Origin of the sequence: Paenibacillus glycanilyticus (assembly GCF_051200795.1) — a bacterium.
Classification (GTDB): Bacteria; Bacillota; Bacilli; order Paenibacillales; family Paenibacillaceae; genus Pristimantibacillus; species Pristimantibacillus glycanilyticus.
In genome coordinates, this window is record NZ_CP195155.1 from 726,545 (window position 1) to 784,215 (window position 57,671).

Below are 57,671 nucleotides of genomic sequence, written 5' to 3' on the forward strand. Positions count from 1 at the left end.
CTGCTGTTTTTGCGCTGCTTATGCAACCGGTCTCGGCTTCGGACAAAACAACCAAATTCAAAGTAACGCTTGTCAGCGTGGAGCTGGTTGAGAATAACCATGTCGGTAACGAGTGGTTGACTAAGGCTTACGTGAACGGCAAGGAAGTACAAAAAAACAAAAGTATCACCCTGAGCTTGAAATCGACGGACAGCATTAAGCTGAAGGCATATGCCGAAGAGCAGGATAAAATTCCCGATAGCAATTCAGCCAATGATACGGTAAAAGCATCTTCTATCACAAAAACCGTCAATAAAGCGTTGAAGGTCGTTGTGACGGAGAACCGCGGCAGGTATTCGGGGAATACGGCCGAGTGGAAGTTTACCTATAAAATCGAAAAGTAATCCGTCAGCCGATGCTTCCCAAGAAGTTTCGGCTTCTATTTTTTAGCGCTCAAACCTTGCCTTAAATTGCTCGTAGTCTCCGTTAAAAACGTTAATATCGACGTACGAGTCGATGCCTGGGATAAGACCCCGGTTGTTGTATTGCCAGAATAACCAGCTGCGGTCACCTCGTAAACGCGGATGCTTGACGATATCCCTGATCCAGATTTCGTAATCCTTGAAGCTGCCTGCTATATAGGTATTAAAGGTATCGTAAGTGACATACAAGATAGGCTTCTGCTTATAATGCTCCTCCAGATGGCTGGAGAGGATGGTCAGTTCCCGCTGAATGAGGGCGACATCCTTATCAAGAGCAATCTCGATATCGATAACAGGCGGGAGATTGGCGGACTCATTGGGTACCTCTTCGATAAAATGCGCCGCCTGCTGGGCGCCGGTGCTCTGCGTCGTGAAAAAATGATAAGCGCCGGTCCTCATCCCTTGGCTTCTGGCTTGCTCCCAATTCGATTTGAAGTCCTTATCCGTCATATCCTTTCCTTCGGTTGCCTTGATATAGACGAACCGCCATTTGCCGCTGCCGGCAACCTTGCCCCAATCAATCTCGCCCTGATAGTGGGACACATCGATTCCCCGAATCTTGTATTTAGACGCGAACAGGTTGTTATGCCAAATGATGCCCTTATATTCCAATACACCGGCGATCACGAAGATCAGCAGTATACATGCGGTGCTTATCTGCCATCTTTTTAGCTTCATAGCCACCTATCCTTTGTTCCTGCCCTTAATTTTACTTTGAACATTCCGATACATAGACGTCAGCATGTCCTTATTTGTTTCCGCAAAATTTAACTTGCCCCGCGCATATGCCCGGTTTATGATAAAAGTAAATATCTGGTATGTGCAACTGGCGTAAACGTGGAGAACCACGAGGGAGCACATATGTCATGAGCCGTACGCCTGGGCAGAGTATCGTTTCTCGTGAAGAGAGGCGATGCTCTTTTTTATTGGGGAGGATGAAGCGGATGCAGAAGAGAAGGAATGTAGCTATTCTGATCTATGACAACGTTGAAGTGCTGGACTTTACGGGACCGTTTGAAGTGTTTATTACGGGCAGCAATCGCGGGCAGGATTTCCATGTGTTCACCGTTGCGGAGAATAACAGTCCCGTTACGGCCTTAGGCAATCTGAGCGTCAATCCGGCCTATACCATTCACGACTGTCCCAAGCCCGATATCGTGCTTATTCCCGGCGGCTGGGGCTCCCGTCAGGAAATGCACAACAAGGTGCTGACCGATTGGATCAGGAAATGCGCTGACGAGTCGGAGCTGCTGCTATCCGTCTGCACGGGTGCGCTGCTCCTTGCGAAGGCGGGAGTGCTGGAAGGGCTGAAGCTGACGACGAATCGTCTTGCAACCGAGGAGTTAAGGCAGGTCGCTCCGGCATCCGCCGAAATCTCCGAGACCGCCAGATATGTGGATAACGGAAAAATCGTCATGTCCGCCGGCATTTCGGCCGGCATAGACATGTCACTCTATGTCATCAGCCGCCTTCTTGGCGAGGAGAGAGCCTTGCATACCGCAAAACTAATGGAATACGATTGGGTGCCAAAAGAGCATTCCTGATGCACTTTGGCAATGATGAAAGAAACCTATCAGAGCATGTCGAGATTCTCGGCATGTTCTTTTTTGTGAGATTTGTTTTGATAAATTTTCCATAAAATATATTGACAGTCGATATATCGAGACTTAATATATAAGCATAAGATATATCGACAGACGATATAGTTCGAGTGGTGGGAAGGATGATAAGACATGAAAGAGATGCTGCCGCTTACCGAGGCGTTTTATTATATCCTGATCGTTCTCTATACGGAGCCATCACATGGATACGGCATTATGCAGGATACCGAGAAGAGAAGCGGCGGGCGCGTAAAGCTTGGTGCAGGAACTTTATATACGGCGCTTAATACCTTGCTGGGCAAAGGGCTGATTGAGCAATATCCCGTTCCGGAGGGAGCGGACTCGCGCCGCAAAATGTATGCCATTACGGAGAACGGCATGCTGGTAGTCGAAGCGGAGATCGCAAGACTGGAAGAGCTTCTGAACGTAGGGCGACAAGCTCTGATTACGAAGAAAGGGTGAGGCGGATGAGCGACAAGCTGATTAAGCGGCGCCGGCTGACGATGAGCTGGAACTTTGAGAAGGAAGAGCAATGGCTTAACGAGATGTCCCGTGACGGAATGCATTTCAAGAAGGCGAGTATGGCAAGCAGCTTCTTCGCGAAGGATGAATCGGTCCGGTATACGTACAGACTGGATTACCAGACCGGGCAAAAACTTGGAAGCAGCAAGTTTCAGGAGTATATTGATTTGTATCAGGACGCAGGCTGGGAATATGTCAGCTCTTACGGCTCGCTCTGGCATTATTTTCGCAGGGAATGGCAGCCCGGGGAGGAGCCTCGGCTCTATACGGACCGCGACTCCTTGATTCAGCTGTACAAAAGACTGCAAGGAGTTATGGCCGTAATGATGCTCGTTAACCTCGTAATCATGCTTGCCAATATGGTTAATCTGCGGAACTTCTTCAGCGGCGACAGGTTGTGGACGATAGGCCTGCCGGTGACAGTTCTTTATCTGCTCCTGTTCGGCGTATTGGGGTATGGCTGCTGGAGGATGCAGAAGAAAGTAAATGCGCTTAAACTTTAACCTGGATAACGGAAGGAGCAAATCTGCTATGAGAAAAAATCAATTGGGCAGTTCGGAATTATACGTAGGGGAGATTGGACTTGGCTGCATGTCGCTGGGTACGGATGAAGAAAAGGCCATTTCCCTTGTTCATGAAGCCTTGGAGCGGGGAGTAACCCTGCTGGATACAGCCGATCTGTATGACAGCGGCCGGAACGAAGAGCTTGTCGGCAAGGCCATCCGGGGACGCCGTGAGCAGGTGGTGCTGGCGACCAAGGTCGGCAACCGGAGAATAGCCGGACAGGAGGGCTGGGCTTGGGATCCTTCGAAGGCTTATATTTTATCCGCCGTGAAAGACAGCCTTAGACGGCTGGGGACGGACTACATCGATCTGTACCAGCTGCACGGCGGGACGATCGAGGATCCGATTGACGAGACGATCGAAGCGTTCGAGCAATTGAAGCGGGAGGGCGTAATCCGGGAATACGGCATTTCCTCGATCCGTCCGAATGTCATTCGGGAGTATGCTTCGCGGTCTTCCATCGTTAGCGTTATGAATCAGTATAGCATCGTGGACCGGCGGGCAGAGGAAACGGTGCTCCCGTTGCTGGAAGAAAAGGGGCTAAGCCTGATCGCGCGTGGGCCTGTTGCAAGCGGCGCGCTTGCGGCAAACCGCCAGCCGTCCAAAGGCGTGCTGGACTATGAACTCGATGAGCTTCTTGAGCTTCGCAGGCAATTGGAGCAGCTGACATCGGAAGGACGGAGCCTGTCGCAGCTTGCGATCCGTTATTCTCTCAGCCATCCGGCAGTAGCTGTGGCGATTCCGGGTGCAAGCTCCCGCGAGCAGCTTCTGCAAAATATCTCTGCCGCGGATATTCCACCGTTGACGGACGAAGAAGTACAGCTTATTCGCCGCTTAAGCAAAGCGGGCGTGTACAAGGTTCACCGCTAAGCTAAGCCCGATTCCAAGATCCGGAGGTTGTCAGGCGCAATGGAAAATGCGAACAAGTACAGGTTGAATGACAAGGAGATCGAAACGATCGTACGGGAGACTTTTGGACAGGCTTATATTTCGGTTAGCGAGCTAACGGACGGTTGGGCAAACATGGCTTACTCGATTGTGCTGGGGGATGGACGAAAGACTGTCCTGAAGATTGCGCCTTCCGCGGATAAGCTGGTCATGCGTTACGAGAAGAACATGATGCGGACGGAAGTAGAAGCCATGCGCCTCGTCGCGGACACGCCAGGACTTCCTGTTCCGCGCGTCTATGCGTACGATGCTGCTTGTTCGATCATCCCGGCGGAGTATTTTTTTATGGAGTATGTAGAAGGAACGGCAATGAATAAAATAAGGGACTCTCTCTCATTGGAGGAGCGGGAGGCCATCGCACGCGAGCTTGGCGGCTACAGCCGTTCCATTAATGCCTATAAGAACAGCTTCTTTGGGTCGCTTCAACCGGAGGGCCGCAGGAAGGATAACTGGGCGGAAGCGTTTGAGGGTATGATGGCGGATGTGCTGGCCGACGGCAAGGATGCAGGCGTCGAGCTGCCGGTGTCCTATACGGAAATCGAGAAGGAAGTGCTTCGCTACAGAGAACTGTTGGGAGTAGTTAAGGAAGCTTCGCTTATCCATTGGGATTTGTGGGATGGTAACGTGTTTGTCCATGAAGGCAGAATCTCCGGGCTGATCGACTTCGAGCGCGCCTTCTGGGGCGATCCGCTCAGCGAATTTTATTTCGGCCGCTTCGCGAAGAGTACTTTAGGCGCGTTCTGCGAGGGGTACGGCATTAACGGCTTAACCGAGTCCGAGCAGAGAAGACGCGTGTTGTACGATTTCTATCTCGATCTCATCATGGCCATTGAATGCACTTATCGTAAATACGAAAGCAAGGATCATATCAAGTGGGCTTACGAGAATTTCGCAGAGGGCTATAAGCAGCTGCAAGCCCTGTAGAATAGCAAAGCTGATGACGGTTAGTAAGCCGCCATCAGCTTTTTTTAGAGCTTCTTTATGACCTCGAATATGCGAAGATCGTTAATCGTCTGAATGACCATCGCCGAGTCGGGCATTTGGAATTTTCGCAGAATGGAATTAATCTGTTTCTTTATCGTTTCATATTCGACGCAGCGTTCCTCCGCGATTTGCCTCCGTTTCTTTCCCTCGCATAACAGCCTTAGAACCTGCAGCTCGCTTGGCGTAAGATCGGAAATGATCTGAATAATATTGATCAGGCTGTTCTCGGCTCGTTTCACACGCGCAAATTCCTCGCGGATTTTCTCGGCAATCATCGGGCGGATGGGAGAGGCATTCATGTAGGCCGCGCGGACAGCGTCCAGAACCTCGATGTCGGCTGCGTTTTTCAATAAGTAATCGGTAATGCCGGTTTGGAAAGCTGCAAAAATGAAATTCTCATCCTTGTGAACCGTGAGGACGATAATTTTCATATGCGGGTATTTCTCGTTGATTAATTTTGCTGCTTGAATACCCGCATATTGGGATTCCATCTCGATATCCATGAGAATGACATCGGGTTGGTGCAGGCCGGCCTGGAGGAGCGCATCATGTCCAGAGAAAGCACGCGCCACGCATATAAATTCATCATGCCTTGCAAAGGTTCTTTCCAGCCTTCGAAGATGGGCTTCCATGTCATCGGCGATGAGAATACGGATGGTTTGTTGTGTCATGGTACAAAAATCCCCTTTCATCTGCGTCTCTATCTAAATGATCGGCAAGAACACCGTAAAGGTTGTTCCCGCCTCTTTTTTGCTGTCTACTACAATTTTGCCGTCATGCCCCAGGATAATTTTATGGCAATAGGACAAGCCGATTCCCCAGTTGTTTACCGAAGCTTTCGTGGTGAAGAAAGGATCAAAGATCGTCTCTAAATGCTCGTCCGCGATGCCGGGACCGTTATCTGAAATCCGGATAAGCGCCCAGCCGTTCTGCCGGCTGCTTTCGATAGCGATATGGCCGTCCTCCCGGAATTGCAAGGATTCGCTGGCATTAAGAAGCAGATTATAAATGGCTTCGCTCAAATGGTTCGAATCTATATAGCAAATAGCTGGCGACAAACTTGGCGAAGTCTCCACCTTGCAGCGGACATTCAGCTCGGATAGCCGAGCAACCGCTTGTTGTACCGGCAGGTCGATAGACATCGGCTGCAGATTCAAGTTTATATTTTTCAATTTTTCAGCGGCGTCGTTGATGCTGTTTAACGCTGCATGAGAAGATTCAAGGATCAAATCTAGGCTATATGAGGATTCGTGATCAGCCCGATGGCGCTCTTTTAGATAAGCCGCCTCAGATTGAATGCCGATCAAGTGATTCTTCAGGGCATGGGTAAAAGCTCGCGTACCGAGAGTGGCCGTATCAATGCTTTTGTTGATTTGGATATCGCGATTTTTGCGGTAATTTTCTATCGAATGAAACTTATAGACCATATAGATCATCAAGAATAGAATCAAATAAATCGCATACGGAAACACCGGAAGAAGAATGGATTGATAGCTTAACGGCGGCTGCAAATAGTTGTAATACCCTTTCAAATAGGTGGCTTTCACCAGTACTTTCGGGGCCCATGAGAAAAGAAACAGATGGATGACGACAAGCGGAATAAAGAGCAGGACATGGTATAAGGTCAAATTTTTAATGAACCTAATTTTCGGATAATTCAAATAATAATTGAGCAGCAAGCCAAACGCAACAAAAAGTATGAGGTAGCGAAGGCATTTCAAGACGGTTTCTATCAAGTTAAACACTAGCGGATGATGTATTTCATTACTTAAAGAGATTTGAATGGAAGGATCAAAGTAGACGGTTTGAATCGCAAAATAGAATAGGATGCTCGCGTAGCCGATTCTCTGACTCTTCGGGCCAAGGCTATGCGTAAAGGCTATGGCGAAGCCTAGCAATGAGCAGTAGAAGAGTCCGACTCCGATATTCAGAATACGGATAAGCCAGTTCGGATTGAATTGGGTTAATACAAGATAGTTCCAGGTTCCGGGACTGAAGTCGAAGAAGCTGTGAATGACATTAAAGTAATAATTGAATTTGCTAAGGTACAAGGTGAACGAGATGAAAGAAAGCACCCAGCCGATAATAATGCCGTACATGAAGCGGGTCGAGGCGTGATTTAGCTTTTTATACGTAAACAAAATCGTGAAGATGAGCAGCAAGAGCGTAATGAACAGCAAAAAAGTCACTTCCTTCTCTTCGTGCAAAGTGGGGGTATAAAACATTCATCTATCGGCCAGCCCGGCATTTACGTAATATTCAAATTAAGAAAACGCACACAAATCATATCAAAAAAAGGGTGAGTGTCAATGAGGAAAAGTTTAAAGCTTGCCGTAACGGGCTCATTATTGATGGGGTTGCTGGCCGGCTGCGGTTCTAACGGGCAGACAGCAGACAACAACAGCACAGCTTCTTCTGCGCAGGATAAGACGGAGGTCGTTCACTTGAAGGCCACGGTCCTCCAGGATGATTTGGAAACGTTCAAGGCCGCTTATGCGGAGTTCAGCAAGGAAAATCCTAATATTCAAGTCGAATTCGCGACTATACCGCAAGCGCAATATTACGAAAAGCTTCGCATGCAGCTCTCCTCCGGGGACAATATCGATTTGTTCGGCGGCAACATGGACGTATTCCTGGACACGGGCATTCTGGAGCCGCTCGATGACTATATCAAGCAAGAAAACGTTGACGTCTCCGGTTATGGTCCGCTATACGACTCCTTGAAAGTAAACGGCAAAGTATACGGACTTCCCTACCGGAAATCCAACTGGATGCTGTACTACAACAAAACGCTATTCGATCAGGCGGGGGTAGCCTATCCGAAAGACGACATGACCTGGAGCGAATTCCGCGAGCTGGCCAAACAAATGACCAAAGGCGAAGGGGCGAATAAAATTTACGGCGCGTTCCTGCAGCCTTGGGCGCAAACCTGGTATATGCAGGGCGTTCAGACTGGCGCTTCCATTATCGACAAGGATCTAACACCGTTTAAGGAAGGGCTGCAATTCCGGATGGATCTGGAAAAGGACGGCTCCATTATGGGCTGGGCGGAGCAAATTTCGACCTCGGCTCATTACAACTCCGCCTTCCAGAAAGGCAATGTTGCGATGAACCTGATCGGGGACTGGCATGTTGCTCAGCTTAGACAAGCCGAGGCGGAGAAAAAGATAGACTTCGATTGGGATGTTGTGCCTATCCCGCATCCGGATGGCGTAGCTGCCAATACAAGCCTGGCTACTCCGGTATCTCTGATGGTAAATAAAGATTCCAAGCATAAAGAAGAGGCCTTTAAAGTGGTTCAATTCATGAGCGGCGCGAAAGGCGCAGAGCAGTTTGCGGCTAAAGGCTTCCTCACCGGCTACATGAATGACGATATTCGCAAGATCTATATTGGCGATGGCAGCTTGAAGCCCAAAAACATTCACTACTTCGTCGAGCAAAAGGAATATCCGGAATATCCGCTGCTGCCGGGCGTCAAAAACATTCTTGTGCAAGGCGTGTACTTGCAAGAAGGGGAGCTGGCCTTAACGGGTGCTCAATCGGCCGAACAGGCCATCGACAAGATTGGTCAGCGCATAGCCTCCGAATGGGCTGATAAATACGCCGACGATTACAAATCCGGAAAATAAGGAACGCACAGAACAGAGAAGGCGGGCTTTGCTTGAAGAGCAGAGCCCGGCTGCTTCAAATGAGGTGAGGAAATGTCGAGTAAAGCGTTAAGGCGTAATCGTTTGACAGGGTATACGTTTTTACTTCCCAACATTCTGGGATTCTTAATCTTTATCTGCTTTCCGGTCTGCGCATCCTTCCTGATAAGCTTTACCGAATGGAATGGATTCGGCGAAATCAAATTTACCGGATTATCAAACTATACGCGCCTCTGGAGCGATGACACGTTCCGGATCTCCTTGATTAACAGCTTGGTTATGACGGCGGTCTTCGTACCCGCTACGTTGATTCTTGCTATCTTGGCCGCAGTCGCCCTTAACAGAGGGATAAAAGGCGTTAAGCTGTTTAGAACGGCCATTTTCCTGCCTCACATTACAGCAACCATTGCCGTAGCCGTCGTATGGCAGCTGCTCTATAACCCGACCATGGGACCGATAAACGGATTACTGAGAAGCCTCGGCATTGCTAATCCTCCCGCATGGCTTGCGTCAACGCAATGGGCGCTCCTATCCGTCATTATCGTCAGTATCTGGCATTCCATTGGTTATTACATGGTCTTGTATTTGGCAGGCTTGCAAGGAATTCCGAAGGATCTCTATGAAGCGGCGGAAATTGACGGCGCGGGCAAGGTATCCCAGTTCCGCAATATTACCATGCCGATGCTGTCGCCGGTTATTTTCTTCACGGTTATTATGGGCATTATCAATTCGTTCAAGGTATTCGACCTGGTTTATGTTTTGACCAAGGGAGGACCGGGCCGCTCAACGCATATGCTTGTATACGATATTTACGATACAGCCTTCAAACGTTACGAATATGGCTATGCCTCTGCCATGGCCTATGTCCTATTTGCGATCATCCTCGTCATTACGCTGATTCAATTCAGAGGCCAAAAACGATGGGTGAATTATTCCTGACGGATATAGCGGGTTAGAGAGGGGAGAAGCCGGTAATGAGCACGCGAGTAGAAGCAAGTCAGACAATGATTACAATAGCAAGGCGCCAGCAAATTGGACAATGGTTTAGAAAAACAGCGTTTTACGCCGTTGTCACGGCCGTAGCCCTGTCGATGGTCGTTCCTTTCCTGTGGATGCTGTCCGCATCGGTGAAGTCGGAAGCGGAAATATTCAGTTTTCCGATTCAGTGGATTCCAAGTCATTTTTTCTGGTCGAATTACAGCAAGGTATGGACAGAGCTTCCGTTTTTCACCTATTACCTCAATACGATAAAAATCGCCGTGCTAACCACGCTGCTGCAGATCATTACATGCTCAACGGCTGCGTATGCCTTTGCCAAAGTGAAGTTTCCGGAACGCGATAAGCTGTTCTTCTTATATGTAGCAACGATGATGGTGCCTTATCAGGTCATGATGATTCCCCAATTTGTGTTAATCAAGAAAATCGGATTAATGGATTCGCATTGGTCGCTCATTCTGCTCGGAGCTTTTAGCCCGTTTGGCGTCTTTCTGTTCAGACAGTTTTTTATGTCCATTCCGGAAGAACTCTCGGAGGCGGCCAGAATCGATGGATTAAGCGAATTTGGGGTGTATGCGCGTATTATCCTTCCGCTTATTCGTCCGGCGATTGCGAGCTTGACGATCTTTACCTTTATGCATTCCTGGAACGACTTTCTGGGTCCCTTAATCTACTTGAATTCGGACAGCCTGTTTACCCTTCAGCTTGGGATGCAGCATTTCCAATCCGAACATGCGACGGAGTATGGACCGTTAATGGCGGCAGCCGTGTGCGCGATAATACCGACTATAATTATTTACTTTTTGGCCCAGGACCACTTTGTAGAGGGCATTTCCGCTGGCGCGGTTAAAGGGTGAACATCAGATGAAGCCAAACATCATTTATATATTTGCAGATCAGTGGCGGAAGCAAGCTGCCGGGTATACGGGTGAGGACTCTGTTCTTACGCCGAATATCGACCGGTTCGCACAGGAGAGTCTGGTGTTTAACCATGCGCTCTCTTGTACGCCGCTTTGCTCCCCTCACCGCGCAGCACTTATGACAGGCAAGTATCCGCAATCCAATGGCGTGTATACGAACTGCAAGAACGGGGCAGACGTCATGCTGAGCCCGGATGAGATCTGTATCGGCGATGTTTTGAAGGACGCGGGGTATCAGACCGGATATATCGGCAAATGGCATTTGGATCTGCCCGAGCAGAACGAATGCCCGGAGCCGGAATCCGGTGCTCGGGAGTGGGACGCTTATACCCCGCCGGGGCCGAAGCGGCATGGCTTTGATTTCTGGTATTCCTACGGCGCGTACGATCATCACATGAAGCCGCATTATTGGAAAGATACGCCGGAGATGATTCAAGTGGAGCAGTGGTCTCTGGAGCATGAAACGGATGTGGCGCTGGACTTTATCCGGACAAAAGGACGCGAGGTTGACAAGGCTCCGTTTGCTTTGTTTGTCTCTTGGAATCCGCCGCATAGTCCTTTTGAGCTTGTACCTGAGCGATACAAAGACATATACAACGGACGGGAGCTGAATTTACGGCCGAATATCAGCCCGGATCACCTAGCCGCCCATACGGGAGAGCCGTTTGAGGGCGGGATTCATGCGCTACTCCGGTATACGCGCGATTATTTCGCTGCGATAACCGGAATGGACGAGCAATTTGGCCGCATCTGGCGGGAGGTGCAGGAGCTGGGGCTATCGGAGAACACGTTGATCGTGCTTTCTTCCGATCACGGGGAGCTCATGGGCTCGCATGGCTTGATGGCGAAGCATTCGTGGCATGAAGAATCCATCGGTATCCCTTGTTTGATGAGCTGGAGAGGCATGATCAAGCAGGGCAGCACTGATGTGCTTTTTAATAGCGTCGATATCATGCCTACGCTGCTTGGGCTAGCCGGAATTCCCGTTCCTGCCTCTGCCCAGGGGCTGAATCTATCGGGCGATATTCTCGGAACCAGCCATACGGATATTTCATCGGTGTTTCTTTGTGCCTTTCCGGGAAGAAAAGAAGCAATCGAGAGCTACGCCGCTCTGGGGCTGGATAACCGGAAATATGGCTGGCGGGGCATTCGAACAAGAAAGTACACGTATGTCGTTCATAAAGGGTATACGCCAGGCTCCGAAGTGCAGCGCATCTGGTATGACCTAGAGAAGGACCCGTACCAGCTTCATCCCGTTAGGATGAAGGAGCGGCCGCAAACGGGGCTGCTGTTGGCGTTGGAAGAGGAGCTGCAAGGCTGGTTAGAAGTCACGCAGGATCCGTTTGAACTGGTATAAGGGCCATGACCAATTAGCCTAAAAGGGCAGGGAGGATGCGGCAATGTGGCGTGAAGCGATTGAAGATGCAGTCGGCAAGGTTCGGCGGAATTTGGAAATGCATGAAGGAGCTTTTCCGCATATTACGAACGAAAAGCGCTATGAATGGTCCGGGAATGTAGATTGGATTGAAGGATTCCATACCGGGCTGACCTGGCTAAGCTATGAATATAGCCGGGATGTCTTTTTCAAAGAGCAGGCTAAGCGGCAGATTGCCGACTTTAAGAAGCGATTGGATGCGAAAATAAGCATCGAGCATCATGATATCGGGTTTTTGTTTGGATTATCGGCACTTGCCGGATGGTTTGTAGAGAGGGACGGCAGCTATCAAGTCCTTTCGCTTAAGGCAGCCGATCATTTACTCGGCCGATGGCGTGAGCAAGGCAGCTTCTTGCAAGCATGGGGACCGGAAAACGACGAGCTTAACGGCGGCCGGATCATTATCGACTGCTTAATGAACCTGCCTTTGTTATATTGGGCTTCGGAAGTGACGGGAAAGCCGCGGTATGCGGAGGTTGCCCGTAAGCAGGTCGAGCTTTCCAGAAGATATCTGGTGCGCGGCGACGATTCCTCCTACCATACCTTTTATTTCAATAGGGAAACCGGCGAGCCGCTTGGAGGCGGCACCCATCAAGGGTATACGGATGGTTCAACCTGGACGCGCGGTCAGGCATGGGGCATATACGGATTCGTGCTTTCCTACCGTTATACCAAGGATGCTGCATTCCTCACGACGGCAAAACGGTTATTGAGCTACTTTCTTGAGCATTTGCCTGAAGATCATGTCGCCTACTGGGATTTCAATGCGCCGATTACGGCCGATACAAGCCGCGACAGCTCGGCATCGGCCATAACGGCCTGCGGGATGCTGGAGCTGCTGGAGCTGCTGCCTGAAGATGATGCCGACCGCGGCTGGATCAAGCAGGGGCTGGATCAAACGATGCGCTCCCTCGTGAGCAGTTATGCTACAATTGGCGAAGAGGCGGAGGGCTTGCTGAAGCATGGCTCTTATCATGTCCGGGGAAATAATGGTCTGGATGACTATATGATCTGGGGAGATTATTATTACTTGGAAGCGTTAATGCGATTGGAACGCGGCATATCGGGTTATTGGTATGAGCGGGATAACAAATAATGCGTTTAAATTAGCTGATGATGGTCAAAGGCCACCATCAGCTTTTTTGCGTGACTTTAGAAGATACGAGTGTGGGCACAGAGATTTAATTGTAAAATGAGGGTAATGATATCACCGCCAGAAGGAGGAACTCGATTGCTTATCCGCCAACTCCAACAGAACGATCAAGATGTTGTTATTTCTATTTTTGAAGAATATCCCCTGCAATTTCCGCCTTTCGTTATTGCTAGATATCCCGTAAGGTGGGCGGACTATTTCGCCTCATCTCCTTCTAGCAGCAGAAGCGATTATTTTGTTGCGGAGGATAAGGGTGAAGTCGTTGGACACACGGGTTTTATTTTTAATGACGAGGTTGGTCATTGCGAGATTGTTGGCGTTGTTGTTAAGCAGAGTGCGGCACGTAAAGGCGTTGGCCGGGCGCTGCTCAGCGAAATCTGCGATAGACTGAGAGAACTCGGAGAGAAGCAGGTGATTTTGTATACGCTTGGCCATCCGGGAAATCGGGGGACGATCGATTTTTACAGCAGCATCGGATTTAACTTGGTTAATGAAGAGAAGGACTTTTTTGCAGAAGGATATGACCGAGTTACTTTTAAAAAGAGTTTCATTTAGGAGGCCATTGAACATGGAGCATCTATATAACAAGTACCGGTTTAGCGACGATAAGTCCCTGCTTGAGCTGGATACGATTCAAGCCTTTCTGGCGAAGAGTTATTGGGCAAACCAGCGGACAAAGGAAACCATCGAGAAGTCGATTCAGAACTCCACGTGCTACGGTATTTATTATGAAGATAGGCAAGTAGGCTTTGCCCGGGTCATAACGGATTGGGCTACCGTCTATTATTTGGCTGATGTATATATAGATGAAGAGCATCGGGGGCATGGTTTAGGGAAGGAGCTTGTAGGGTGGATCGTGCAGCAATACGAAGGACTGTCGGGGCTGCTCGGTACGCTGGATGCCCATGGATTATATGAGCAGTTCGGCTTTAGGCGTAATGCGGAGCGGTTTATGGTGAGGAGACCGGGGTCCTAGCCATTAATTTAGCTTGTCAAAAAGACCGCTCCTGCAAGCAGGAGCGGTCTTTTTTTTACGATTATTTATTTCTTATCCGAGCTCAGATCCAACCATGCCATCTCTTCGCGAGTCAGCTTGATGCGCGAGCCTTCGTCGCAGGAGCGGAGCTCCTCGAGCGATTGGGCGCCGATGAGGGCGCAGGTCGGGAAGGCTTGGTTAAGCACGTAAGCGAGCGCGATCTGGATTTGCGTGACGTTCTTTTGCTCGGCGAGCTGCTTCGCGCGCTCATAACGCTCCCAGTTGTCGTCGCTGTAGAAGACGCGGACCAGATCGGCATTGCTGCGATCCTCCGGCGTGAAACGGCCGGTAAAGAAGCCGCGGGCCTGCGAGGACCAGGAGAACAGCGGAAGCTGGTTGGCTTCATGCCAGGCAAGAGTCTCGTCGTCGACGGACACGCAGCCGGACCAGAACGGCTCGTTGGCTTTCGCAAGGCTAAGGTTAGGGCTGCTGAACGAGAAGCCAACAAGGCCTTTTGCCGCTGCGTAGTCATTCGCCTCTTGAATGCGCTGCCAAGTCCAGTTGGATACGCCAATCGTTTGCACCGCGCCGGATTTGATATGCTCATTCAGAATCTCAATTACTTCGCCTGCAGGGACGTTGGGATCATCGCGGTGAAGACCGTACATGTCGATCGTATCGACTTGGAGGCGCTCAAGGCTCGTCATCAGGTCGCTGCGGATCGCTTCGCGGCTGACGCGCGGGCCATTCTGGTCGTGATGGGCGCCTTTGGTCAGGATTACCCATTGGTCGCGGGTGCCGCGTTCCTTCAGGTAACGGCCGATCACTTCCTCGCTTTGTCCGCCGCAATAAATATGAGCGGAGTCAAAGCAGTTGCCGCCAATGGCGAAGTAGGCGTCCATGTTGGCAGCGGCTTTTTCGTAAGAGTCATGGTAGAAATAGTCCGTCCCTTTCATCAAGCGGGATACCGGTTTGTCCAATCCTTGCAGCTTTAAGAATTCCATAGTAAGCAGCCTCCTCAGAGATCATTATTTTACAATACTTGGACTCTTGCGTGTTCACGGGCAGATAACAGACAAGCATCAATAACCTTCATATTGCGGATGGCATCGGATGTCGGGAATTCCAGAGGAGTACCGTTTGTAACGGAACGGGCAATGGAATCCGCTTGCGCCGTATACGAATTTACGTACGGTACCTCAATCTGGCGGCGCTCACCGTTTGCACTCAGGTAGATATGGCTGCTTTCCGCCGTTGGCGTAACTAACGCGGAAGGAACTTCGATAATACCGTCGGTTCCGAGAATCTCCAGCGGATTGCGGAACGCCGCCCACATGCCGCAGTCGAAGGTAAGCGATATGTTGCCGTCAAATTCAATCAGGCCGGAGGCCATCATATCGACATCGTCATGCTCTTGCGAGAAAAGGGCGTTGACTGTAACCGCTTCCGGTTCTTTATCCAAAAGCAGACGCGCCACGTTAATCGGATAACAGCCTACGTCATAGATGGAGCCGCCGCCCCAAGCCTTGCGGAAGCGGACATTCTTGGAGTCGTTCGGGTTGTTGAACGTAAACGCGCTTCGGATCCCGCGAATCTGACCGATTGCACCGGCTGCGATCAGCTCTTTAATCTGCTGATAGCGCGGATGATAGCGATACATAAACGCCTCGGACAGAAGAACGCCTGCTTGGTCGGCCGCTTCGGCCATCTCTGCCGCTTCGTGCGCGTTCAGCGCGAGAGGCTTCTCGCACAAAATATGCTTGCCTGCTTCAGCTGCGCGGATGGCCCATTCCTTATGGAGATGGTTCGGCAGCGGGATATAAATAACGTCAATCGAGCTGTCGGCCAGAAGCGCCTCGTAGCTGTCATAGGCAGTAGGAATGTTCAAAGCTTCAGCCGTTTGTCTGGCTTTCTCTCCGTCGCGGCTCGCGATCGCGGCAACTTCGTTCAAATCGGATAAATGAAGGCCAGGAATTACCGCGTTTTTTGCAATATTAGCGCATCCCAGAATGCCCCATCTAAGCTTTTTGCTCATGCTTCACCCTCGCTTTGTTAGAATGATTTATGACTATATTGCGATTATAGGAGAAGATAATTAAAATTAAAATGATATTATTTTGTATACCATTAGAACAATATTGACATAAAGAGGTGCCTGCTATGAAACGTCAAAGCCTGCTGCTTACGCTTCCGAATATGCCGTATTTTTGCATGCCTGAATCGGTGGGCAATTATCGGTTTGACCCGGAGCACAGCACTACGCGCGAGGCCGGAGCCTTGAACAATTTCAATATTCATTACTGCGTTTCCGGCAAGGGCTATGCGGAGATTGATGGCGTTGTTCATGAGCTTCGGGCAGGGGAAGCCGTGCTGTATTTTCCTCTGCAGAAGCAGCGCTATTACAGCAGCCAGGACGAGCCGTGGGACGTGCGATGGTTTCATTTCTACGGAGGTACGGGCCTTCGGGATTATCTGATTGAGCAGGGCTTCCACAAAAGTCCGCTATGGAAGCTCCGCCAGCCCCAGATTTGGGAACAGGCGCATGAGGAGCTGCTGCACGAAGCCGAGACGCACCGGATGCTTCGGCCGGCCCAGCTGTCGATGCTTACCTATATGCTTCTGACGGTTTTTGTTGAGCATGCGTCTGCGCTGCAAGGGAACAAGACGGGGACTTCAAGCGAGCGGATTATGGAGCTGCTTCCGTTGATGCAGCAGGAGGCGGTGAAGCCTTTTATTCTGGAGGAGTGGGCAGACCGGGTCGGGGTGACGCCTTATTATTTCTGCAAGCTGTTCCGCAGCGCTACCCGCATGACGCCAATGGACTTTATTACCCGATGCCGCCTGCAGGCGGCGAAGCAATGGCTGCTTGAGCGGAAGGACGATAACATCGGACAGATTGCGGAGGAGGCGGGTTATCCAAGCGTCAGCTATTTCAACAAGCGGTTTATGGAACATGAAGGGATGACGCCAACGGCATACCGGAGATTGTTCGGGGTGTAAAAAAACGAGGCTGTCTTCCTTTGAATCAACGTAAGATAGCCCCATTTTCACATGGTTGGATATTAATTAAACGGCAATGCAAATCTTCCCGAATGCAGAGCCTTGTGCCAGGTAACGGAAGGCATCAAGTGACTGAGCGAACGGAAAGGTCTTGTCAATGACTGGGCGCAGGGAATGCTGTTCAATAGCACGATTCATTCTTTCGAACATCTCCCGGCTGCCTACGTTAATTGCTTGGAGTCTGGCTTTGCGGATAATAGCTGGGACGATGGCAAAATCCTCAACTTCGGCTCCCGACAAGATGCCAACAATGCTGACCTGACCGCCAACCTTCAGGGCGGAGATCGAGCGATTCAGCGTAGAGGCGCCTCCCAGATCAACGATGTGGTCGGCCCCGCGGCCTTGTGTATAGGCAAGAACAGCCTGATCCCATTCAGGGGTTGTTTGATAGTTAATGCCGTAATCGGCTCCCAGCGCTTTTGCCCGTTCCAGCTTCTCATCGCTGCTGGATGTGATGATGACATGGGCTCCAAGAAGCTTGGCGAACTGCAGTGCGAATAACGACACGCTGCCTGTTCCTTGTACGACAACAACGTCCCCGGCTTTGACTTGGCCCTCCTCTGCAATGGCATGCCATGCGGTAACACCGGCGCAAGCTAAGGCTGCTGCTTCTTCATCGGTTAAATGTTCGGGGATACGGACGACTCCTTCCTCCGGCAATACAACATACTCGGCGAGCATCCCGTCCCGTGGACTACCCAGCGTCGATACCCAGTTCTCCTGCGTAGGCTCCCCTGATGCCCAGCTCTGCGTAAAAATCCCGCTCACACGTTCACCGATTTGGAATTTGGCTGCGCCATCCCCTAAGGCTACAATTCTGCCGACCCCATCCGAGACAGGGATAAGAGGCTCAGTCCGGTTAGGTTCATAAAATCCATTAATAACTCCCATATCACGGGAATTCAGAGAAACGGCCTTTACTTGAATAAGGACCTGGTTGGGGCCAGGGGCAGGGATAGGAAGATCAACCTCTTTTACATAATCTAATCCAAATCCGTCCTGCAGTCTGAATGCTTTCATAACACGCACACTCCCTTGTAAGATATAGACATAATATAATGGATGCCATAAAATTTAGTAACACGGCACTTTAAGGTGGCTTACGAACGTTAAGGTGCGTACAAGGGAGGGTAGAGCATGAAGAAGCTGCCGGATATCTCGCTGGAGTTATGCAGATATACCCATGTGCTGGAGGTTATATCCAATAAATGGACAGCACTGGCTATCTACGCAATGGAGGATGGCATTATTCGATATGGGGAAATGAAGAGGCGTATTGAAGGCATCTCGCAGAAAATGCTCACTCAAACGTTGAAGCAGCTGGAGCGGGATGGCATCGTCACACGCAAGCTTACTCCTTCGGTCCCGCCGATCACGGAATACTCGCTAACACCACTCGGGGAGTCGCTTCTGCCGATTATGAATATGCTTAAAATCTGGGCAGTTGATCATTATGATAACGTACAGAGGGCAAGACAAGAGTATGACGACAGCCATTAGACATAGAAAGGGGGTGTCCCGTAAGTCATGAAAATGACGATGGGACACCCCCTTTTTTATTTGGGCTAAACTTTGCCTTTCGGCATTTTGCTCTCATCCATGTACAGCAGGTTCCAACGGTGGCCGTCCGGATCGGCAAAGCCCGCGCCGTACATCCAGCCGTCCGATTCGCTAGGCTTGCCGAAGATGGTGCCGCCGGCAAACTCTACTTTTTGAATAAATTCGTCCACTTCTTCTCTGCTGTTAGCGCCAAGGGAGAACAAGACCTCGGCATATTGGGAAGTATCGGCAACTTTCGCGCCTGAAAATTTCTCAAGCGCTGCATCGGGAAAGAGCAGGAACGTGGTCTGGCCAATCGTGAGCTTGGCCCTCTCGCTGCCTACGTTAGTGGCTTGGAATCCGATTTGATTAAAAAAGGCAGTTGATTTCTGAACATCCTTGACCGGCAGGTTAATCCAAATCTCCTGTGACATGGCTCTAGCCTCCTGGAATATATATTTCAACTAGTCCTACTATACTCTACATTTGGGGAAGGAAGCGAGTCCTACGTAGGGCAATCAGCTACATTGGATTTCATACAGCGTAAGGGACGATATTGTCCGGTTTCTAATGCTAGATTGGATTGAGTACAGCATAATGCGCTCATTTGGACGCACGTGGCGTCTTTAAGTCGTTTTTACTGGATGGAATCCATCGTAGCCGCTGAAATCGTTCCTTTTGCCGTAATTTTACTGGAGAAAATCCAACGTAAGGCGGAGAGAAGGAAAGTATGGTGAAAAGGCTGCTCCATCGTTACTGTGGCTGGGGGAGTCAAGAGAAGTAATTAAGACTTAAGCAGATTAAACATTTATCTGCTTAAGTCTTTTTTGTTTGTTTTTTTATAAAAACGAGTTAACGAAGTGAAAAGATTTAAAAAGCTTCCGCTTGTATGATTTGTCTATCGGCTCATTCATCTCACAAATCGAGAGGGGATAGACAGAAATGAAAAAAGTGTTATCGATCCTGATGTTAACCGCATTAATCGTGGTGCTTGCCGCTTGCGGCGCGAACGGCAGCAGTAACAAAGGCGGCAACAGCAGCAACAATGGCGGCGAGAAAGCTACAAATAACGCATCGGCCGGAAACAGCGCGGAAAGCACCAACACGGGTGCCTCCACCGAAAAAGGCAAAATCGGTATCTCCATGCCGACGAAATCGTCGGAGCGCTGGGTGGGCGACGGCGCCAACATGAAGAAGGAATTCGAAGCGCTTGGTTACACGGTAGACCTTCAGTATGCGGAGGATGTAATCGAGAACCAGGTTTCCCAAATCGAGAACATGATCACGAAGGGCGTTAAGGTGCTTGTTATTGCCGCAATCGACGGCGAGTCCCTGACGGACGTGCTGCAAAAAGCAGCCGACCAGAACATTCAAGTGATTGCTTATGACCGTCTGATCAAAAATACCGAGCATGTCAGCTACTACGCGACCTTCGATAACTTCAAAGTAGGCGTGCTGCAAGCCTCTTACCTCGAAGATAAGCTTGGCCTGAAGGACGGCAAAGGACCGTTTAACATCGAGCTGTTCGCCGGTTCCCCGGACGATAACAACGCGTACTTCTTCTTCGACGGCGCGATGTCGGTTCTCCAGCCTTACATCGACAGCGGCAAGCTGGTCGTGAAGAGCGGCCAGACGAAAATGGAGCAGGTCGCAACCCTCCGTTGGGACGGCGCAACCGCGCAATCCCGGATGGATAACCTGCTGAGCGCGAACTACGCTACCGACACGGTAAACGCCGTATTGTCGCCGTATGACGGCATCAGCATCGGCATTATCTCCTCCCTGAAAGGGGTAGGCTACGGCACGGCGGATAAGCCAATGCCAATCATTACGGGCCAAGACGCCGAGGTTGCTTCGGTGAAATCCATCATTGCCGGCGAACAAACCTCCACGATCTTCAAAGATACCCGTGAGCTGGCGAAGGTAGCGGTTAGCATGGCTCAAGCGGTAATCGAAGGCAAAGAAGCGCAAGTGAACGACACGAAAACGTACAACAACGGCGTGAAGGTAGTTCCTTCCTTCCTGCTGGAGCCGGTTTCCGTAGACAGCACGAACTACAAGCAAGTTCTGGTCGACTCGGGCTACTACACCGAAGACGAACTGAAATAAGACACTGAAGCATTGCGGCAGCCAAATGATTTAGCGACGGCCTCAAAGCCGTTGCTAAATCATTTTCCGTATTCCTTATCCAACTGAAGGCGTGGTGCTAGCTTTGACTGATATCCTACTCGAAATGCGGGGAATCACCAAAACCTTTCCGGGCGTAAAGGCGCTGGAGAACGTTAATTTAAAGGTAAAAGAAGGCGAAATACACGCGCTTATGGGAGAGAACGGCGCGGGCAAGTCGACGCTGATGAAGGTACTCTCCGGCGTATATCCGTTTGGATCCTATGAAGGCGACATTTTATTCAAGGGCAAAGCCTGCGAATTTAAAGATATCGGAAGCAGCGAGCAGCTTGGCATCGTCATCATCCACCAGGAGCTTGCTCTTATTCCGCAGCTGTCCGTGGCTGAAAATATTTTTTTAGGCAACGAGCAGGCAAGCCGCGGCATTATTAACTGGAACGAGACGGTTGTGAAGACGCGAGAGCTGCTCAAGACCGTAGGCTTGTCCGAATCCCCGAATACGCTTGCAGGAACGATGGGGGTAGGCAAGCAGCAGCTTGTCGAGATTGCGAAGGCTTTATCCAAGGAAGTAAAGCTGCTTATCCTGGACGAACCAACCGCGGCGCTTAACGAAGAGGACAGCGAGAATCTGCTGAATCTGATGCTGGCGTTCAAGGAGCAGGGGCTGACGTCCATTATTATCTCTCACAAGCTGAACGAAATTATGAAGGTAGCCGACTCCATTACGATTCTGCGCGACGGCCAGACGATCGAGACGCTGCGGGTTCGCGAGGATCAAATTACCGAGGACCGGATTATTAAAGGGATGGTTGGACGGGATCTGACGCATCGTTATCCGGAGCGGGTGCCGCATATCGGAGAGATCCTGTTCGAGGTCAAAGACTGGAACGTCTATCATCCTCAGCAAGCGGAACGCAAAGTGATCGACGAAGTCAGCTTCCATATTAACCGCGGCGAGATTGTTGGCATTGCGGGGCTTATGGGGGCAGGACGCACGGAGCTTGCGATGAGTATTTTCGGCCAGTCCTACGGGAAAAAAATCAGCGGCCAGCTGTTCAAGGACGGCCGGGAAATCCGGCTGCCCGACATCAGCAAAGCGATTGACGAAGGCATTGCCTACGTAACCGAGGATCGCAAGGAATACGGGCTTGTCCTGATGGACGACATCAAACGCAATACAACGCTTGCCAACCTATGGGGCATTTCCAAATGGTTTGTGGTGGACGATTACAAAGAGATTACCGAGGCGGAAGGCTTCCGCAAGAAGCTGAACATCAAGACGCCAAGCGTTCATCAGAAAACCGGCAACCTGAGCGGAGGAAACCAGCAGAAGGTTGTGCTAAGCAAGTGGATTTTTACCGGTCCGGACCTCCTTATTCTCGATGAACCAACCCGGGGCATTGACGTAGGGGCGAAATACGAGATTTACACCATTATCAATCAACTGGCGGAGCAAGGGAAAGGCATTCTGATGATCTCTTCGGAGCTGCCGGAGCTGCTTGGGATGTGCGACCGGATCTATGTCATGAACGAAGGACGTTTTACCGGGGAAGTGCCAAGAGCGGAAGCCAGCCAGGAAACGCTTATGAAGTATATGACGAAAAGCAGGAGGTAGGACAGCATGGAAACCGCGCTAAAGTTATTACGCAGCAATATCCGGCAATACGGCATGTTTATTGCACTTATCCTAATCATGCTGCTCTTTCAGTTTCTATCCGACGGCATTCTGCTGAAGCCGCTTAATATTACGAACCTGATTTTGCAGAATAGCTATATTCTAATTCTGGCCATTGGCATGCTGCTCGTTATTATCACCGGCCATATCGATCTTTCCGTCGGCTCCGTTGCGGCGTTTGTTGGCGCGGTATCGGCCATCATGATGGTCAAACACGGGATGTCCTTCCCGGTGGCGATGGTGCTGTCGCTAGTGTTCGGCGCTATCGTTGGCGCTTGGCAGGGCTTCTGGGTTGCTTATGTCCGGATTCCGTCCTTTATCGTCACGCTGGCGGGGATGTTATTATTCCGCGGCCTCACGATGCTGGTGCTGGACGGCAAGTCGGTGGCTCCGTTCCCGCAGGGCTTCCGCTCCATAAGCACCGGGTTTCTGCCTGACATACCGGGGGGCTGGGACATTCATCTACTTACGGTGTTGATCGGAATCGTTTTGTCGGTGCTGTACATCTTTATGGAGTGGCGCGGGCGTCTGGTTCAAAAAAGATACAAGCTTGAGCTGCTGCCGATTCCGTTCTTCCTGATCAAGCTGGCAGCCGTCGTGATTATTACGAACCTGTTCACGTACGTGCTTGCTTCCTACAAAGGTCTTCCGAACATTCTCATCATGCTGTTTATCCTGATTGCCTTGTACACCTTCGTGATGCGCAAAACGGTGATGGGCCGTCATATCTATGCGCTCGGCGGCAATGAGAAGGCGGCAAGACTGTCCGGGGTGAAGACGAAAAAAATGACCTTCTGGGTCTTCGTCAATATGGGCGTGCTTGCCGCCCTTGCGGGTCTTGTGTTCGCGGCAAGGCTGAACGCGGCTACTCCGAAGGCCGGGGTGAACTTCGAGCTGGATGCCATCGCGGCCGTCTTTATCGGCGGGGCCTCGGCAACGGGCGGAGTGGGTACGGTAATCGGGGCAATTGTTGGCGGTCTAGTTATGGGCGTCATGAATAACGGGATGTCGCTGGTGGGTCTGGGCATCGATTATCAGCAAGGCATCAAGGGTCTGGTACTGCTGCTCGCGGTCGCCTTCGACCTCTATAACAAAAACAAATCTGCTTAATAACAGAGCCGTCTCTTGGCGCGTCTAAACACTTCTTGTGTCTAGACGCGCTTAACTGCTATGTTAATGAAAGCGGTTTTTTGCATATTGGGGGGATCCGGGTGAAGAAGCTGTTGCTCGTCTATATCGTGCTGATTGGGACGCTGATGGCCTATTTGTATATGGTATTCGTCAAGGAAGACAACAGCGGACTGCTGGATGAGCCCGAAGGGCTGCACGGTACGCTGGACGAGAAGTACGTGATGGTGAATTTTCTGGCCGGTATCGACTATTGGAAAAACGGGCTGAAAGGCTTCGAGGACGCGGCGGAAGCGCTTGGCGTATCGGTGGAATACCGGGGCTCCACGCAATACGACGTGCAGGAGGAAATGATGGTGCTCGAGCAGGTTATCGCGCGCAGTCCCGCGGGAATAGCCGTAAGCGCCATCGATTCCGAGGCTTTGAACCCCGCGATTAATAAAGCGGTGGAAGCGGGCATTCCCGTTGTTATGTTCGACGCGGATGCGCCAAACAGCAAAGCGTATTCCTACATCGGCACCAATAATTACAACGCCGGGGTGACGGCAGCCCGAAAGATGGCCGAGCTGACGGGCGGAGCCGGCAAGGTTGGCGTCATTACGCTGCCTAATCAGTTGAACCATCAAGAGCGAACAAGGGGCTTTGAGGAGACGCTGGAGAAGGAATTTCCCGATCTTCAGCTGGTTGGAATTGCCGACGGCAAAGGCGATCAGATGATATCGGAGCAGAAGGTGCGCGATCTGCTCGGCAAGTTCCCGGATCTGAGCGGCATTTTCGTAACGGAGGCAAACGGCGGGGTTGGCGCGGGCAATGCCATTCTGCGGTTAAACAAGCTGGATCAGGTCAAGATCATCAGCTTTGACACGGATAAAGGAACGCTGGATATGGTCAAGAGCGGTACGATCTCGGCAACTCTGGCGCAGGGGACGTGGAATATGGGGTATTGGTCGTTGATGCAGCTGTTCCATCTCCGCAATCATATCGTAAATCCGATGTCCAATAACGGGGATTCCAGCATTCCGCCGCTGCCGACGAACATCGATACGGGCATTACGGTAGTGACCCCTGGTGACGTTGACCAGTTTTATGCCAAGTAACGGGTAAAGGGGAGCGCTAATCATGGTATTCAAACAGCTCCGGAAGAGCTTCCAGCTGAACAACTGGTCTATTCGATACAAGCTTATTCTTCACTTCCTGCTGATCAGCATTTTGCCTTCCCTTGTTATTGGGTTATTAATGGGGTGGATCGTTAACGGCATTGTCGAAAAACAGGTCAACGGCCATACGATGCAGCTTATCGACAATGTGAATAAGTCGCTTGATTATTACGCGGGCAATATTCAGAATATCTCCTATTTTATATCGATGAATCCGGAAATTCAGGCCTTCCTGAGCGAAGGGAAAAAAGCCATTGACGATGATCATGAGGAATACCGCATGTCCAAATTTCTGCAGGGCTTTACCTCGCTTTACTCCGAGGTGGCGGGAATTATCGTCGTACGGCCTAACGGCGATTATTTCAGCAACGAAATGTATGCCCGGACGGGAGACAGTCTGGCGAAGGAGTCTTGGTATCAAGAGGCTGTTGAGGCGAAAGGGATCTTCAAAATTATCGGCCATCCGGCCAACCGGAACGTGACGACCCATTCCAATTACAAGGACAGCGAGGTCGTCTCGGTTGTCCGCGCCATTCAGGATCCGGATACGCAGAAGACGTTAGGCGTTGTCCTTATTGATCTTAAGCTGAGGGTAATCGCGGAGACGGTTCGGGATGTGCGGCTTGGAAAATCCGGCTACTTAATGGTGATCGACGATAAGGGCGAGAGCATTTACGCGCCAAAAAACTCCAGGATCGGAAGTCTGGGCGTTGCCTTGCCCGGCCAGCAGTTATCCGGCATGTTCGCTCAAACGGTAGGGGGCCAGAAGCTGCAGTTTATTTATCAGAAGTCCTCCTTCACCAATTGGACGACCGTTGGGGTCTTTGCTGTCCAAGACAGCGTGCAGGAGATTAAGGACATTAACCTCTACCTCGTTACCTTCGTGTTTATCGTGTGCATGCTTGGCATTGCCGCCTCGTATTACCTGTCTCATTCGATCTCTCGGCCGATCTCGCAGCTGGCCTCCTTCATGCGCAAGGTTGAGGAGGGCAATATGAGCATTCGCATTCCGGAGGAGCGGGAGGATGAGATTGGCTTGCTTGGCCGCAGCTTTAACAAGATGCTGTCGCAGATGACCCGGCTGATCTCGCAGGTGTGGGCGGAGCAGCGGCTCAAGCGGGAAGCGGAGCTGCGCAGCCTGCAAGCCCATATTCAGCCGCATTTTCTGTACAATACGCTGGATACGATCCAGTGGCTGGCCCGCAAGGACGGCGCAAAGGAAGCGACGGAGATGGTGGAGGCTTTGTCCAAGCTGTTCCGCATCGGGCTAAGCAAAGGCCAGGAGATGATCCCGCTTGCCGACGAGATTGAGCATATCCGGAGCTATTTGAAAATCCAGCAAACCCGTTATAAAGATAAGCTGAACTATAACATCGAAGTAGACGGAAGCAGCGACAGCTTGTTCGTGCTGAAGCTTATTCTTCAGCCGCTTGTGGAGAACGCGATCTATCACGGCATTAAGGAACGCCGCGGGCCGGGGATGATAACAATCCGTGCCATTATTAGCGAAGAGATATTGGAATTGGTTATTCAAGATGACGGAGCGGGAATGACGGAAGCAAGACTCGAGGCGCTGCAAGCCGTGCTTCAGGCCGTGCCATCGGTTCATGAAGCGAGTGCAGCGCAGAGGGCAGCCGCAGAACGTCAGCAAGGGCAGGGGCAAACGGCCAGCTATGGACTCCGAAACGTGCAGGAGCGGATCCGGTTAAGCTTTGGCGAGACCTATGGCATTGCGATTGAGAGCAAAGAGAAAGCCGGAACGACGGTAATCATTAAGCATCCTATTATTCATCGGAAGGGGCAGTGTACGCATGATACGCACATGGAAGGTGTTAATCGCGGATGATGAGTCCATTATCCGGGAAGGAATCCGCAGCTCTATACCATGGGAGGATCTGCAGCTGGAGGTCGTTGGGGAAGCCGAGGACGGGGAGGAAGCGCTGGAGCTAGCCGTGGAAAAGCAGGCGAATATTCTGCTCGTCGATCTGAGCATGCCCATTATGAACGGCCTCACCTTGATCAGCCACCTTCGGGAGCAGCTTCCCAAATGCAAGATCGTCATTATTACCGGCCATGATGAATTTAATTATGCTTACGAAGCCATCAAGCTGGAGGTCGACGATTATATATTGAAGCCGGTGAATCCCGACATGCTGGGAGAAGTGCTGGCGAGAGTCGTTCAGAAGCTGGAGGAAACCACCGTTAACGAGGAGCTTCTGCAGATGGCTTCCAAGCAGATCGATAAGAATTTCGCGCTGCTCAGGGAAAGATTTTGCCTTGAATGGATCAAGGGAGAGCTGGGGGAAGCGGAGATTCGCGAGCAGCTTTCATTCCTTCGGATGCCGGGCGAGGAACCGGACTATGTAGGCGTCATCCGGTGGCCGGAGCAGTCGAAGGGCAAAGCGTTTTTCTCGGAGAAGGACCGTCAGCTTCTCTTGTTTGCTATCGAAAATATTATGGAAGAGCATCTTGAGCCGTTTACTTCCGTTCACTTCCGGGATAAAGTAGGATTAATTGTTGTTCTGATCTGGGGCAAGCCGCAGGAAGCGGTCTTTAAGCAGATTGAAGCGGATGTGGCGGGCTATTTGAAGATTGAGATTGTGGCCAGCTATCAGGAAGGCTCATCGGGGGATGTACCCTCGCTTTACGCGGAGGCGCGGGCTTCCGTTAACCGGGAGACGAAGCTAAGTCCCTTTGTCCGGCGGACGAAGGAGATTATTGCGGACCGCTATGAGAACCGGGACTTGTCGCTTGAGGGAATTGCGGGCGAGCTGAACGTGTCGGCCGTTTATCTGAGCCGTATTTTCAAGCAAGAGATGGGGACTTCTTTTATAAGCATGCTGACAACCGCGCGGATGAAGGAAGCGATTCGGTTGCTGAACGAGACGGACCTGGCCATACATGAAATCGCCGAGAAGACGGGTTATGAGTCGCAGCATTATTTCAGTACGGCATTCAAGAAAACGACGGGGCTGCCCCCGAATCAGTATCGGAAACGGAATTAGCTGGTTTTTTTGGAAAAGGAGGTGTCTGGCGTGGAATTAACCTATTTGAAAACCTTCTGCGAAGTCGCGAAGCACGGGAGCTTCACCCGCGCGGCGGAAAGTCTGGGCTATGCCCAGTCCAGCATTACGACGCAAATCCAGCGGTTGGAGGAGTCGTACGGAGCCGTGCTGGTTGAACGGTTCGGCCGAAGCATGAGGCTGACGATCGCCGGCGAAGCGCTGCTTCCTTACGCGAAAGAAGTGATCAGGCTCCACGAAGAGTCGAAAGAAATCGTGTCGAAGCAGTCCAAAGGAACGTTGTCCATTGGCACGATTGAGACGTTGGCTGCTTATTATTTGCCGCCGTATTTGCAGGCTTACCGCCAGCAGTATCCGGATATTAACATCATGCTGCAGCCTGGGAATGAGCCTCTTATTATAGAAGCCGTCAAAGAGGGGACGATGGATGTAGGCATTATCCTGGACCCGCCGTTCTCGGATCCGGAGCTACATACGGTGGTGTTGAGAGAAGAGGAGCTTGTTATTATCGCGAGTCCCGAGCATCGGTTCTCGGCATTAAGCGAGGTCCGGGCAGAGGATTTATCGGGCGAGCCTCTTATCCTCACCGAGGATGGCTGCACGTACCGGGCAATGCTGCTCAAAGTGCTGCGGGATGGCGAGATTGACAGCAAGCCTTCTTACGAATTCGGGAACATGGAGGCCATCAAGCAATGCGTGGTGTATGGCCTTGGCGTTGCCTTGCTGCCGCGTATCGCGGCTGCCGAGGAAATTCGGAAGCAGCAACTGATTGCATTGCCTTTTAACCATCCAGCCTGCAGGTTCTATACCCAGCTGATTTATTCGAAGAAGAAATGGCAGTCCAAAGCCTTTGTTGGCTTCGTGGAATTAATCGGCGAGGGCAATCATCAGAATCATTGAAGTATGCAATCGAAAACGATCGATAACTCCGATGTTAGGGATCATGCTATATTGGATTCAACAAGCCAAGGCATTTGGCAAATCCCCTAAATGGAGGCACTCCCTATGACAAACCAACCATTTTCGCTCGTCCTTGAAACTCCTGCTGCATCACCGGAAGCTACGCACCGTCACTATATGAACAAGCTGTCCGTTGAGACGGACGTAGCGGATGTGTATTACGATATGAAGCACGGTCTTGATGACTTTCTGCTGATTGATGTACGCAGCCCAAAAGCATATGCCGAGTGCCACATTCCGGGGGCGATTAACCTGCCATCGAGAGAGATGACAGCGGAAACCACCGTAGGGTTCTCGAAAGAGCAGCTCATCGTCGTTTACTGCTGGAGCCCGGCGTGCAACGGCGGCACCAAAGGCGCGGCGCGCCTCTCCGGCTTAGGTTTCAAAGTAAAAGAAATGATCGGCGGCATCGAGTACTGGCGTAAAGAGGGCAACCCGGTGGAAGGTACGCATGTGGAAACCGCACCGATGGTGGGCTAGTGAATGAATGAGTGGCGGACCAGATTCCCGGAGAGGGGAATCTGGTTTTTTGCTGTGCTGATCGATCTGCTCCCCCCGCTAACGAAACTACGTAACCTTATTTGCCCAAAAACAACTTCATTTCTAATCTAACGAAACGTGGTAACGTTATTTGTCCGATTTTGAGTGAAAAGAGGACTTATTGAGGGAATAACGATATGTAGTTTCGTTAGAAATCCCGGAAGCTCCATTTTGCTAAAATAGCGTGTTACCGTTTCGTTAGAGTTTGTTGCATGCGGCCGGCCGGGCGGGCCGGATTAGTGCGCTCGAGTTTTTTGCATTTGTGAAAGCTAAACGAAACGTTCATGCGTCTAATCTATAGAAGAGAGAGGTTAAAGCAAAGTAGGTGAGGAGCATTATTGATCTGGTGAGAAAGGCGCAGCGCGGCGACGAGTCCGCGTACTTGGAGCTTTTTCAGCAGTATGAAGATGATTTGTATAGGGCCGCTTATGTGCATGTGGGGAACGAAGAGGATGCCTTGGATGTTATTCAGGAAACGGCATACCGGTCGTTCAAGGGAATACGCAAGCTGAAGGAGCCTGCTTACTTTAAAACTTGGCTCATTAAGATAGCGATAAGCTGTTCAATCGATCTTCTGCGCAAACGGAAGAGACAAATTCAATGGAAGCCGGAATATATGGAGTCGATAACCGTCAGCGATGAAGAGGACTTTACGTTGTCGATTACGTTAAAGGAACTGGTGGAGGCTTTGGAACCAGAGGAGAAAAGCGTCGTTATTCTAAGGTTTTATTATGATCTTACGATCCGGGAGGTAACGGAAATACTGGATATTCCGCTAGGCACGGGAAAGACCTTGCTGTATCGGGCGTTGAAAAAGCTAAGGAAACGGGTAGAGGAGGAAGGAGATTATGGATACGGGCTCCGATAAAATAAAACAGCAAATGCAGACCATCCCCATCCCTTCTGAGCAGCTTCGTTACAGGGCACGCCTTGGTATAGAGCAAGCAGGAAGAGAGAGACGAAAGTTTACGCGATTAAGACGCGGATGGACTTCTATAGCTGCTGTCATTGTTGTCCTTCTAATATCAACGGTATTAGTTAACCATACGAAGGTATGGGCGGCTATTCAGAATGCCTTGCAATTTATTCCCGGTACCGGAATGGTGAAGGAAGAGAAGTCTCCGGAAGATCGTTATATTCTGGGCAAGCCTATTACCGTAAAGGTTGGGAAAGAGGGAACGATTATTATTAAAGGCATGATGTCCGACCATGAAATGACCTATATAACGATGACCGGGCAAAATACTACGAGATTGAAGGATATTACTCTAGTTAACGCTCAGGGTGAGGCCTTTAAGATCAATACCTCTATGGCTTCTTGGGGCGGAACGAACTGGACATCTGATTTCTGGCATAAAGGAGAGCTGGTTGTACAAGGAGATATCAAGCTGATAATAGGGGAAGAAGCTCGAATAGAAGTGCCTATTCATCTAACGAAGGCAGAATCCTTCGACAGTTACTCCGAGCTTGGTCCAACCTCTACAGCAAATGGACTGTCAATTACGGCTATTACGGATAAGGTAGATGAAAAAGCAAGAGTATCTATTATTACCCCGCCACGGCAGGATTTTCGCATCATCGATTACGGGATCCATGGTGTCTACATGCATGAGGAAAGTCTCAAGCTTCATGTGGTGAATAAAGCGGGTAAAAAGCTGGAAATTACCACGGTGCAAGGCTTGAGCAGTCCCCAAAGCGAGCTGTACTTTCCGCTTGGCCGCACGCCGGATGAAACCTACACTCTTACGATTCCGGAAATAAACGTCGAATACCAAGATGAGGTCAAAGTGAAAGTACCGGCCGAAACAACGGATAGCCTGAACCAAACCTTCGAGATTGCCGGTTATCCGGTTACCATTACTCACGTGGAAAAGACTTCTCCAACGACGCTTAGGGTTTACACGGATCTTCACTATGACGAGAAGGCGCCTTCCTCGCTATATATGATTGGCGCCGAGGAGAGCGGCATGGCGAAGCTTAAGGAGAAAACGGGCGAAGTGGTATATTTGGAATGTACGATAGAACCGGGGAGCAAGCACCTGACTTTGCACATCAACCGACCTGACGTTGTCCTCCGCGGACCATGGGTGTTTCATTTGCGGCAAAGCGACTTTTCCGGTTAATCAAGAAAGAGGCAGCGGAATCCCGCTGCCTCTTTCTTGTTGACAAACGCTTAAAACGAATCCGGGGTTGGAGGCGAATTCCTGCCGGTCACTTCATCATAGAAATGAGCCTGCGTAACGCTGATGTATGGACACAGCCACAGATAACCCAGGCCAAAAGGAATTGCGGCCAGGATTGCCCAGCCGATAAAGGTCAGCTGCAGAACGAAGTAGCGCCATTTATTGCCCTTCATGATTTGTTTGCTTTCGTTGATGGCTTCCAGAACGCCGATATCCGGATTATCCCGGAGAATAAAATAAGCTTGCGAGTAACGGAATGCCGCAATAATTCCCGGAATGACAAACAGCAGCGTCCATAAGAAAGTAAAGAGTCCGATCATAAAGTACAGGCAGAACGCTTTAATAAATTGGGCGAAGCCGCTGAAAACTTCCGATACAGGCGGATCTTCTTTCCTGGCAATGCCCAGATAGAAGCTGATGAGTCCAAGTGAGATGGCGCCGCTGATCAGAAAACTGATCACATTGCCGAGCACCGGGATCAAATAGTTGATCAGACCGATAACGGCAGCCATTAAGATGGCCAGCAGAAAGCCTCCGATCGCTTTTCCCCAATTGCCTCTCAGGCTTTCTCTCGCTCTAGCCCTCAGTTCCGAGTACGATGCGTTCATATGTACCTCCTTAAATAATGAGATGAATAGCCATCTAAATATACGGGGGGAACGCGGGGAACATTCCTGAAAATAAGGAAAAGGATATTTTTTCTGCACAGCGAACTATTAAGGTCATATAGAATTTAGGGGGATAATCATTGAAGAAGTTTCTCGTTATTAGCCAGATTATTTATTTGCTGTTTCTGATTCCGTGGCTGTTTACGTTTGGGATGTCTTTCATGTCCTTTGACGGCGGCTTTACGGCATTAAACATTTTGTTTGTACTAGGTCTTGGCGTTTACCCGCTCTTTATGATCGCCTGCTCGATTGTTGCCTGGACTCTTCATCGGGGTTACAAAAGGGCGGCGATTCTATCGAACTGCGTGCCTATGTTATGGGTGGGCAGTATTGGGACTTTGCTTTTATATGCAACATTATCCTAAATGGAAAAAGCCCACTCAAGCCGGCAATTAGCCTGCGCTTGAATGGGCTTTATTATTTAACCGTCTTAATACGTTTTTACCGCATCAATATTAATCGTGCTGCTGCCGGTGCTGCCGGAGCCTTGATTAATATAGAAGTTAATCTCGGCGATGGAGCCAAGATCGCGCGTGCTGTTGCCGCCGCTGTACCAGCTAGGACGCGCAAAGCTAGTGAACGGAACTTGAATGGTTGTCGCAGTTGTGCCCGAGAGCACATAAGTCGTCTCCCACGGCTCGCCGCCGGCTTCCTTAAACTGGACGGTCAGCGTACGGTTTGAGCCATCCGGCTTCACCCATAAGCTGATGCCCGTTTTGCCGGTCCAGCTGGCGGAGATCGGGTGAATGACGCCCGAATAGTTGGCGGCCGTCGTAATGCTGTAGCTCAGCTTCATGCTGTTCGTACCGTCGCTTTTGACGGACGTATCAAGAGTTGGAGTAATGGCGCTTCCGGACGAGTTCATCGTATAGACGGCCTGCAGCGCGCTGTTTGAAGCGTAGCTGTCAAAGCTGTCGATGGCATCGCTTGGTGGCTGCGTGCCTCCTCCGACCTGACCCGCCGTCACGGAATCGAAATAAATCGAGCTGCTGCCCATTGAACCGGAGCCCTGATTCACGTAGATGCTGTATTCCTTAATCGTATTCAGGTCCTTCACGCCGTTGCCGCCGCTGTACCAGCCCGGATGGTTGAAGGAGCTGAACGGCAGATTGACGATTCCCGCGGTTGTGCCGGACAACGTATAATACGTTTCCCACAGCTCGCCGCTTGTCTCCTTGAACTGAATCGTCAGGGTCCGGTTCGAACCGTCCGGCTTAAGCCAAAGCGATAATCCGGTTGCTCCGGACCAGTCGGCCGTGCCAAGCTGCTTCGTTGCCCCTGCAAAGTTGGCAGGAGAGGCTGCGATGGTATAGGCAAATTTCATGCCGTAGGTACCGTCGTTTTTGTTCGCGGTATCCCGGGTCACCGTCAAGGCGCCGCCGTCCGTATTGCGGACATAGGCGCTTTGCAGCGCGCTGTCCGAGCTGTACGATTCGAAGGCATCAATCGCAACCGACGTGGATTGAGCCGCCGTCGTAAAGGTTAGGCCGGCATTCGACGCCACCGTGGATCCGGTGCCGTTCACGGCCGTTACCTTCCAGTAGTACGTTTTGTTATAGGCAAGCGCGGAGCCTGGAGTATAAGAAGTAGAAGTAAGTCCGCTGGCGTTAATAACCGGGCTTGTATAGGAGCTGTTGTCCGCAACAACAAGCGTATAGCTTGCGGCGTTGCTGGAGGCATTCCAGCCGAATGTCGGCAGCACGCTTTGGCCCGTTGCGCCGCTTGCAGGAGACGACAACGTGAAGGCGCCCGGAGCAGGCAGCGCCGTTCCGCCGGTGGCATAAACAGGAGAATAGCTGCCGGCAACCCCTGCGAGGTTATGGGCTTTCACTCTATACCAATAAGCCGTGCCCGAGACGGAGGTGGAATCGGTCCATGGCGTATCATTGTCCGTCGCGCATTGATTGCAGACAACGGTCCAAGGTCCGCTAGCACCGGCTGTTGCCCGTTCGACGGTATATTTGTCCGCCGCTGCCGCGCCTCTCCATTTCAGCTGAACCTTGCCGCCGCTTGCCTGATGGCCCGTAATAAGCGGCGCTTCAGGAACGCCTGCAGCAGGAACGGCTATCCCGCGCATCGCGTAAGCGTGGTTGCGCAGCTGCTGGGCTTTGGTCCGCATATCCGTTGTCGTGCCCGGATAGTAGATGGTGAATCCGTCGTTATGCACTTTATAACCGTAGTCGTCGTTCTGCCCGAACAGCGCCCAATAGTTGCTGCCGGCGATAGCCGGTTGGGCCTCAATGGCGGAAAGGAAGTTCGCAAGCGTACCGTAGGTTTCCAGGTTCCAAGCGAATTCGCCTACAACCATCGCTTTGCCGGCGGCTTGAACCTTGCTTGCCTGCGTATTCAGTTCTGTAACCGACAAGCCTTTGCAGCAGGCGCCAACGGCCGGCCATTGGTAGAAGTGGTCGCTGTAGATGTCTACGCTTGAGATGGAAAGATGAGCGTCCTTCACGCCGTATGTTCCGTCCATGACGAGATGGTTGCCGTCAATGCTTTTCAAATAATCGGCAATGTCCTGCGTCCAGTTCTTCATCGCCGTCGGATTGTCGTACCAGCCCAGCTCGTTGCCGGTTTCCCAGGCCATGATGGTCGGGTCGTCTTTGTACTTCACGCCGGTGTAGGTATTGGTGCGGTTGAGGAGAACGCTTAGATGCTGCTTGAAGGCGCTAATAATCTCCGGCTTGTTGTAAAACTCGTAGCCGGTGTAGCTGATGCCGTCGTCGGGGTAGCCGAACCAGCGCGTCCATGATTTTTTGCCGCCGTGGTAATAATCGTATTGGTCGATAAGCGGGAGAACAAGACGAAGTCCGGCGTCGCCGGCGGCTTTGATTGCGTAATCGAGCTTCTGGAAGGCGGTCTCGTTGTATGTACCGAGCGATGGCATAATGCACTTCGGACAGCCGAAGGAGATGGCGGCATGGGAGCGGATAACGGTTGCGCCCATTTCTTTTGCTGTCTGCAGGGCATTGTTTACGCGGAATTCGGTCGGATATTCGACGGGATTCTCGTCCAGGGCAAGCCAATAAATGTTGGGGCCGCTGTAGCGGAAAGGCTGGCCGTTCAGCATCAGCTGGCTGCCGGAGCGGGTGACGAAGCCGGAGACGGCAGCGGAAGCTTTTTTCGCCGGAGGTCCGACTAGCGCTAACAAAGACATAAAGGCCAGAAGCAGGGCAAGGGAGTAGGAGAGCATACGGAATCTAGTGGTGATCACACGATAACCTCCTTCAATTTAGGTGGCTAATAGCAGCCAAGCACGCATGGCCTGGGACAAAATGTAAACGCTTTACCTCCTTTCCGCACGAAATACGCAGGCCGCGTGCTACTAATCTAACGCCAACCGCAGCCCCCTGACTATTGGCTAATTTTTAGGTTTATTGCACTCTGTTTAGGCCTTCCCGATTTACACGAAGAAAAGGTTGCCTGTTTCTTCGGCTCTGTGTCAGAATCACAGTAAACGCTTACATATTTGAGTGACGGGAGCCGGCGCAAATGAACATAGGACGTGGGTTTTTCCATATTAACGGGTTTAGCAGCATGACCATGCAGAAGAAGCTGATTATCGTATTCGTGGTTCTGATCATTATTCCAATCTCGGCTACGGGGTTTATATCCTATCAGAATTACATTCAATCTATTAATAAGAATACAAAAAATTACGTCACCGAGCTGATCAGCAACATAAAGGCGAATCTGGACAGCCATCTGGAAGACATGATGACCGTCAGCAAAATTCCGCTCTACTCGGTCGAAATGCAGCAATACATGAGCCATCAAGAGATGACGCTCGAGAAGCAGCGCCAGATGGACTTCTATATCGGCCTGCTCGACAGCATGAGGAAAAATCTCTATTCCGCCTATCTCTACGATAATTACGGCAACGTGTTCTACCGGATCAAGACGGATGCCATCCGCGAGGATATGATGAGCCATTACGAGGAATGGAAGCGGATCGCTGTGCAGGGCAACGGCAATCCCGTTATAATCCCGACCCAGCGGGTGATGCGCGCGAACGGCACTCCGCAATATCTGTTCACGGTGCTCCGGAGCATCCGGGATATCGGCACGCTGGAGACAATCGGCTATGTGGCGGTGGATGCCGACATTCACGTTATTGAGGATGTCGTGCAGGAGCTGAATACGGTAACGAACGGAAAGACCCTTATTATCGACGGCCAGAACAATGTGGCTTATGACAGCGATCATGTGCTGACGGCTACCAATATAACGGGCAATGAGGTCATTCAAAAAGCCGTTGGCGATCAGGGCAGCTTTAATGTCGTGGTCGACGGCCTCTCTTACATATGCAGTTACTCCGTGTCCAAGGATACCGGCTGGAAAATATTCGCGTTTGTTCCGGTGAACTATCTGCATCACGATGCCCAGTTGACGCGGAACGTCACGCTTACGACAACCATCGGGATTATCGGCTTTGCGCTGCTTGTCTCGGTTATATTGGCTTTTATGATGACCAGATCCCTCCGTCAGATGACGGACCTGATGCGCACGGTGCGCGGCGGCAACCTGGACGTCAGCTTTGACGTGAAGCAGAAGGATGAGGTGGGTATTCTCGGCACGGAATTTAACCGCATGCTCAGGCGGATGAAGGAGCTGATCTCCGAAATTTACGTGATCCAGTCCCGCAAAAAAGAAGCCGATCTGGAGGCGCTGCAAAGCCAGATTAATCCCCATTTTATATACAACACTTTAGAGACCATCCGGATGACCGCCGAGATTAACGATGATGAAGAGGTCGCGGAGATGACCTTTACGCTTGGGAAGCTGTTAAGATACAGCATTAACCGGGGGCGGGAGACGGTTGAGCTTAGGGAAGAGCTGCAGCATTTGGAGCGGTATCTTCAATTATTGCGCTACCGGTTCAGCAACCGGTTTGTCGTTGCCTTCGACATTCCGCAGGAGCTGATGAGCTTCCCGGTCATGAAGCTGACCTTCCAGCCGATTGTCGAGAATGCGATTCTCCATGGCATGGAGGGCAAGCCTAACGAGGTTACGATCCGCTTGTCGGCCGAGCTGAAGGAGCAGCTGCTTATCTTTTCGATTAAAGACGAAGGTGCGGGGATGGACGGCATGACGCTGGATCTGCTCCGCCAATCAATGAACGGTACGCGCGAGGCGGGAAGCTCCAAGACCGGGGTAGGCCTGCGCAACGTCAATGAACGGATCAAGCTGCATTACGGCGAGACGTATGGGCTGGAGATTGAGAGCAAGTGGGGAGAAGGAACAGCCGTCTATCTAAAACTTCCGAGAAAGCATGGTGAATAACAAATGCTGAGCATTATGATTATCGACGATGAGGATCTGATCCGCCGCGGGCTGGAGAAGATCATTTCCAAGCTGAACGAGGAATATCTGGTTGTCGGCAGCTTTTCGAACGGCTTTGAGGCCTCCCAGGAGCTGGACCGTCTCTCTCCGGATGTTGTTATTACCGATATAAAAATGCCCTATATGGACGGGCTGCAGTTTATAGAGGAATTAAGACGCCGTCTTCCGGATGCGCGTTGTCTAATTTTGAGCGGCTATAACGACTTCGATTATGCGCGTACCGCCATGCAGTATGGCGTAAAGGATTATCTGATTAAGCCGGTGGATAAGGAAGAGCTGCTGGCGAACCTTACTCATATTCATAAGGAGTTGAAAGAAGCGAAGCAGGAAAAAGAAAAGGAGCAGCTGCTAAGCAAAAAAGCGCAGATGAGCGATCTTTTGCTGCGGGAGCAGCAGCTGCGCCGGCTGCTGGGCGGCGATAAGGATACGGCTGTATCCGCCGGGGTGGAGGAGCTCTCCTTACCGGTTGTATTTGGGTGCCCTTACGCGGTGCTTGCCGTCCGGGCTTCAAATCAAGGCATGAAAGAGCAGCTGCTGGAATGGGGAAGGACGATGGCGGCTGAAGGCATAGAGAGCGTGGCTATGGAGGCGCAGATTATCGCCCTGTTGGTTCCTGCTCCCAAGGAGGAGGAGACGGGCAGGCTTGCTCACAAAACGGCGCTTCGCTTGATGAACGACCTGCAGTTTGCCGCCAAAGGCAAGTTTGCGATCGGAATCAGCGGCGGATATCAAGGGAGCGATAAGGCGATATGCGCTTATCAGGAGGCATTGGCGTTGTCCTGCGCCGGCATTTACAAGCGCGAAGCGTTTGCCGTTGTGACGGGCAAGGAGGGACCAAACGCTCCAGCGGATCCTGCTTTTTTCACCGGGCTGTTGACTGGCGGCTTTACCCAGGCGCTGGAGCGGCTTGATGCGGAAGGCATCGGGGCGGCGGTTCAGCGGATGTTCGCGGAGATCGAGCGGGTGCGGCCGCCTTATGCGGATCTCGTCCAGTTTATGGCGAATCTGCTGTATACCGCCGTACAGAAAGTAGACGGCCTGCTTGGCGAGCTGGTCAAGCTGACGCCGCCGGGCGTGGGCGTCTACCAGTCGGTTGCGGACTTTTTTAACCTGACGGAGCTGAAGGAACGGATCCAGCATTTGCTGGAGCTGTCCCTGTACCGGCTTGCTTCCGCGCGCAAGGAGGGCGGCAACCGGGTGATTGAGACGGTTAAACAGCTGATTCAGCAGGATTACGATAAAGACCTTGAACTGACCGAGCTATCCGAGAAGGTATTCCTTAACCCTAGTTATCTCAGCACGTTATTCAAGCAGGAGACGGGGCTGACCATCACGCAATACGTGCTGCAGCTGCGCATGATGAAGGCGAAGGAGCTGCTGAAGAAGCGTCTTGACCTGAAGGTCTATGAGGTCGGCGAGCAGGTGGGTTACCCGGACTCTATCTATTTCAATAAGGTGTTTAAAAAAATGGTAGGCATTACGCCTAAGGAGTACCGGAATTTATAATCCTATTTTTTTTAAGACCCAAATTAAAGACCATAAACAAAAAACCGCGACATTAAATTGCGAAGGCGCTTTCTCTATAATCGGTTTTGTAAGTAAGCGCATTCACCACATATTCGAGGGGGAGTCGGGTTTGAAAAAGCAACAGTTAATTTCCACCATGGCCGTGTTAGGCCTTGCAATGACAATGGCAGCAGGATGCGGCTCAAATAACGGGAACAACGAAGGAGCGGCAGCGCCAAGCAACAATAAAGCGGATAATGCCGCCGCAACAACGAAGGCTGATAACGCAGCAGCAACAAACGCCGCAGCCAGCGAGGAGCCGGCTGCTCCGAAGATCGCGGGCAAGGTGGTGTTCACAACCAACCGGACGGACCTGGTGGATACGGAGCTCAAGAACTATGCGGCCAAATTCCACGAGAAATATCCGGACGCGACGGTTGAGATCGAAGCGATCAAGGATTATGACCAGACGACAAAAATCCGCATGGCATCCAACGAGCTTGCCGACATCAGCCTGATCCCAGGCACGGTGAAAAACTCGGATCTGCCGAACTTTTATCTTCCTCTCGATGATCTGGGCCTGAACGACCGTATTTATTTCAAAGACAACCGCAGCCAGGACGGCAAGCTGTACGGCATCTCCTCCGGCAGCGCCGCGATGGGCGTCACGTACAACAAAAAAGCTTTTACGCAAGCCGGCATTACCGAAGTGCCGAAGACGCTCGACGAGCTGTATGCGGCAGCCGAAAAGCTGAAAGCAGCGGGCATCATCCCGCTCGCGACTAACTTCAAGGACAAATGGCCGCTGTACGGCTGGGATCAGGAGGCGTTTATTTTCGCCAATGACCCGTCCCTGCACAACACGATGGCAACGCAGGAGGAACCTTTCGCGGTGGACGGCCCGCACTGGCAGGCGTTCTCCATCCTGAAGAAAATGGTGGACAGCGGTTACGTTGAGAAGGACCTGATGTCGACGAACTGGGAAGGCTCCAAGAAGGATGTCGCTTCCGGCAAAATCGCCATGTTCCTGCTTGGCAACTGGGTAGTGCCGCAAGTGGTAGACAACGGCGCTGCCGCGGAGGACGTAGGCTTCTTCCCGCTGCCGCTCGACAACAGCGGCGAAGCGAAGGTGATTCTGGCTTCCGACTACTACTACGGCATCGATAAAAACAGCGAAAATCCGGAAACGGCAAAAGCCTTCCTCAAATTCCTGATCGAAGAATCCGGCTATGACGATTACGCGGGCTTTATCCCCGTTCTGAAAGACAAGAAGCCTAAGCTGGCTCAGCTGAACGAATTTATGGCGACCAATCCGAAGGTAATCGAGATGGCTGCCGAGAACGACGACTACCTCGCGATTGCGAACAAAATGCAATTCGACACAAGCGCCTTCGCTCAAGACGCGATTATGGGCAAGGACATGAAAGCGGTATTTGATTCCTACAACAAGAAGTGGAAAGATGCGAAGGCATCCTTAGGCAAATAGGTTCATAGCGGTTAACGGGAAGAGAAGATGCTTATCGGCTGAATCGATAACGTTTTCTCTTCCTCCTTATCAAGGAGTAAAGAAGGGTTGCCGATGTTTGCAATGAGTTACAAGATACAGCGCTATGTCATATTGATCTCCTTCCTCACGCTTCCGCTGCTGCTGCTTGCGGTATTTTCCTTCTATCCGGCCATTTACCTGGCTTGGCTGAGCTTTACTTCATGGGACGGCTACAGCCCGGAGAAGGCTTGGGTAGGAATCAGCAACTATAAGGAGATTTTTACGAACGCGGATATTTTCAAGGTTCTTTCCCATAACTTTGTGTACTTTATCGGGGGGATCGTCCAGAACATCGTGGCGTTATTCTTTGCCGTGCTGCTCAATTCGCGGTTAAGAGGGCGCAACACGTTCAGAGTGCTGCTCTTCCTGCCTTACATTATGAACAGCGTGGCAATCGCCTATATGTTCACCTACGTCTACGACGCTCAGAACGGTTCGCTGAATGCGCTGCTAACTTCCGTCGGGCTGCAATCCTGGATCAAAAGCTGGCTGGGAGACGCCGCGATCGTCAACTACTCGCTTGCGTTTATCTCGGCATGGAAGTTTATGGGCTTTAACATGGTTATTTATTTAGGCGCTTTACAATCGATTCCCGGCGATCTGTACGAGGCGGCGAAGATTGACGGGGCGGGACCGTTCAAGTCCTTCCTCTACATTACCTGGCCGAGCATCATCAAAATCGTGGAGCTCAGCATGCTGCTGACGGTCAGCGGCGCGCTTGAAGTATTTGATCTGCCGTTTGTCATGACGAAGGGCGGACCGGCCGGCTCCAGCCAGACCTTTGTTACCCAGACCGTCGAGACGGCTTTTAACTTCAGCAACTACGGGCTTGCATCGGCGATGGGGATGGTGCTGCTGTTTATTGTCGTGCTGGTGATATTCGTGCAGCGGAAGCTGATTTTGCGAGGGGGGGACTAGAGCATGAGCTTGGAGACATCATTGAAAAAACGTGCCGGCACCGTAACCGCGCGACCGGTCTCGCCCTCCCGCGCGATTGCCGCAGCTTTGAAATACGCGGTGCTGCTTGCCGCCGTGTTTGTTATTTTGTTCCCGCCGTATGTCGTCGTCTTGAACGCGTTCAAGGGCAATGAGGAGTACGCCAAGTCCGGCGTTTTTGATTTCCCGCATTCGTTTGCTAACCTCGATAACTTCTCCACGGTGTTCCACCGCGGGGATATGCTTAACGCTTTTATGAATACGGGCACGATTCTCGTCTTGTCCGTTCTAGGCAACGTGCTGATGGGGACGATGGTGGCCTTTGCGCTTGGGCGGTTTAATTTCAAGCTGAAATCTTGGATTCTAGGCGCTTACGTCGCTGCCACGCTTATTCCGTCCGTCACTACGCAGGTCGCTACTTTCGGCATTATCAAGGAGCTTGGCTTGTTTAACTCCCTGTACGGTCCGGTGCTTCTGTACATCGGGACGGATGTGGTGCAGATCTACCTGTATCTGCAGTTTATCCGCCACATTCCTTACGATCTCGATGAGAACGCCATGATCGAAGGCGCGTCGCTGTTCCGAATCTACCGCTCGATTATTTTCCCTCTGCTTGCGCCGGCGACGGCGACTGCGGTTATTCTGAAGAGCATCTCGATCTACAACGATATGTATATCCCGTATCTGTATATGCCGTCGCAGAAGCTGCGGGTCGTCTCGACGGGGCTGATGAACTTCGTGGGCGTCAACAGCGCGCAGTGGAACGTGGTATGCGCGGCGCTGCTTATTATTCTTATTCCGACGACTATCCTCTATCTCGTTATGCAGCGTTTCATCTTCTCCGGGATCGTCAACGGTTCGGTCAAATAACTAAAGTCTCAATTACCTTTGAAGGAGTGGACTTATGTTTAAACGCAAGAAGATGCTGTCGCTTGGTCTCGCGGTGCTCGTAGCGGCTTCCGTTGTTATGCCCGGAATTCAGGGCTCGAGGGTATACGCGGAGGAAGCCGATGCGCCGATAGCTGCGGAATCCGCATCCCCATTCATCACGCGCAGCGGCGATAAGCTGATGGACGGCGATCGGGAGTTCCGGTTTATTTCGGCCAACGTGCCAACTCTGTCAATGGTAGAGGATATCTACTGGCGGACGCCAACCGAGTGGGAGCAGGAGGATGCGTTCAAGACGCTAGTCCAGATGGGCGGAACGGTAACTAGGCCGTATGTGCTGTCCGTACGCAAAGCGGATGATCCCGCCGATATGGTACGCCACATTATGGGCGTCGGCTCGGACGATAAACTGATCTTTAACGAAGATGCGTTTGTCGCTTACGATAAAATGATCCAGCTGGCCGGAGAGTACGGGATTCATCTCATTCTTCCTTTTGTGGACCAGTATCAATGGCAAGGCGGGATTGCGGAATACGCGGCCTTCCGGGGCAAAACCAAAGACGCGTTCTGGACCGATCCGCAGCTGATCGCGGATTTCAAGTCGGTCATTTCGTATACGCTCAACCGCGTGAATACGTTCACCGGCGTTGCCTACAAGGATGACCCGACCATTCTGGCGTGGGAGACGGGCAACGAGCTGGTGCCTCAGTCTTCGGCCTGGACGCATGACATGGCGACTTATATTAAAAGCATCGACGCCAACCATCTCGTGCTCGACGGCAAATACGGCATCGACGATGCATCCCTGACGGATGACGCAATCGATATCGTATCCAATCACTACTACCCGGACCATTACCCGAGCTATGCGTCCCAGGTGAACGTCGACAAGAATAAGGCAGCGGGCAAAAAGCCGTTTATCGTTGGAGAGTTTGGCTTCAAGCCAACGAATGAACTCAGCGCATTCCTCGATAACGCGATCGAGAACGGCACCTCCGGCGCGATGATTTGGAGTCTTCGTTACCATAGCCGGGACGGCGGCTTCTATCCGCATACCGAATCGACGTTTAACGGCGTTTTTTACGGAGCGTATCGCTGGCCGGGTTTCCCTTCGGGAGACGGCTTTGACGAGACGAATATGCTGAATACGCTTAGGGACAAAGCGTTTGAGATCCGCGGCTTCAGCGAAGCACCTGCGCTGCCGAAGCCGGAAGCTCCCGTGATGCTGCCGGTTGATTCCGTATCGACGATCAGCTGGCTGGGCTCGGTTGGCGCTTCTTCTTACCGGGTTGAGCGTTCCGGGCAGCCTGATGGCGGCTGGACGGTAGTTGGCGAGAACGTGTATGACGCGGTACCTGCGGAATCCCAGTTGTTCGACGATACGAGTGCCGTATCGGGTCAGACCTATTACTACCGGGTTACGGCGAAGAACGGCGCGGGAGAATCGGCACCATCGGCTGTTGTTGGGCCGGTTGAGGCAAAGCATGTCATTCAGGACGAAATGCGCAATTTCGGGAAGCTTTACAGCCATACCTCGGATCTGGAATACGAAAGCCGCGATCCGGGTGCTTTTGGCGGGGATGTATCCCGTATTAAAGCACTTGCAACCGACAACCAGCAAAGCGTGCAATACGCGATTCCGCTTCATGATGACGGCACGCCGGTAAAGGTGAAATCTGTAACTGTGGAAGGTTATGTTGCCTCGGCAAGCAGCGATCAAAACTTCAGTTTGTCTGCTTCGTCCGATGGCTTAACGTTTGAGCCGGTTGATTCGGAAGCAGTGGAGTCGGGCGGCTCGTGGAAAAAAAGGTCGTATACAACCGGCGAGCTGGCTGACGGCGTAAAGGTGCTGCGGATCGATTATCCCGCCGCATCGGCTTCGGGACAGCTGGGCAAGGTTGTTATCGAGTATGAGCATGACGGAACAGCGCTTACGTTCCCGGATTCCGTGCAGCAGGGCGGCATCACGAACGGGATTTTATCCGATGATCTGAATAACTTCCTCAAGATGGATTCGCATTCGGCGAATCTTGGCTTCTCGTCGGATACGCCGGAATATTTCGGCGGTGATGCGAAGCGGCTGTCCCGTACGTCCAACGAGCACGAATGGTTCACGTACAAGGCGGACGGCGATATGAATTACTTCAAGTTCTACGAATACGCCAGGCAGAACCCGGCCGATTACGTCCTGCCGGACTTCAAGTTCTATACCTCGGCGAACGGCACGGATTTTACCGAATTTACGAATGTGGTGAAGACGAGCAAGCTGGGCGAAGGATACTGGGCGAAAACCGACTATATCGCTTATCAGCTTCCGGCCGGTACGCGGTATGTGAAATTTGAATTTCCGGTTGTGCCGGAAAGCCATCAGGACCAGCGCTGGAATCCGCAGGTCAGCAGCCTGCAGATCGGGGTAGGCGGCGCCAAGCTGGATCCGCCGGCGGAGATCAAGAAATCTGCGATTATCGATGATTTTGAAGGCTATACAGGCTCGAACAACGCTCTCCGTGCAGCATACAAAGCGAACGCGGACGGTTCGCCGGTAACGTTGTCGCTGGATACGGCGGGCAAGGTGAACGGCGCCTATGCGATGAAGCTTGTTACGGATCTCAGCAAAGGCTGGGGCGGCATGGAGAAGGATCTGGCGGGCGCCGATTGGTCGGGTAACAGCGGCATTCAGCTGTGGGTAAACCCTGGCGGCAAGGAGGTTGGCCTCACGCTGCAGCTGACCGAAGGAATGGGCACGCAAAACGAAGTGTGGAAATCGGATACCCGCATCAGCGGCAATGAGCCGGTACTGGTGCAGTTACCGTTCCGCAACTTCTATATTCCGGATTGGTGGAAGAGCAGCCACGCCGGGCAGGGCAACGGTAAAGTTGATTTGAGCGGGGCCGCTTCGTTTGGACTCTATTTCGACGGACCGGCTGGCGATACGACTTTAATGATTGACGATATTAAGCTTTATCGCTTGCCAACGATTGATACGTTCGAAGGCTATGACGGGGATAATGCCAAGCTGGCCGCGGGTTACTCGGTTAACCCGGATGGCGGTCCGATTACGTTGTCTCTGGATGCCGATCATAAGAGCGAAGGCGGACTAGGTCTGAAGCTGGCTTATGATTTAACCGGCAAAGGCTTTGGCGGCGTGACCAAACAGCTTGGAGGCATTGATTGGACCGGTAACAACGGTATTCAGCTATGGCTGGAGCCGGACGGCCGGAATCGGGGCGTGACTGTGCAGGTGAAGGAAACAAGCGGCGAGTATTGGGAAGCGAAGATCCCAACTTCCGGCACGGCCGCGCAGACCGTCAGCGTTCCGTTCCATCTGTTTGCGATGCCTAGCTGGAGCGGCAGGGATAACGGGAAGCTCGACATCGGCTCCATTGCGGAGTTCTCGGTTTATGTGGACCGCGGAGCGGGAGAAGCCGGTACCGGCGCGATTTATCTGGATGATATCAAGGCTGCGAAGCTGAAGGATATCGATTCGTTCGACTATTATCAAGGCAGCTCCTCGCTTGTTGGGGCGGCTTATGCTCGCAATACAAGCGGCGATATGATTACGGCATCACTGGATTCGGCTTGGAAAAAAAGCGGAAGCTACGCGCTGAAGCTGGATTACACCTTAACCGATGCGTTAGGTTACGCCGGCGTAAACAAGGCGCTTGGCGCCATGAACTGGTCGGAAGGCGGCAATGCCGTTCAGTTCTGGATGCTGCCAAACGGCGCGAATCACGGCCTGACCTTCCAGTTCAAAGAGACCGACGGCGATATTTGGGAAGCGCAGGTAAGCATGTCGGGTACGGAGGAACAGTTAGTGACGATTCCGCTTGCCGGTTTAACCCGTACTAAATGGTCAACCGGGGATGGCATCATGGATGTATCCAGCGTAGCCGAATACTCCATATACGTGAACAAAGGCAGCGGCTCAGCCGGATCGTATTCGGTTAGCGTGGACGATGTTGGGCTGACGACTATTCCGGTAATCGACAACTTCGATTATTATGACGGCCGGGAGCTGGTTGCTCTGGGGGCATATACCCGCAACCCTTGGGGCGGCAGCCTGACGATAACGCCGGATGCCGGGCATAAGGAAAGCGGACGTTTCGGCATGAAGTACGAATACTCGTATCCGGATGCGGCAACCAATTTTGCCGGAGCAACAAAGCTGCTCGGCTTGTCGGATTGGAGCGGCGAGGACGGTATCCGGTTCTGGTATACGCCGGACGGTTCCGGCCGGAAGCTGGTTGTGCAATTCAAGGAGTCGGACGGCGAGACCTGGGAGTACTACGTGACGTTGACCGGTACAGAGGCAAAGGTGCTGAAGATGCCGTTTGATCAGTTCGTGCATGCGCCGTGGAATACGGCGGGCAACGGCACGCTGGACTTGAACGCGATTACGGAGTTCTCGCTTTACGTGAATCAAGGGGACGGTACGGTGGGCAGCGGTACGTTGTACTTTGACTCTATTGGTTTGTATCAAGGGAATACCGATCCGACTGATCCAACCGGTCCTACGGATCCGGGGCCAAGCGGGCCTTCTAATCCGGGTACCCCTCAAGATAAGACCGTTTGGGAAGTGACGGCCGATCAGCTCAAGCCTGCAGGGCAAGGTACGGTTGTGCTGAATGCTCCGGCAGGCGTAACCATGCTGAAGCTGCCGCTTCAGGCGGGAGCGCTGCTTGGGAAAAACAATCTGCAAGTTAAGATCGGCGATGCGGCCCTTACGGCAGGTGCCGGCGTGCTGCAAGCCGCTTCCCAATTGCTCACCGCAAGCGGGCAGGGCACGGGAGCAAGTCTCTATATCTCATTGACTTCCTCGGCAGGTTCGGCGCCAGCTTCTTCGGCAGCAACCGAGAAGTGGAAGGCATCGGGAACGGTATACGATATCCAGGTTGGCGTATGGACGGCAGCTGGTATCAAGCAGCCTTTAACGAAGTGGGCCTACCCTGTTCTGCTGCAGCTCCCGGTAAGCAAGGAGCTGAATCCAAAGCTTGCCGGCATTTATGCAGGTAGTTCGGACGGCGGATGGATTTATGCCGGCGGCCGTACGGATAAGGAAGGGACAGTTATCCGGACGTTTATTACTCAGCCGGGAAGCTACGCGGTGCTGACAAGAGAGAAGCATTTTGTCGATGTACCGGATGTCTCGTGGGCGAGCGATTCCATTCGGCAGCTTTCAGCTCTGCAGATTATCAACGGTACGGATGCGGAGCATTTTACGCCTAACCGGTCGATTATGCGCGGTGAATTCGCGGTTATTCTTGCGAAGGTGCTGGAGCTGCCCGCGGCTGATAACCTGCCGTTTACGGATGTAAATGCAGAAGCCTTTTATGCCGATGCGGTTGCGGCCGCCGCGCAAGCCGGTCTGATTCATGGACGCGACGCGGATACGTTTGCGCCTAACGACAAAATCAGCCGGGAAGAGATGGCAGCTCTGATTGTAAGAGCATTCGAGCTTAAGATGGGGACGGTTGGCGTGACGGATAGACACCAATATAACGACATTAACGCGATCTCCGGTTGGGCGCTTGAGGCGGTAGACAAAGCTTTCGCTTCCGGCTTGATGAATGGTACCGACAGCGGAAACTTCGCTCCGGACAAGGAAGTTACCCGCGCTGAAGCGGCTGTTGGGCTAGCCCGCCTGCTCGACAGGCTGCTGCAGTAAAACAGAATAAAAAGGCGCCATTTAACGAAAGTTATGGCGCTTTTTTATAATAGAGACGGGGGATAGGCTCTTGTATAATGATACTTGTACCTATTTACATTTGGATGGAGCTGATCAGATGCTGAAAGGATTAACGCGGGCAGGACTTGGACCAATCGGTGATGACAAAGCCTTTATTGAGCAGGCAGCACGTTACGGATTTCAATCGGTAGATCTGGATGCTGCGGGTCTTATTCATACATACGGCTTGGATGGCGCACGGGAATTGCTGTCGGCGAACGGGATTTCGGTCGGTTCGTGCGGCTTCCCGGTTGAATGGCGTACGACGGACGAAGCGTTCCGGGACGGGCTGCCTCAGCTGGAGGAGCAGGCGAAAGCGGCGGCACAGCTGGGTTGTACGGCAAGCTGCACGTATATTTTGCCGGCAACGGACGTATCCCCGGGGATTTTCACCATTCAGGCGGTCCGCCGTCTTAGAGAATCTGCAAATATATTAAATCATTACGGCGTTAAGCTTGGACTGGAGTTTGTTGGACCGCATCATTTGCGTACGGCTTGGAAGTATCCGTTTATCTATTCGATGGAGGATACGCTGGCATTTGCCGATGCGATTCATGCTCCGAACGTTGGCCTCCTGTTTGATGCGTATCATTGGTATACAAACGGGCTCGGCACGGAGGATATCGAAAAGCTGTCCCCTGAGCAAATCGTTCATGTTCATATTAACGATGCGAAAGACATTCCGGTTGAGCAAGTGTTGGACAATGACCGCGTGTATCCGGGCGAAGGGGTCATCGATCTGCCTGGTTTCCTGCGCAGCTTGAAGAAAATCGGCTACACCAGCGCGGTTGCGCAAGAAATTCTTGCGCCGGACGACATCGTCAGCTCGGTTGAGGAAGCGCTTGAGCGCTCCAAAGCCGGATTTGATAAGGTGTTTGCTAATATTTAATCGAGGATAAAAGAAGGCTCTCCCGTCAGGGAGAGCCTTTCTATTTACCTGTGCTCCCGAAGTTTGTTGCCGCCAGCCGCCAATAGAGCACCACTCCCCGCAATCTAGCAACCTTCCATCTAGACCATTCCAAGTTAAACGATGCGCCGCATCGTTAAGCCATCGAAAAAGTTGCAGACCGGCAAACCCCATTTACCTCAAGGAATTCATAGCAGCAGCTACTCTTTATCTGAACGTAATGCAAAAATGCAGGATATTAAGTGCTTAACCTACTAAACTAACTTATCCAGCTGCAAAAGTGCAGGTTAATCGGGTAAAAAGGGGCTTTTGGGCGCTGCAACGAGCGAACGACCTGCACTATTGCATGACGATGGCCCGCGATGTTACGTTGGATCATATTTACCTGTACTACCGCAGTTTGTTGCCGCCAGCCCGCCAATAAAGCACCTCTCCCTGCAATCTAGCAACCTTTTATCTAGACCATTCCAAGCTTAACGATGCGCCGCATCGTTAAGCTCCCGAGGAAGTAGTGGACCGACAAACCCTATTTACCGCAAGGAACTCATTATCCACAGCAGCAGCCACTCTTTATCTGAACGTAACGCAAAAATGCAGGACATTAAGAGCTTAACCTACTAAACTAACTTATCCAACTGCAAAAGTGCAGGTTAATCGGGTGAAAAGGGGCTTTTAGGCGCTGCAACGAGCGAACGACCTGCACTATTGCATGACGATGGCCCGCGAAGCTACGTTGGATCATATTTACCTGTACTTCCGCAGTTTGTTGCCGCCAGCCCGCCAATAAAGCACCTCTCCCTGCAATCTAGCAACTCTCTATCTAAACTATTTCCAAGCTTAACGATGCCGCATTGTTAAGCTCCCGAGGAAGTAGCGCGACAAACCCCATTTACCGCAAGGAACTCATAATCCATAGCAGCAGCCACTCTTTATCTGAACGTAATGCAAAAATGCAGGACATTAAGTGCTTAACCTACTAAACTAACTCATCCAGCTGCAAAAGTGCAGGTTAATCGGGTAAAAAGGGGCTTTTGGGCGCTGCAACGAGCGAATGACCTGCACTATTGCATGACGATGGCCCGCGGCGCTACGTTGGATCATATTTACCTGTACTTCCGCAGTTTGTTGCCGCCAGCCCGCCAATAGAGCACCTCTCCCCGCAATCTAGCAACCTTCCATCTAGACCATTCCAAGCTAACGATGCGCCGCATCGTTAAGCTCTCGAAAAAGTAACTCTGCCAGCCGCTTAACTATGTCGCACATCGTTAAGCCAGCCGCAAATGCCAATAATGGGCCCGAAACGGGCAAATTTAGCATCCTTAACGATGCGCCGTATCGTTAAGCTCCCGAATAGGCACCTCTACCAGCCGCTTAACGATGTCGCGCATCGTTAAGCCCCCGCCTAGCCAGCGCCACCCACGCCTCTTAAGGAAACACCAGCTGCACCGGCACAACGATGTGCTGCGGGTCGTAGGTATGCCCGATTTGGTCCTGCAGCAGCATAACCGCGGAGCGGGCGAGCTCCTGCTCGTCCTGCTGGACGTAAGGGACATTCGGGATGTCCGGATTGTCGAAGGAGAAGAGTTCGACCTCGGTGCGCCGCTTGATCAGCTGGAGCGACTGCCAGGTCAGGCCGGCAATTTCCTCGGTAAGGGTGAAGGCAGCCGTGATAGTCGGATGCGACTTCAGAAAGTCCGTTACATAATCCAGAGCCCTCTCGCTGCGCAGCACATCCAGCGGCACATGGCACCAGAGGCTTTTGTCGATAGATTCGCCTTGATCGATATAGGCTTTCTCGAAGCCTATCGTTCGGTCTTCAATAGTGGTATTAGCATTCTCCGGCGAGATCAGCGCGATCTGCCGATGCCCCTTGGATAACAAATGCGTGACGGTCCGGTAGGCGCCGCCGTCATTATCCGAAGTAATGGTATACGTCTCAATATTGCGAAGGAAACGGTCAATAAACACAAAGGGGAACTTATCGAGAGACAGCCGCAGTAGGGACTCATTATATTTCTCGTCTTCGGTCGGAAACACAATAAGCCCCTGAACGCCGGCATCAACCAAAGCGGTAATTGCTCTGGATTCCTCTGCCGCATGCTCACGGGTAATGCTCAGAATCATTTGGAAGCCTGCTTCCTTCAAATAGAACTCTATATAATCAACGAGCTTCTGGATAACGGTTGTTTTCATGGTAGGGATAATGAAGCCAACAAGAGGGACTTGGACAGGTTCAGGTTTAGGCTCGGGAGCAGGCGCCTTCACTTCGACAGGCTTCAAATCCGCCGCAACAAACGTTCCTTTGCCTTGAATACGCGTGACGAGTCCTTCATCCGCTAACTCCGTCAATGCATTCTTAACGGTAATCTTGCTGACCTTGAATTCATCCATTAATTCCTGCTCGGAAGGAATGCGGTCGAGCGGCCGGAGCTGCCCGGAGGCAATTCGTTCTTTAATCTCAAGCTGGATTTGCTTGTACAAAGCTGTCTTTTTCATGAAGGCACCTACTCTCAATAAATAAATATGTTTTTATAACCAATTGGATATATAAATAATACTTTACGCCTATTATAATCTAATTGTGAAGCGCTTACAATGGTCAGGTAACAAAAGCTTAACCAATATGTGAGGGGGAAACGTCAAATGAAAAAAGGGATTACGTTAACAGCAACCTTGGCATTGGCACTCATGTTGGTCTTATCCGCTTGCAGCAGTTCCGGGGGTTCCTCGGGTAAAGCAACCAAGGTTGTTTTTTGGACTTTTAATGAACTTCATCAGCAATTTTTCGAGAGTATGGCAGACAAATGGAATGCAGCGCATCCAGACGAGAAGATTAAGCTGGTAGCTACGACATTCCCGTACGACGATAACCACAACAAACTGCAGGTTGCGCTGCAATCCGGAAAAGGCGCGCCGGACATGGCCGACATCGAGATCAGCAAAATCGGCAATTTCCTCAAAGGCGAGCCTCAGCTCGTACCGCTCAACGATATCGTAGAACCGAATAAAGACAATCTCGTTATGTCCCGCCTCGACAACTACGCCAAGGACGGACAATACTACGGGATCGACTACCACGTAGGCGCGGAAGTTATTTACTACAATAAAGAAATTCTCGATCAAGCAGGCGTAGATGCCGACAAGATCATCACCTGGGATGATTACGAAGCAGCAGGCAAGCAGGTGCTCGAGAAAACCGGCAAGCCGATGACTACCGTTGAAACAACGGACCAATGGTCGTTCTGGCCGCTGGTCGTGCAGCACGGTTCGGACTTCCTCGATAAAGACGGCAATGTCACGCTTAACGACCAAGCGAATGTGGATGTGCTGACTTATCTGCAGAAGCTTGTAAAAGAAAAGGTAGCCGTTGTAGCGCCGGGCGGCTTCCATCACGCGGAAGAATACTACGGATTTATGAACGGCGGCGGTGCCGCTTCCATCTGGATGCCAATGTGGTACATGGGCCGTTTCACGGACTACATGCCTGACCTGAAAGGCAAAATCATCATCAAACCAATGCCTGTATTCAAACAAGGCGAAATGCGTTCCTCCGGTATGGGCGGTACGGGTACGGTTATTACCAATCAATCGAAGAACCAAGAGCTCGTTAAGAAGTTCCTCGATTTCGCGAAAATATCCAAAGAAGGCAATATCGAAATCTGGAAGCAGCTTGGCTTTGATCCGATCCGCACGGATGCCTGGACGGACCCGGTTATGACCGAGTCGAACAAATACACCGATTACTTCGGCAAAGATATCTTTACGTTCCTCAGCAGCCTCAAGGACGAAATCGCGCCTACGAATATCAAAGAGAAAACGCCTGCCGTATCCGATGTGATCAAGACGAAAGCGATGTTCCAGGCGCTTAACGATCTGAAGGATCCGAAGCAAGTATTGGACGATGCGGCAGCGAGCATTAAGTAGGAGGAAGCTGACAGTCTAGCTGAAAAAACAAGCTTAACCGCTTCGTTGGAGGACCCAATGCCATGCATGGCGGTCCTTCAGCGAAGTGATCCTGATCAGGAAGGAGCGAGTGAGCATCCGAATGAAAAAGATACTATACAATCAGCGAGTCGCCCCTTATGTTTTTGTGCTGCCGTTTGTGCTTTCGCTTGCGATCTTTTTCGTCTATCCCGTTATATCGACCTTCATTATGAGCTTTCAGGAAGTACTGCCGGGCCAGACCCATTTCATTGGCTTAGACAACTACAGGAATCTCTGGGATGATTCCTTTTATACCGCGCTTTGGAACAGCTCGAAATATACGTTCTGGACAATACTAGTCCTCATTCCGCTGCCTCTCGTGCTTGCCGTGTTCCTTAACTCCAAGCTTATGAAGTGGAGCGCGTTCTTCCGCTCGACCCTGTTCCTGCCGGCTTTGACTTCGGTTGTTGTAGCAGGCATCGTATTCCGGCTCGTATTTGGCTCGCTGGATAATTCCGTTATGAATACGTTCCGCCATGCCTTTGGCTTCGAGACCATTAACTGGCTTGGCAGCAGCGCGTCGGGCATGCTCGTGTTGGTCGTCTTGGCGACCTGGCGTTATCTGGGCATTAACATCATTTACTTTATGTCGGCCTTGCAGTCTATTCCAAGCGAGCTTTACGAATCGGCAAGCATCGACGGGGCGAATACCTGGAACAAATTCTGGCGCATTACGCTGCCGCTGCTCAAACCGATTTCGATCTACGTCATTACGATCAGCATTTACGGCGGGTACTCCATGTTTACGGAAAGCTTCATTCTGTGGAGCGGCAACCACTCGCCAAACGATATTGGCCTTACCATGATCGGCTTGTTATACCGCAGCGGCATCGAAAAGAACGAGCTTGGGCTTGGTTCGGCAATCGGGATGATCCTGCTGCTCCTTACGATGGTCCTTAATGTCATTCAGCTTCGTTTATTCGGCTTGTTTAGGAAGGAGGATTGAACGTGAGTACCAAATGGAATCGTCCTCAAACGTGGCTTTTGCTGGCCTTATTCGTTCTATTTGCGGCCTTGTCGGTCTTTCCTTTCTACAGTCTGCTGTTAGCTTCGTTCAAGCCGTCAAAGGAATTGCTTCGCTTCGGTCTGAACATTCGCCTGCAGCCGGAGCTGCTATCCTTCCATAACTATTCGTTTATCTTCTCGAGCGGGGCGGAGAAATACCTGGTCTGGTATAAAAACAGCTTAGTCGTTACCGTCATCTATACCGTCTTCTGCATGCTGCTTTCCTCCATGGTGGGGTACGGGCTGGCGATGTACCGTTTCAGAGGACGCAATATCATCTTCCTGTTTGTCCTTCTGGTCATGATGGTGCCGATAGAGATTATCATGCTGCCGCTGTACAAGCAGATGATCGCGATGAACCTGATCAATACGTTCAGCGGGGTAATCCTTCCGTTTGTCGTATCGCCGCTGCCGATCTTCTTCTTCCGCCAATACGCGGCGGGGCTTCCGAAAGATTTCATGGATGCGGGTAGAATCGACGGCTGCTCCGAATACGGCATTTTCTTCAAAATCTTTGTACCGCTTATGACCCCCGCGTTTGGAGCAATGATTATCGTGCAGGCGCTCGCCAGCTGGAACAGCTTCGTCTGGCCGCTGATCGTCCTGAACTCGGGAGAGAAACTGACGCTGCCAATCGGTCTGTCCAGTCTCGTAACGCCATACGGCAACAACTACGATATTCTTATTGCCGGTTCCGTGCTGGCGATTGTGCCGATTATGATCGTCTTTATTTTCTTCCAGCGCTACTTCGTCTCCGGCTTAACCGTGGGTGGCGTTAAAGGCTAATGACAAATACGAATAGAAGCAGGTGACAGGATGGGAGTCCACCAATCGGAAATGAACGGAGTTAAACCATTAATCGAACAAAGAGCGGATCCTTTCATTTATAGACATACGGACGGCTGTTATTACTTTGTTGCTTCCGTCCCGGAATATGACCGCATTGAAATCCGCAAGGCGGATACGGTTCAAGGATTGGCGGATGCCGTGCCGGCCGTTGTTTGGAGAAAGCACGAGACAGGGCTGCTAAGCGCGAATATTTGGGCGCCGGAGCTGCATTTTATCGAAGGCAAATGGTATGTCTACTTCGCCGCGGCGCATACTTCGGAGACGAATGAAGGCCTCTTCGACCACCGGATGTTTGTTCTTGAGTGCGGCGATGCCGACCCGCTGGAAGGCGAATGGGTGGAAAAGGGGCAGGTGCGCGCGGCTTGGGAGAGCTTCTCGCTGGATGCCACAACCTTCGAGCACAACGGGGAAAGGTACTACGTCTGGGCGCAGAAGGATCCGGCTATTGAAGGCAACTCCAATCTGTACATTTCGAAAATGAGCAATCCGTGGACGCTCGCCGGCAAGCAAACGATGATTTCTATTCCGGATCTGGACTGGGAAAGAATCGGCTTTAAAGTGAATGAGGGGGCAGCCTTTATTCGCAAAGGAGACCGCGTCTTCTTGTCCTATTCCGCCAGCGCAACGGACTTCAACTATTGCATGGGAATTCTGGAAGCATCCGCCGATGCGGATTTGCTTGATGCGGCATCGTGGGACAAATCGCCGGTACCGGTGCTGACAACCGATGAGCTGCTTGGCCTGTATGGGCCCGGTCATAATAACTTTACCGTAGCGGAGGACGGCACAACCGCGCTGTTTGTCTTCCACGCCAGAACCTACAAAGAGATTGTAGGCGATCCGCTGTATGACCCGAACCGCCATACCTTCGTGACGGAGCTGAAGTGGACCGAAGACGGAAGACCCGATTTCCGGGCATCGGTTGCGGCATTGCAGCTTCCTCATGAGGAAGCGTCCTCGTAGACAGAAGAACGTAACAAACAAAATGGCTGTCCCGAAAGTCGATGAAGAAGACTTTTGGGACAGCCATTTGCCGTTTGGACAACGGAATTCTCATTGTATCAGGCTACGTTGGATTTCTTCCAGCATAAAGGAACGATTTTAACAGGCAACTAACTCTACATTGGAATCGGTGCAATATAATCAGTCCAAAATTGACGACAGCAGCTCATTCTGGCCCTTTTTATTGGAGTGAATCCAACGTAGCTTCATAAACCATCCTATTATCCTGATTTTATTGGAGTAGATCCAACGTATGGCGAAAAGAGAAGGAGAAAGGCAGCCCAACGTCATTAGAAATGGACGATTGGGACTGCCTTTCATCGTATGCCTATCAGGATTGTTATTTTGATTGCGATACCGACTTGAACCAGTCGTTAACTTCCTTCGTGATCTGATCGCCGCCGTTGGATTTCCAGCTGGTGACGAAGGTATCAAACGCGTCGATCGGAAGCTTGTTGTAAATGATCTTGTTGAACGTCTCCAGCTCGGACTGGCGGAGGAGGTTCCATTTGGAGATCATCGTAGGCGTTGCCGCGCCGGTGAAGTAGTTCTGCTTGCGGACGTCGATCTGCGACATAACGACCTTCGCGGCGTACCAGTTCTCCGGCTTGCGGAATTCGAACAGCTGCTTCTCGTACGGTGTTTCCGGTTTATTGCCTTCCGCCAGCTTCACCAGCGTCTTCATGTACAGGTCCGGAATACGGGCAGGGCCGGTGATGAACTGGAAGTCGTTGTTGAAGTCCTTGATCTTTGCTTGATCGCTTGTTGGTTCCCCGTCAACGACATCCCAGTCGTATCCTTTAGCGAAGCCGTATTCATATTCGCTGCCAACGGCCGGGTTCGCAAGATTATCCAGCAAGTAGTTGTAATAAAGGATGATGGCTTCCGGATGCTCGGCGTTTTTGTTGATCATAAAGCTGCTGTTGACGCCGGAGTTTTGCCATTTCGTGCCGATCTTGCCGTCCGGTCCGGCCGGAACCGGATAAGCTTTGTATTTGGCGCCTTTTACGTTCTTCAGAAGGTCGGGAGCCGGCCAGTCCGGAACCCAGTTCGCGCCAGGCAGGACGCCCGCGTTGCCTTTGGTCCAGATTTCGGCTGATTTGCCTTCATCCCAAAGGGCAGCGTCCGGATGAATGTAGCCTTTTTGCATCCATTCCTGCATTTTCGCCAGCGCTTGCTTTGCGCCCGGATTTACGGAGCCGTATTCCAGGTTGCCGCTCGCATCCTTGTTCCATTGCTCCTCAATCGTGCCGTAAGCGCCGAATAGCCAATCCAGGCCGCCCATCCACGTATTCGTATTGTTCTTAAGCGAGACGGCGAGAGGGTAAACATCCTTTGCAGCCAAGCCGTCCGGATTCTCGTTCTTGAACTTATCCAGAATGTTCTCGAGATCCGCGATCGTTTTCGGAGCCTGCAGATTCAGCTTCTCCATCCAATCCTCGCGCAGCCAGAGCACGGTATCGTCGTTATCGGTATATTCCATAATAGGCAGGTTCCACTTCTTGCCGTCCTTCGTGAACGGGTACCACAGCTCAGGATGCTTGGCTGCATGGTCCTTCCAGGTTTGATTGGCGTACTTGTCGAACAGCTCGTCGATTGGCATAAATTCGCCGGAATCGATCAGCTGGTTGGTCAGGACCGGATCGGTCGGCACCATAAGGAAGTCGGGCAGCTTCTCGCCGGAAGTCAGGGCAAGCTGGAGCTGCTGCTTGT

At 51.5% G+C, this 57,671-nt stretch carries 48 protein-coding genes and 1 riboswitch (2 of these 49 running past the window's edge); of the genes, 37 read left to right on the forward strand and 11 right to left on the reverse strand.

Annotated features, from left to right (window positions below):
* Positions 1 to 383, forward strand: partial view of a hypothetical protein gene (locus tag ACR9FF_RS03425; RefSeq protein ID WP_127498158.1) — the 3' portion only. It extends 34 nt beyond the left edge of the window; the window shows 383 of its 417 coding nt (coding positions 35–417); the start codon falls outside the window, past its left edge; the stop codon is at positions 381 to 383.
* Positions 384 to 425: 42 nt separating this feature from the next.
* On the opposite strand, the gene ACR9FF_RS03430 is transcribed toward ACR9FF_RS03425, so the two are convergent.
* A complete protein-coding gene (locus ACR9FF_RS03430) occupies positions 426 to 1,139 on the reverse strand; it encodes a glycoside hydrolase family 25 protein (RefSeq protein WP_435169017.1) in 714 nt (237 codons plus the stop codon).
* 134 nt (positions 1,140 to 1,273) lie between these two features.
* Positions 1,274 to 1,353: riboswitch (ZMP/ZTP riboswitch) on the forward strand.
* 52 nt (positions 1,354 to 1,405) lie between these two features.
* Here ACR9FF_RS03430 and ACR9FF_RS03435 point away from each other — a divergent pair.
* The 5 genes from ACR9FF_RS03435 to ACR9FF_RS03455 all read left to right on the forward strand — a co-directional run bounded on the left by ACR9FF_RS03435 (position 1,406) and on the right by ACR9FF_RS03455 (position 5,020).
* Positions 1,406 to 2,005, forward strand: a complete 600-nt coding sequence (locus ACR9FF_RS03435) for a DJ-1/PfpI family protein (protein ID WP_435169019.1) — start codon at positions 1,406 to 1,408, stop codon at positions 2,003 to 2,005.
* Positions 2,006 to 2,194: 189 nt separating this feature from the next.
* Positions 2,195 to 2,524 (forward strand): PadR family transcriptional regulator, encoded by a 330-nt coding sequence (locus ACR9FF_RS03440; RefSeq protein ID WP_116394466.1) that lies wholly within the window; start codon positions 2,195 to 2,197, stop codon positions 2,522 to 2,524.
* A gap of 5 nt (positions 2,525 to 2,529) precedes the next feature.
* Entirely contained in the window at positions 2,530 to 3,087 is a 558-nt protein-coding gene (locus ACR9FF_RS03445) for a DUF2812 domain-containing protein (protein WP_127498165.1), read from the forward strand.
* A 28-nt stretch (positions 3,088 to 3,115) separates the two neighbouring features.
* Positions 3,116 to 4,018 (forward strand): aldo/keto reductase, encoded by a 903-nt coding sequence (locus ACR9FF_RS03450; protein ID WP_435169022.1) that lies wholly within the window; start codon positions 3,116 to 3,118, stop codon positions 4,016 to 4,018.
* Between the two features lie 39 nt (positions 4,019 to 4,057).
* Positions 4,058 to 5,020 carry a phosphotransferase family protein gene (locus ACR9FF_RS03455; protein WP_435169024.1) on the forward strand — a complete coding sequence of 321 codons (963 nt, stop codon included), beginning with the start codon at positions 4,058 to 4,060 and terminating at the stop codon, positions 5,018 to 5,020.
* A gap of 44 nt (positions 5,021 to 5,064) precedes the next feature.
* On the opposite strand, the gene ACR9FF_RS03460 is transcribed toward ACR9FF_RS03455, so the two are convergent.
* Both ACR9FF_RS03460 and ACR9FF_RS03465 read right to left on the reverse strand, forming a co-directional pair.
* Positions 5,065 to 5,751, reverse strand: a complete 687-nt coding sequence (locus ACR9FF_RS03460; protein WP_435169026.1) for a response regulator transcription factor — start codon at positions 5,749 to 5,751, stop codon at positions 5,065 to 5,067.
* A gap of 33 nt (positions 5,752 to 5,784) precedes the next feature.
* Positions 5,785 to 7,269, reverse strand: coding sequence for a sensor histidine kinase (locus ACR9FF_RS03465; RefSeq protein ID WP_435169028.1), 1,485 nt, complete (start codon positions 7,267 to 7,269; stop codon positions 5,785 to 5,787).
* Between the two features lie 120 nt (positions 7,270 to 7,389).
* Between ACR9FF_RS03465 and ACR9FF_RS03470 the strand changes: the two genes are divergently transcribed.
* From ACR9FF_RS03470 to ACR9FF_RS03500, 7 genes are all read left to right on the forward strand, one after another.
* A complete protein-coding gene (locus ACR9FF_RS03470; protein WP_435169030.1) occupies positions 7,390 to 8,709 on the forward strand; it encodes an ABC transporter substrate-binding protein in 1,320 nt (439 codons plus the stop codon).
* A 72-nt stretch (positions 8,710 to 8,781) separates the two neighbouring features.
* Positions 8,782 to 9,666: a carbohydrate ABC transporter permease gene (locus ACR9FF_RS03475; protein ID WP_435169032.1), complete on the forward strand. Its 885-nt coding sequence runs from the start codon at positions 8,782 to 8,784 to the stop codon at positions 9,664 to 9,666.
* A 35-nt stretch (positions 9,667 to 9,701) separates the two neighbouring features.
* On the forward strand, positions 9,702 to 10,580 hold the full coding sequence (locus tag ACR9FF_RS03480; protein ID WP_435169034.1) for a carbohydrate ABC transporter permease: 879 nt from the start codon (positions 9,702 to 9,704) through the stop codon (positions 10,578 to 10,580).
* Between the two features lie 7 nt (positions 10,581 to 10,587).
* Positions 10,588 to 12,000, forward strand: a complete 1,413-nt coding sequence (locus ACR9FF_RS03485; RefSeq protein WP_435169036.1) for a sulfatase family protein — start codon at positions 10,588 to 10,590, stop codon at positions 11,998 to 12,000.
* A 43-nt stretch (positions 12,001 to 12,043) separates the two neighbouring features.
* On the forward strand, positions 12,044 to 13,174 hold the full coding sequence (locus ACR9FF_RS03490; protein WP_435169038.1) for a glycoside hydrolase family 88 protein: 1,131 nt from the start codon (positions 12,044 to 12,046) through the stop codon (positions 13,172 to 13,174).
* Between the two features lie 135 nt (positions 13,175 to 13,309).
* On the forward strand, positions 13,310 to 13,786 hold the full coding sequence (locus ACR9FF_RS03495; RefSeq protein WP_435169040.1) for a GNAT family N-acetyltransferase: 477 nt from the start codon (positions 13,310 to 13,312) through the stop codon (positions 13,784 to 13,786).
* A gap of 13 nt (positions 13,787 to 13,799) precedes the next feature.
* A complete protein-coding gene (locus tag ACR9FF_RS03500) occupies positions 13,800 to 14,207 on the forward strand; it encodes a GNAT family N-acetyltransferase (RefSeq protein WP_116394456.1) in 408 nt (135 codons plus the stop codon).
* A 65-nt stretch (positions 14,208 to 14,272) separates the two neighbouring features.
* Here ACR9FF_RS03500 and ACR9FF_RS03505 read toward each other — a convergent pair whose 3' ends face one another.
* Positions 14,273 to 15,211: an aldo/keto reductase gene (locus ACR9FF_RS03505; RefSeq protein ID WP_012772653.1), complete on the reverse strand. Its 939-nt coding sequence runs from the start codon at positions 15,209 to 15,211 to the stop codon at positions 14,273 to 14,275.
* Positions 15,212 to 15,240: 29 nt separating this feature from the next.
* Entirely contained in the window at positions 15,241 to 16,242 is a 1,002-nt protein-coding gene (locus ACR9FF_RS03510; protein ID WP_435169043.1) for a Gfo/Idh/MocA family protein, read from the reverse strand.
* Positions 16,243 to 16,367: 125 nt separating this feature from the next.
* On the opposite strand from ACR9FF_RS03510, the gene ACR9FF_RS03515 reads away from it, so the two are divergent.
* Positions 16,368 to 17,207 carry an AraC family transcriptional regulator gene (locus ACR9FF_RS03515; RefSeq protein ID WP_127498180.1) on the forward strand — a complete coding sequence of 280 codons (840 nt, stop codon included), beginning with the start codon at positions 16,368 to 16,370 and terminating at the stop codon, positions 17,205 to 17,207.
* Between the two features lie 66 nt (positions 17,208 to 17,273).
* On the opposite strand, the gene ACR9FF_RS03520 is transcribed toward ACR9FF_RS03515, so the two are convergent.
* A complete protein-coding gene (locus ACR9FF_RS03520) occupies positions 17,274 to 18,287 on the reverse strand; it encodes a zinc-dependent alcohol dehydrogenase family protein (RefSeq protein ID WP_435169045.1) in 1,014 nt (337 codons plus the stop codon).
* A 117-nt stretch (positions 18,288 to 18,404) separates the two neighbouring features.
* Here ACR9FF_RS03520 and ACR9FF_RS03525 point away from each other — a divergent pair, with 117 nt between their 5' ends.
* A complete protein-coding gene (locus tag ACR9FF_RS03525; RefSeq protein ID WP_201008491.1) occupies positions 18,405 to 18,767 on the forward strand; it encodes a winged helix-turn-helix transcriptional regulator in 363 nt (120 codons plus the stop codon).
* Positions 18,768 to 18,832: 65 nt separating this feature from the next.
* Here ACR9FF_RS03525 and ACR9FF_RS03530 read toward each other — a convergent pair whose 3' ends face one another.
* Positions 18,833 to 19,240: a VOC family protein gene (locus ACR9FF_RS03530; RefSeq protein WP_435169048.1), complete on the reverse strand. Its 408-nt coding sequence runs from the start codon at positions 19,238 to 19,240 to the stop codon at positions 18,833 to 18,835.
* Positions 19,241 to 19,748: 508 nt separating this feature from the next.
* On the opposite strand from ACR9FF_RS03530, the gene chvE reads away from it, so the two are divergent.
* From chvE to ACR9FF_RS03580, 10 genes are all read left to right on the forward strand, one after another.
* Positions 19,749 to 20,915, forward strand: a complete 1,167-nt coding sequence (gene chvE, locus ACR9FF_RS03535; RefSeq protein ID WP_127498184.1) for a multiple monosaccharide ABC transporter substrate-binding protein — start codon at positions 19,749 to 19,751, stop codon at positions 20,913 to 20,915.
* 103 nt (positions 20,916 to 21,018) lie between these two features.
* Positions 21,019 to 22,548 carry a multiple monosaccharide ABC transporter ATP-binding protein gene (gene mmsA, locus ACR9FF_RS03540; protein WP_435169050.1) on the forward strand — a complete coding sequence of 510 codons (1,530 nt, stop codon included), beginning with the start codon at positions 21,019 to 21,021 and terminating at the stop codon, positions 22,546 to 22,548.
* Positions 22,549 to 22,554: 6 nt separating this feature from the next.
* A complete protein-coding gene (gene mmsB / locus ACR9FF_RS03545) occupies positions 22,555 to 23,718 on the forward strand; it encodes a multiple monosaccharide ABC transporter permease (protein ID WP_116394449.1) in 1,164 nt (387 codons plus the stop codon).
* Between the two features lie 101 nt (positions 23,719 to 23,819).
* Positions 23,820 to 24,833 carry a substrate-binding domain-containing protein gene (locus ACR9FF_RS03550; protein ID WP_201008488.1) on the forward strand — a complete coding sequence of 338 codons (1,014 nt, stop codon included), beginning with the start codon at positions 23,820 to 23,822 and terminating at the stop codon, positions 24,831 to 24,833.
* Between the two features lie 22 nt (positions 24,834 to 24,855).
* A complete protein-coding gene (locus ACR9FF_RS03555) occupies positions 24,856 to 26,739 on the forward strand; it encodes a cache domain-containing sensor histidine kinase (protein WP_435169053.1) in 1,884 nt (627 codons plus the stop codon).
* Complete coding sequence (locus ACR9FF_RS03560) at positions 26,705 to 27,898, forward strand: response regulator transcription factor (protein ID WP_435169055.1); 1,194 nt, start codon at positions 26,705 to 26,707, stop codon at positions 27,896 to 27,898. Before ACR9FF_RS03555 ends, ACR9FF_RS03560 begins: the two co-directional genes overlap by 35 nt.
* A gap of 30 nt (positions 27,899 to 27,928) precedes the next feature.
* Positions 27,929 to 28,816 carry a LysR family transcriptional regulator gene (locus ACR9FF_RS03565; protein ID WP_116394445.1) on the forward strand — a complete coding sequence of 296 codons (888 nt, stop codon included), beginning with the start codon at positions 27,929 to 27,931 and terminating at the stop codon, positions 28,814 to 28,816.
* Positions 28,817 to 28,921: 105 nt separating this feature from the next.
* The gene (locus tag ACR9FF_RS03570) at positions 28,922 to 29,356 is read left to right on the forward strand and encodes a rhodanese-like domain-containing protein (protein WP_435169057.1); all 435 of its coding nucleotides are present in this window, start codon (positions 28,922 to 28,924) and stop codon (positions 29,354 to 29,356) included.
* A gap of 385 nt (positions 29,357 to 29,741) precedes the next feature.
* The gene (locus ACR9FF_RS03575; RefSeq protein WP_435169059.1) at positions 29,742 to 30,284 is read left to right on the forward strand and encodes a sigma-70 family RNA polymerase sigma factor; all 543 of its coding nucleotides are present in this window, start codon (positions 29,742 to 29,744) and stop codon (positions 30,282 to 30,284) included.
* Positions 30,265 to 31,539 (forward strand): hypothetical protein, encoded by a 1,275-nt coding sequence (locus ACR9FF_RS03580; RefSeq protein ID WP_435169061.1) that lies wholly within the window; start codon positions 30,265 to 30,267, stop codon positions 31,537 to 31,539. The genes ACR9FF_RS03575 and ACR9FF_RS03580 overlap by 20 nt, the downstream gene beginning before the upstream one ends.
* Before the next feature lie 50 nt (positions 31,540 to 31,589).
* On the opposite strand, the gene ACR9FF_RS03585 is transcribed toward ACR9FF_RS03580, so the two are convergent.
* Positions 31,590 to 32,207: a DUF975 family protein gene (locus tag ACR9FF_RS03585; RefSeq protein ID WP_435169063.1), complete on the reverse strand. Its 618-nt coding sequence runs from the start codon at positions 32,205 to 32,207 to the stop codon at positions 31,590 to 31,592.
* A gap of 140 nt (positions 32,208 to 32,347) precedes the next feature.
* Here ACR9FF_RS03585 and ACR9FF_RS03590 point away from each other — a divergent pair, with 140 nt between their 5' ends.
* Complete coding sequence (locus ACR9FF_RS03590) at positions 32,348 to 32,632, forward strand: hypothetical protein (protein ID WP_127498204.1); 285 nt, start codon at positions 32,348 to 32,350, stop codon at positions 32,630 to 32,632.
* 65 nt (positions 32,633 to 32,697) lie between these two features.
* Here ACR9FF_RS03590 and ACR9FF_RS03595 read toward each other — a convergent pair whose 3' ends face one another.
* On the reverse strand, positions 32,698 to 35,481 hold the full coding sequence (locus tag ACR9FF_RS03595) for a carbohydrate binding domain-containing protein (protein ID WP_435169065.1): 2,784 nt from the start codon (positions 35,479 to 35,481) through the stop codon (positions 32,698 to 32,700).
* A 278-nt stretch (positions 35,482 to 35,759) separates the two neighbouring features.
* On the opposite strand from ACR9FF_RS03595, the gene ACR9FF_RS03600 reads away from it, so the two are divergent.
* The 7 genes from ACR9FF_RS03600 (at position 35,760) to ACR9FF_RS03630 (ending at position 49,100) form a co-directional block, all read left to right on the forward strand.
* The gene (locus ACR9FF_RS03600) at positions 35,760 to 37,550 is read left to right on the forward strand and encodes a cache domain-containing sensor histidine kinase (protein WP_435169067.1); all 1,791 of its coding nucleotides are present in this window, start codon (positions 35,760 to 35,762) and stop codon (positions 37,548 to 37,550) included.
* A gap of 3 nt (positions 37,551 to 37,553) precedes the next feature.
* Entirely contained in the window at positions 37,554 to 39,116 is a 1,563-nt protein-coding gene (locus ACR9FF_RS03605; RefSeq protein WP_435169069.1) for a response regulator, read from the forward strand.
* Positions 39,117 to 39,246: 130 nt separating this feature from the next.
* Entirely contained in the window at positions 39,247 to 40,602 is a 1,356-nt protein-coding gene (locus ACR9FF_RS03610; protein ID WP_435169071.1) for an ABC transporter substrate-binding protein, read from the forward strand.
* A gap of 93 nt (positions 40,603 to 40,695) precedes the next feature.
* Entirely contained in the window at positions 40,696 to 41,580 is an 885-nt protein-coding gene (locus ACR9FF_RS03615) for a carbohydrate ABC transporter permease (protein WP_435169073.1), read from the forward strand.
* A 3-nt stretch (positions 41,581 to 41,583) separates the two neighbouring features.
* On the forward strand, positions 41,584 to 42,468 hold the full coding sequence (locus ACR9FF_RS03620; RefSeq protein ID WP_435169075.1) for a carbohydrate ABC transporter permease: 885 nt from the start codon (positions 41,584 to 41,586) through the stop codon (positions 42,466 to 42,468).
* Positions 42,469 to 42,502: 34 nt separating this feature from the next.
* Positions 42,503 to 48,151 (forward strand): carbohydrate binding domain-containing protein, encoded by a 5,649-nt coding sequence (locus ACR9FF_RS03625; protein WP_435169077.1) that lies wholly within the window; start codon positions 42,503 to 42,505, stop codon positions 48,149 to 48,151.
* A gap of 118 nt (positions 48,152 to 48,269) precedes the next feature.
* Positions 48,270 to 49,100 carry a sugar phosphate isomerase/epimerase family protein gene (locus tag ACR9FF_RS03630; RefSeq protein WP_435169079.1) on the forward strand — a complete coding sequence of 277 codons (831 nt, stop codon included), beginning with the start codon at positions 48,270 to 48,272 and terminating at the stop codon, positions 49,098 to 49,100.
* Between the two features lie 1,443 nt (positions 49,101 to 50,543).
* Here the strand turns inward: ACR9FF_RS03630 and ACR9FF_RS03635 are convergent.
* Positions 50,544 to 51,614, reverse strand: a complete 1,071-nt coding sequence (locus ACR9FF_RS03635; protein WP_435169081.1) for a GntR family transcriptional regulator — start codon at positions 51,612 to 51,614, stop codon at positions 50,544 to 50,546.
* Between the two features lie 147 nt (positions 51,615 to 51,761).
* Between ACR9FF_RS03635 and ACR9FF_RS03640 the strand changes: the two genes are divergently transcribed.
* The 4 genes from ACR9FF_RS03640 to ACR9FF_RS03655 all read left to right on the forward strand — a co-directional run bounded on the left by ACR9FF_RS03640 (position 51,762) and on the right by ACR9FF_RS03655 (position 55,919).
* Positions 51,762 to 53,042, forward strand: coding sequence for an ABC transporter substrate-binding protein (locus ACR9FF_RS03640; protein WP_435169083.1), 1,281 nt, complete (start codon positions 51,762 to 51,764; stop codon positions 53,040 to 53,042).
* A 121-nt stretch (positions 53,043 to 53,163) separates the two neighbouring features.
* Complete coding sequence (locus ACR9FF_RS03645; RefSeq protein WP_116393979.1) at positions 53,164 to 54,048, forward strand: carbohydrate ABC transporter permease; 885 nt, start codon at positions 53,164 to 53,166, stop codon at positions 54,046 to 54,048.
* 2 nt (positions 54,049 to 54,050) lie between these two features.
* Positions 54,051 to 54,893: a carbohydrate ABC transporter permease gene (locus ACR9FF_RS03650; protein ID WP_116393980.1), complete on the forward strand. Its 843-nt coding sequence runs from the start codon at positions 54,051 to 54,053 to the stop codon at positions 54,891 to 54,893.
* A gap of 30 nt (positions 54,894 to 54,923) precedes the next feature.
* The gene (locus ACR9FF_RS03655; protein ID WP_435169085.1) at positions 54,924 to 55,919 is read left to right on the forward strand and encodes a glycoside hydrolase family 43 protein; all 996 of its coding nucleotides are present in this window, start codon (positions 54,924 to 54,926) and stop codon (positions 55,917 to 55,919) included.
* A 379-nt stretch (positions 55,920 to 56,298) separates the two neighbouring features.
* On the opposite strand, the gene ACR9FF_RS03660 is transcribed toward ACR9FF_RS03655, so the two are convergent.
* Positions 56,299 to 57,671: the 3' portion of an ABC transporter substrate-binding protein gene (locus tag ACR9FF_RS03660; protein WP_435169087.1), read on the reverse strand. It continues 334 nt past the right edge of the window; 1,373 of the gene's 1,707 nt are visible here — the last part of the coding sequence; the start codon falls outside the window, past its right edge; it ends in the stop codon at positions 56,299 to 56,301.

Excerpts from the sequence above, each read along its gene's own strand:
- ACR9FF_RS03430 (WP_435169017.1), bottom strand. The coding sequence starts at position 1,139 with ATGAAGCTAAAAAGATGGCAGATAAGCACCGCATGTATACTGCTGATC.
- ACR9FF_RS03435 (WP_435169019.1), top strand. The coding sequence starts at position 1,406 with ATGCAGAAGAGAAGGAATGTAGCTATTCTGATCTATGACAACGTTGAA.
- ACR9FF_RS03440 (WP_116394466.1), top strand. The coding sequence starts at position 2,195 with ATGAAAGAGATGCTGCCGCTTACCGAGGCGTTTTATTATATCCTGATC.
- ACR9FF_RS03445 (WP_127498165.1), top strand. The coding sequence starts at position 2,530 with ATGAGCGACAAGCTGATTAAGCGGCGCCGGCTGACGATGAGCTGGAAC.
- ACR9FF_RS03450 (WP_435169022.1), top strand. The coding sequence starts at position 3,116 with ATGAGAAAAAATCAATTGGGCAGTTCGGAATTATACGTAGGGGAGATT.
- ACR9FF_RS03455 (WP_435169024.1), top strand. The coding sequence starts at position 4,058 with ATGGAAAATGCGAACAAGTACAGGTTGAATGACAAGGAGATCGAAACG.
- ACR9FF_RS03460 (WP_435169026.1), bottom strand. The coding sequence starts at position 5,751 with ATGACACAACAAACCATCCGTATTCTCATCGCCGATGACATGGAAGCC.
- ACR9FF_RS03470 (WP_435169030.1), top strand. The coding sequence starts at position 7,390 with ATGAGGAAAAGTTTAAAGCTTGCCGTAACGGGCTCATTATTGATGGGG.
- ACR9FF_RS03475 (WP_435169032.1), top strand. The coding sequence starts at position 8,782 with ATGTCGAGTAAAGCGTTAAGGCGTAATCGTTTGACAGGGTATACGTTT.
- ACR9FF_RS03480 (WP_435169034.1), top strand. The coding sequence starts at position 9,702 with ATGAGCACGCGAGTAGAAGCAAGTCAGACAATGATTACAATAGCAAGG.
- ACR9FF_RS03485 (WP_435169036.1), top strand. The coding sequence starts at position 10,588 with ATGAAGCCAAACATCATTTATATATTTGCAGATCAGTGGCGGAAGCAA.
- ACR9FF_RS03490 (WP_435169038.1), top strand. The coding sequence starts at position 12,044 with ATGTGGCGTGAAGCGATTGAAGATGCAGTCGGCAAGGTTCGGCGGAAT.
- ACR9FF_RS03500 (WP_116394456.1), top strand. The coding sequence starts at position 13,800 with ATGGAGCATCTATATAACAAGTACCGGTTTAGCGACGATAAGTCCCTG.
- ACR9FF_RS03505 (WP_012772653.1), bottom strand. The coding sequence starts at position 15,211 with ATGGAATTCTTAAAGCTGCAAGGATTGGACAAACCGGTATCCCGCTTG.
- ACR9FF_RS03510 (WP_435169043.1), bottom strand. The coding sequence starts at position 16,242 with ATGAGCAAAAAGCTTAGATGGGGCATTCTGGGATGCGCTAATATTGCA.
- ACR9FF_RS03515 (WP_127498180.1), top strand. The coding sequence starts at position 16,368 with ATGAAACGTCAAAGCCTGCTGCTTACGCTTCCGAATATGCCGTATTTT.
- ACR9FF_RS03520 (WP_435169045.1), bottom strand. The coding sequence starts at position 18,287 with ATGAAAGCATTCAGACTGCAGGACGGATTTGGATTAGATTATGTAAAA.
- ACR9FF_RS03525 (WP_201008491.1), top strand. The coding sequence starts at position 18,405 with ATGAAGAAGCTGCCGGATATCTCGCTGGAGTTATGCAGATATACCCAT.
- ACR9FF_RS03530 (WP_435169048.1), bottom strand. The coding sequence starts at position 19,240 with ATGTCACAGGAGATTTGGATTAACCTGCCGGTCAAGGATGTTCAGAAA.
- chvE (WP_127498184.1), top strand. The coding sequence starts at position 19,749 with ATGAAAAAAGTGTTATCGATCCTGATGTTAACCGCATTAATCGTGGTG.
- mmsB (WP_116394449.1), top strand. The coding sequence starts at position 22,555 with ATGGAAACCGCGCTAAAGTTATTACGCAGCAATATCCGGCAATACGGC.
- ACR9FF_RS03555 (WP_435169053.1), top strand. The coding sequence starts at position 24,856 with ATGGTATTCAAACAGCTCCGGAAGAGCTTCCAGCTGAACAACTGGTCT.
- ACR9FF_RS03560 (WP_435169055.1), top strand. The coding sequence starts at position 26,705 with ATGATACGCACATGGAAGGTGTTAATCGCGGATGATGAGTCCATTATC.
- ACR9FF_RS03570 (WP_435169057.1), top strand. The coding sequence starts at position 28,922 with ATGACAAACCAACCATTTTCGCTCGTCCTTGAAACTCCTGCTGCATCA.
- ACR9FF_RS03580 (WP_435169061.1), top strand. The coding sequence starts at position 30,265 with ATGGATACGGGCTCCGATAAAATAAAACAGCAAATGCAGACCATCCCC.
- ACR9FF_RS03585 (WP_435169063.1), bottom strand. The coding sequence starts at position 32,207 with ATGAACGCATCGTACTCGGAACTGAGGGCTAGAGCGAGAGAAAGCCTG.
- ACR9FF_RS03600 (WP_435169067.1), top strand. The coding sequence starts at position 35,760 with ATGAACATAGGACGTGGGTTTTTCCATATTAACGGGTTTAGCAGCATG.
- ACR9FF_RS03605 (WP_435169069.1), top strand. The coding sequence starts at position 37,554 with ATGCTGAGCATTATGATTATCGACGATGAGGATCTGATCCGCCGCGGG.
- ACR9FF_RS03615 (WP_435169073.1), top strand. The coding sequence starts at position 40,696 with ATGTTTGCAATGAGTTACAAGATACAGCGCTATGTCATATTGATCTCC.
- ACR9FF_RS03620 (WP_435169075.1), top strand. The coding sequence starts at position 41,584 with ATGAGCTTGGAGACATCATTGAAAAAACGTGCCGGCACCGTAACCGCG.
- ACR9FF_RS03625 (WP_435169077.1), top strand. The coding sequence starts at position 42,503 with ATGTTTAAACGCAAGAAGATGCTGTCGCTTGGTCTCGCGGTGCTCGTA.
- ACR9FF_RS03630 (WP_435169079.1), top strand. The coding sequence starts at position 48,270 with ATGCTGAAAGGATTAACGCGGGCAGGACTTGGACCAATCGGTGATGAC.
- ACR9FF_RS03635 (WP_435169081.1), bottom strand. The coding sequence starts at position 51,614 with ATGAAAAAGACAGCTTTGTACAAGCAAATCCAGCTTGAGATTAAAGAA.
- ACR9FF_RS03640 (WP_435169083.1), top strand. The coding sequence starts at position 51,762 with ATGAAAAAAGGGATTACGTTAACAGCAACCTTGGCATTGGCACTCATG.
- ACR9FF_RS03645 (WP_116393979.1), top strand. The coding sequence starts at position 53,164 with ATGAAAAAGATACTATACAATCAGCGAGTCGCCCCTTATGTTTTTGTG.
- ACR9FF_RS03655 (WP_435169085.1), top strand. The coding sequence starts at position 54,924 with ATGGGAGTCCACCAATCGGAAATGAACGGAGTTAAACCATTAATCGAA.